This window comes from Roseibium sp. TrichSKD4 (assembly GCF_000148725.1).
Taxonomy (GTDB): domain Bacteria; phylum Pseudomonadota; class Alphaproteobacteria; order Rhizobiales; family Stappiaceae; genus Roseibium.
Genome location: NZ_GL476319.1, coordinates 263,411 through 309,119 on the forward strand (window position 1 = coordinate 263,411; position 45,709 = coordinate 309,119).

The 45,709-nt window shown below is 52.8% G+C and carries 51 protein-coding genes; 21 read left to right on the top strand and 30 right to left on the bottom strand.

The genetic code is table 11. From position 1 onward, the window contains the following. Both TRICHSKD4_RS17520 and TRICHSKD4_RS32385 read left to right on the top strand, forming a co-directional pair. Positions 1-403: IS1380 family transposase (locus TRICHSKD4_RS17520; protein WP_040617079.1), on the top strand; the 403-nt coding region annotated here is incomplete at its 5' end. Continuing rightward, a complete protein-coding gene (locus TRICHSKD4_RS32385; RefSeq protein WP_009468225.1) occupies positions 400-705 on the top strand; it encodes a hypothetical protein in 306 nt (101 codons plus the stop codon). The genes TRICHSKD4_RS17520 and TRICHSKD4_RS32385, both read left to right, overlap by 4 nt. Positions 706-769: 64 nt before the next feature. Here the strand turns inward: TRICHSKD4_RS32385 and TRICHSKD4_RS17525 are convergent, their stop codons facing one another. From TRICHSKD4_RS17525 to TRICHSKD4_RS17555, 6 genes are all read right to left on the bottom strand, one after another. Then, positions 770-3,436, bottom strand: coding sequence for an EAL domain-containing protein (locus tag TRICHSKD4_RS17525; RefSeq protein WP_009468226.1), 2,667 nt, complete (start codon positions 3,434-3,436; stop codon positions 770-772). A 48-nt stretch (positions 3,437-3,484) separates the two neighbouring features. Beyond that, positions 3,485-4,645 carry a FecR domain-containing protein gene (locus TRICHSKD4_RS17535; protein WP_139052192.1) on the bottom strand — a complete coding sequence of 387 codons (1,161 nt, stop codon included), beginning with the start codon at positions 4,643-4,645 and terminating at the stop codon, positions 3,485-3,487. 147 nt (positions 4,646-4,792) lie between these two features. Beyond that, on the bottom strand, positions 4,793-5,647 hold the full coding sequence (locus TRICHSKD4_RS17540; RefSeq protein WP_139052193.1) for a FecR domain-containing protein: 855 nt from the start codon (positions 5,645-5,647) through the stop codon (positions 4,793-4,795). Positions 5,648-5,924: 277 nt separating this feature from the next. Then, positions 5,925-6,650, bottom strand: a complete 726-nt coding sequence (locus tag TRICHSKD4_RS17545; protein ID WP_040617184.1) for a glycerophosphodiester phosphodiesterase family protein — start codon at positions 6,648-6,650, stop codon at positions 5,925-5,927. Positions 6,651-6,841: 191 nt separating this feature from the next. After that, complete coding sequence (locus TRICHSKD4_RS17550; protein WP_168157045.1) at positions 6,842-7,513, bottom strand: phosphate/phosphite/phosphonate ABC transporter substrate-binding protein; 672 nt, start codon at positions 7,511-7,513, stop codon at positions 6,842-6,844. Then, positions 7,458-8,504, bottom strand: coding sequence for a fatty acid desaturase (locus TRICHSKD4_RS17555; RefSeq protein ID WP_009468231.1), 1,047 nt, complete (start codon positions 8,502-8,504; stop codon positions 7,458-7,460). The genes TRICHSKD4_RS17550 and TRICHSKD4_RS17555 overlap by 56 nt, the downstream gene beginning before the upstream one ends. A 144-nt stretch (positions 8,505-8,648) precedes the next feature. On the opposite strand from TRICHSKD4_RS17555, the gene TRICHSKD4_RS17560 reads away from it, so the two are divergent. The 5 genes from TRICHSKD4_RS17560 to TRICHSKD4_RS17580 all read left to right on the top strand — a co-directional run bounded on the left by TRICHSKD4_RS17560 (position 8,649) and on the right by TRICHSKD4_RS17580 (position 12,842). Continuing rightward, complete coding sequence (locus TRICHSKD4_RS17560) at positions 8,649-9,446, top strand: helix-turn-helix domain-containing protein (protein ID WP_009468232.1); 798 nt, start codon at positions 8,649-8,651, stop codon at positions 9,444-9,446. Between the two features lie 169 nt (positions 9,447-9,615). After that, positions 9,616-10,200 carry a YceI family protein gene (locus TRICHSKD4_RS17565; RefSeq protein ID WP_040617080.1) on the top strand — a complete coding sequence of 195 codons (585 nt, stop codon included), beginning with the start codon at positions 9,616-9,618 and terminating at the stop codon, positions 10,198-10,200. 72 nt (positions 10,201-10,272) lie between these two features. Continuing rightward, positions 10,273-10,857, top strand: coding sequence for a cytochrome b (locus TRICHSKD4_RS17570; RefSeq protein WP_009468234.1), 585 nt, complete (start codon positions 10,273-10,275; stop codon positions 10,855-10,857). Positions 10,858-10,874: 17 nt separating this feature from the next. After that, complete coding sequence (locus TRICHSKD4_RS17575; RefSeq protein ID WP_009468235.1) at positions 10,875-11,450, top strand: YceI family protein; 576 nt, start codon at positions 10,875-10,877, stop codon at positions 11,448-11,450. 153 nt (positions 11,451-11,603) lie between these two features. Continuing rightward, positions 11,604-12,842, top strand: coding sequence for a vWA domain-containing protein (locus TRICHSKD4_RS17580; RefSeq protein WP_009465834.1), 1,239 nt, complete (start codon positions 11,604-11,606; stop codon positions 12,840-12,842). Positions 12,843-13,015: 173 nt separating this feature from the next. On the opposite strand, the gene TRICHSKD4_RS32390 is transcribed toward TRICHSKD4_RS17580, so the two are convergent. Continuing rightward, on the bottom strand, positions 13,016-13,186 hold the full coding sequence (locus tag TRICHSKD4_RS32390; RefSeq protein ID WP_083782738.1) for an EAL domain-containing protein: 171 nt from the start codon (positions 13,184-13,186) through the stop codon (positions 13,016-13,018). A 115-nt stretch (positions 13,187-13,301) separates the two neighbouring features. On the opposite strand from TRICHSKD4_RS32390, the gene TRICHSKD4_RS17585 reads away from it, so the two are divergent. After that, positions 13,302-14,651, top strand: a complete 1,350-nt coding sequence (locus TRICHSKD4_RS17585; RefSeq protein WP_009465529.1) for an IS5 family transposase — start codon at positions 13,302-13,304, stop codon at positions 14,649-14,651. Positions 14,652-14,658: 7 nt separating this feature from the next. Here the strand turns inward: TRICHSKD4_RS17585 and TRICHSKD4_RS17590 are convergent, their stop codons facing one another. Genes TRICHSKD4_RS17590 through TRICHSKD4_RS17600 form a run of 3 tightly spaced genes read right to left on the bottom strand, consistent with a single transcriptional unit; the run spans position 14,659 to position 16,377 of the window. After that, positions 14,659-14,967: an EAL domain-containing protein gene (locus tag TRICHSKD4_RS17590; RefSeq protein ID WP_083782828.1), complete on the bottom strand. Its 309-nt coding sequence runs from the start codon at positions 14,965-14,967 to the stop codon at positions 14,659-14,661. Continuing rightward, positions 14,868-15,809 (bottom strand): GGDEF domain-containing protein, encoded by a 942-nt coding sequence (locus TRICHSKD4_RS17595; RefSeq protein ID WP_009468237.1) that lies wholly within the window; start codon positions 15,807-15,809, stop codon positions 14,868-14,870. The genes TRICHSKD4_RS17590 and TRICHSKD4_RS17595 overlap by 100 nt, the downstream gene beginning before the upstream one ends. A gap of 22 nt (positions 15,810-15,831) precedes the next feature. After that, on the bottom strand, positions 15,832-16,377 hold the full coding sequence (locus TRICHSKD4_RS17600; protein WP_009468238.1) for a heme NO-binding domain-containing protein: 546 nt from the start codon (positions 16,375-16,377) through the stop codon (positions 15,832-15,834). Between the two features lie 297 nt (positions 16,378-16,674). On the opposite strand from TRICHSKD4_RS17600, the gene TRICHSKD4_RS17605 reads away from it, so the two are divergent. After that, a complete protein-coding gene (locus tag TRICHSKD4_RS17605; RefSeq protein ID WP_040617081.1) occupies positions 16,675-18,312 on the top strand; it encodes a fumarate hydratase in 1,638 nt (545 codons plus the stop codon). Positions 18,313-18,479: 167 nt separating this feature from the next. On the opposite strand, the gene TRICHSKD4_RS17610 is transcribed toward TRICHSKD4_RS17605, so the two are convergent. Together TRICHSKD4_RS17610 and TRICHSKD4_RS17615 are read right to left on the bottom strand one after the other, a co-directional pair. Next, positions 18,480-18,713: a hexameric tyrosine-coordinated heme protein gene (locus TRICHSKD4_RS17610; protein ID WP_040617082.1), complete on the bottom strand. Its 234-nt coding sequence runs from the start codon at positions 18,711-18,713 to the stop codon at positions 18,480-18,482. Positions 18,714-18,768: 55 nt separating this feature from the next. After that, complete coding sequence (locus TRICHSKD4_RS17615; RefSeq protein WP_208993122.1) at positions 18,769-19,470, bottom strand: hypothetical protein; 702 nt, start codon at positions 19,468-19,470, stop codon at positions 18,769-18,771. Positions 19,471-19,649: 179 nt separating this feature from the next. Between TRICHSKD4_RS17615 and TRICHSKD4_RS17620 the strand changes: the two genes are divergently transcribed. Together TRICHSKD4_RS17620 and TRICHSKD4_RS17625 are read left to right on the top strand one after the other, a co-directional pair. After that, entirely contained in the window at positions 19,650-20,165 is a 516-nt protein-coding gene (locus TRICHSKD4_RS17620) for a MarR family winged helix-turn-helix transcriptional regulator (protein WP_208993123.1), read from the top strand. 118 nt (positions 20,166-20,283) lie between these two features. Further along, entirely contained in the window at positions 20,284-20,526 is a 243-nt protein-coding gene (locus TRICHSKD4_RS17625; protein WP_009468243.1) for a hypothetical protein, read from the top strand. A gap of 356 nt (positions 20,527-20,882) precedes the next feature. Here TRICHSKD4_RS17625 and TRICHSKD4_RS17630 read toward each other — a convergent pair whose 3' ends face one another. Beyond that, positions 20,883-22,361 carry a multicopper oxidase domain-containing protein gene (locus TRICHSKD4_RS17630; RefSeq protein WP_009468245.1) on the bottom strand — a complete coding sequence of 493 codons (1,479 nt, stop codon included), beginning with the start codon at positions 22,359-22,361 and terminating at the stop codon, positions 20,883-20,885. Positions 22,362-22,421: 60 nt separating this feature from the next. Here TRICHSKD4_RS17630 and TRICHSKD4_RS17635 point away from each other — a divergent pair, with 60 nt between their 5' ends. Then, positions 22,422-22,874 (top strand): winged helix DNA-binding protein, encoded by a 453-nt coding sequence (locus TRICHSKD4_RS17635; protein ID WP_009468246.1) that lies wholly within the window; start codon positions 22,422-22,424, stop codon positions 22,872-22,874. Positions 22,875-22,879: 5 nt separating this feature from the next. Here the strand turns inward: TRICHSKD4_RS17635 and TRICHSKD4_RS17640 are convergent, their stop codons facing one another. Then, entirely contained in the window at positions 22,880-23,470 is a 591-nt protein-coding gene (locus TRICHSKD4_RS17640) for a LysE family translocator (protein WP_009468247.1), read from the bottom strand. Positions 23,471-23,694: 224 nt separating this feature from the next. Between TRICHSKD4_RS17640 and TRICHSKD4_RS17645 the strand changes: the two genes are divergently transcribed. Further along, the gene (locus TRICHSKD4_RS17645; protein ID WP_009468248.1) at positions 23,695-24,096 is read left to right on the top strand and encodes a PilZ domain-containing protein; all 402 of its coding nucleotides are present in this window, start codon (positions 23,695-23,697) and stop codon (positions 24,094-24,096) included. A gap of 102 nt (positions 24,097-24,198) precedes the next feature. Then, entirely contained in the window at positions 24,199-25,041 is an 843-nt protein-coding gene (locus TRICHSKD4_RS17650) for a DUF1989 domain-containing protein (RefSeq protein ID WP_009468249.1), read from the top strand. Positions 25,042-25,141: 100 nt separating this feature from the next. On the opposite strand, the gene TRICHSKD4_RS30870 is transcribed toward TRICHSKD4_RS17650, so the two are convergent. Then, on the bottom strand, positions 25,142-27,073 hold the full coding sequence (locus TRICHSKD4_RS30870; RefSeq protein WP_009468250.1) for a hypothetical protein: 1,932 nt from the start codon (positions 27,071-27,073) through the stop codon (positions 25,142-25,144). Positions 27,074-27,367: 294 nt separating this feature from the next. Here TRICHSKD4_RS30870 and TRICHSKD4_RS17660 point away from each other — a divergent pair, with 294 nt between their 5' ends. The 3 genes from TRICHSKD4_RS17660 (at position 27,368) to TRICHSKD4_RS17670 (ending at position 29,368) form a co-directional block, all read left to right on the top strand. After that, on the top strand, positions 27,368-27,970 hold the full coding sequence (locus TRICHSKD4_RS17660) for a L,D-transpeptidase (RefSeq protein WP_040617083.1): 603 nt from the start codon (positions 27,368-27,370) through the stop codon (positions 27,968-27,970). 129 nt (positions 27,971-28,099) lie between these two features. Then, positions 28,100-28,534, top strand: a complete 435-nt coding sequence (locus TRICHSKD4_RS17665; RefSeq protein WP_009468253.1) for a hypothetical protein — start codon at positions 28,100-28,102, stop codon at positions 28,532-28,534. A gap of 207 nt (positions 28,535-28,741) precedes the next feature. After that, on the top strand, positions 28,742-29,368 hold the full coding sequence (locus tag TRICHSKD4_RS17670) for a LysE family translocator (RefSeq protein WP_009468254.1): 627 nt from the start codon (positions 28,742-28,744) through the stop codon (positions 29,366-29,368). Positions 29,369-29,376: 8 nt separating this feature from the next. Here the strand turns inward: TRICHSKD4_RS17670 and TRICHSKD4_RS17675 are convergent, their stop codons facing one another. Together TRICHSKD4_RS17675 and TRICHSKD4_RS17680 are read right to left on the bottom strand one after the other, a co-directional pair. Continuing rightward, entirely contained in the window at positions 29,377-29,742 is a 366-nt protein-coding gene (locus TRICHSKD4_RS17675) for a gamma-butyrobetaine hydroxylase-like domain-containing protein (protein WP_009468255.1), read from the bottom strand. Positions 29,743-29,823: 81 nt separating this feature from the next. Continuing rightward, complete coding sequence (locus TRICHSKD4_RS17680) at positions 29,824-31,263, bottom strand: deoxyribodipyrimidine photo-lyase (protein ID WP_040617192.1); 1,440 nt, start codon at positions 31,261-31,263, stop codon at positions 29,824-29,826. Between the two features lie 162 nt (positions 31,264-31,425). Between TRICHSKD4_RS17680 and moaA the strand changes: the two genes are divergently transcribed. From moaA to TRICHSKD4_RS17695, 3 genes are all read left to right on the top strand, one after another. Then, positions 31,426-32,460, top strand: coding sequence for a GTP 3',8-cyclase MoaA (gene moaA / locus TRICHSKD4_RS17685; RefSeq protein ID WP_040617193.1), 1,035 nt, complete (start codon positions 31,426-31,428; stop codon positions 32,458-32,460). A gap of 4 nt (positions 32,461-32,464) precedes the next feature. Then, positions 32,465-32,794, top strand: coding sequence for a hypothetical protein (locus TRICHSKD4_RS17690; protein WP_009468259.1), 330 nt, complete (start codon positions 32,465-32,467; stop codon positions 32,792-32,794). Positions 32,795-32,909: 115 nt separating this feature from the next. Then, a complete protein-coding gene (locus TRICHSKD4_RS17695) occupies positions 32,910-33,494 on the top strand; it encodes a hypothetical protein (RefSeq protein WP_009468260.1) in 585 nt (194 codons plus the stop codon). A 35-nt stretch (positions 33,495-33,529) separates the two neighbouring features. Here the strand turns inward: TRICHSKD4_RS17695 and TRICHSKD4_RS17700 are convergent, their stop codons facing one another. Further along, positions 33,530-34,237 carry a DUF3306 domain-containing protein gene (locus tag TRICHSKD4_RS17700; RefSeq protein ID WP_009468261.1) on the bottom strand — a complete coding sequence of 236 codons (708 nt, stop codon included), beginning with the start codon at positions 34,235-34,237 and terminating at the stop codon, positions 33,530-33,532. Then, positions 34,234-34,770 (bottom strand): DUF3305 domain-containing protein, encoded by a 537-nt coding sequence (locus tag TRICHSKD4_RS17705; RefSeq protein WP_009468262.1) that lies wholly within the window; start codon positions 34,768-34,770, stop codon positions 34,234-34,236. The genes TRICHSKD4_RS17700 and TRICHSKD4_RS17705 overlap by 4 nt, the downstream gene beginning before the upstream one ends. A 182-nt stretch (positions 34,771-34,952) precedes the next feature. Here TRICHSKD4_RS17705 and TRICHSKD4_RS17710 point away from each other — a divergent pair, with 182 nt between their 5' ends. Beyond that, positions 34,953-37,001, top strand: a complete 2,049-nt coding sequence (locus TRICHSKD4_RS17710) for a 4Fe-4S dicluster domain-containing protein (RefSeq protein ID WP_009468263.1) — start codon at positions 34,953-34,955, stop codon at positions 36,999-37,001. Positions 37,002-37,026: 25 nt separating this feature from the next. On the opposite strand, the gene TRICHSKD4_RS17715 is transcribed toward TRICHSKD4_RS17710, so the two are convergent. The 11 genes from TRICHSKD4_RS17715 to fdh3B form a co-directional block, all read right to left on the bottom strand. Further along, the gene (locus TRICHSKD4_RS17715; protein ID WP_009468264.1) at positions 37,027-38,262 is read right to left on the bottom strand and encodes a multidrug effflux MFS transporter; all 1,236 of its coding nucleotides are present in this window, start codon (positions 38,260-38,262) and stop codon (positions 37,027-37,029) included. Positions 38,263-38,346: 84 nt separating this feature from the next. Next, positions 38,347-39,249, bottom strand: coding sequence for a DMT family transporter (locus TRICHSKD4_RS17720; RefSeq protein ID WP_009468265.1), 903 nt, complete (start codon positions 39,247-39,249; stop codon positions 38,347-38,349). Positions 39,250-39,290: 41 nt separating this feature from the next. Then, the gene (locus tag TRICHSKD4_RS17725; RefSeq protein WP_009468266.1) at positions 39,291-40,304 is read right to left on the bottom strand and encodes a DUF6352 family protein; all 1,014 of its coding nucleotides are present in this window, start codon (positions 40,302-40,304) and stop codon (positions 39,291-39,293) included. Then, positions 40,301-40,798 carry a DUF6505 family protein gene (locus tag TRICHSKD4_RS17730; protein ID WP_009468267.1) on the bottom strand — a complete coding sequence of 166 codons (498 nt, stop codon included), beginning with the start codon at positions 40,796-40,798 and terminating at the stop codon, positions 40,301-40,303. Before TRICHSKD4_RS17730 ends, TRICHSKD4_RS17725 begins: the two co-directional genes overlap by 4 nt. Next, complete coding sequence (locus TRICHSKD4_RS17735) at positions 40,798-41,592, bottom strand: biotin/lipoate--protein ligase family protein (RefSeq protein WP_009468268.1); 795 nt, start codon at positions 41,590-41,592, stop codon at positions 40,798-40,800. Before TRICHSKD4_RS17735 ends, TRICHSKD4_RS17730 begins: the two co-directional genes overlap by 1 nt. A 14-nt stretch (positions 41,593-41,606) precedes the next feature. Further along, positions 41,607-41,798 carry a DUF6494 family protein gene (locus TRICHSKD4_RS30070; protein ID WP_009468269.1) on the bottom strand — a complete coding sequence of 64 codons (192 nt, stop codon included), beginning with the start codon at positions 41,796-41,798 and terminating at the stop codon, positions 41,607-41,609. A gap of 168 nt (positions 41,799-41,966) precedes the next feature. Next, on the bottom strand, positions 41,967-42,101 hold the full coding sequence (locus tag TRICHSKD4_RS32040) for a hypothetical protein (protein WP_009468270.1): 135 nt from the start codon (positions 42,099-42,101) through the stop codon (positions 41,967-41,969). Beyond that, positions 42,098-43,471, bottom strand: a complete 1,374-nt coding sequence (locus TRICHSKD4_RS17740) for a c-type cytochrome (RefSeq protein WP_009468271.1) — start codon at positions 43,469-43,471, stop codon at positions 42,098-42,100. Before TRICHSKD4_RS17740 ends, TRICHSKD4_RS32040 begins: the two co-directional genes overlap by 4 nt. 55 nt (positions 43,472-43,526) lie before the next feature. Then, positions 43,527-44,684 carry a formate dehydrogenase subunit gamma gene (locus TRICHSKD4_RS17745; protein WP_009468272.1) on the bottom strand — a complete coding sequence of 386 codons (1,158 nt, stop codon included), beginning with the start codon at positions 44,682-44,684 and terminating at the stop codon, positions 43,527-43,529. Between the two features lie 94 nt (positions 44,685-44,778). Beyond that, on the bottom strand, positions 44,779-44,976 hold the full coding sequence (locus tag TRICHSKD4_RS17750) for a hypothetical protein (protein WP_009468273.1): 198 nt from the start codon (positions 44,974-44,976) through the stop codon (positions 44,779-44,781). A gap of 226 nt (positions 44,977-45,202) precedes the next feature. Beyond that, positions 45,203-45,709 (bottom strand): formate dehydrogenase FDH3 subunit beta (gene fdh3B, locus TRICHSKD4_RS30875; RefSeq protein WP_040617084.1); only part of this gene is annotated, 507 nt, incomplete at its 5' end.

The window sequence follows — 45,709 nt, forward strand, 5'->3', positions numbered from 1 at the left end:
TCGCGTGGGTTTTGTCGTCACCAACTTGCCGATGGAGCCGGAATGGATCATCCGCTTCTACAATCAGCGCGGCACAGCCGAACAGCACATCAAAGAAGGCAAGAACGCCATCACTTGGACCCGCCTGTCCTGCAAGCGGTTCTGTGACAATGAGGTCCGGCTTCAGCTTCACGCATTGGCGTATAACCTTGGTGTCTTCCTGCAAGGGCTAGACCTCCCGGAAGAGGTCGCCGACTGGTCGCTGACAAGTATCCAGAGCCGCCTCATCAAAATCGGGGCAAAGGTCGTACGCCATGCGCGCAAAATCACGTTCCAACTGGCAGAGGTGGCTGTATCAGGCTACGTCTTCGGACGAATCCTCGCCGCAATCCGCGCCCTCAAGCCCCCGCCGAGGCCTGCATGACGCTCCAAACAACGAAACCAACACAAATGCGGCTCCACAGCTGTGTCTTGTCGCAGCCCAAACGGGATAAAGTCCACGAAAAGCTCAAAAACCGCGCTTACGTAACCGTCAAAATCGATAATCGCCCCGACAACGCTGCCGTCAGAGTTGCAAACGTCCGTGAAAACGGTCAACCTCGTCGCAACACACAGTTACTTGGGAAATATCCGATTAGATTAAGCCCAGTTAGGGTGCAATCTGTGTTTTCACCAAATATAATACGCAATTTTATCGAGTATCATTTATTGAAGTTGGGCGCTTGAGTGTAGAGCCTTTTCTGTCATGAGGTTTACATTTGCGACTTTGCTGCACCGTTTGTCGTTGAGTTTAATTGTGTTTCGTGATGACGGTGAGTGCGGGTTTTAGAGGCTTAACCAATGCGTAATGGGATTTGGAGGTCGCCATATCGTCAACGAAAGCCCGATCGATCTTGATCCATGAGAATGGGAACCAGGCCAGCTGCGACAGACCGGAATAGCCGGTCCCGAAGTCGTCCAGCGCGAATTGACAGCCAAGGTCACGGATCGCGTCAATCCGCATTTGCAGCTCGTCGGTCTGACCGACAAACATGGATTCAGTAATCTCCAGTTTCATTCTCTCGGACGGGAAGCCGGTCTGGTCAAGGCAGTTTTTCACCACGTCCGCAAAACTCTGCTGCAAGAATTGTTGCGGCGATACATTGACTGATAGAAGAATATCACCGCCCAGTTTCACTAGGTCGGACGCAGCCCGGTTCATGACCCACTCGCCAATCTCCAGGATCATTCCGCTTTCCTCGGCGATCGGAATAAACTCCGCCGGCGATATCGGGCCGAGTGTCTGGTGGTTCCATCGGATCAGTGCCTCAACACCAAGCAAACCCTTGTCGGCGAACCCGACTTGAGGCTGATAGAATACGCTCAGCTCGTCCCGCTCCAAGGCGTTGGTCAGTTCAACTTCCAGCGCGCGGCGACGAACAAGCCCCTCCTCCATATGCGGCTCGAACTGGATAGTCGATGCCCGCATATCCAACTTCGCGCGCGAAAGAGCGTTGCCAGCCTTTCGAATGAGCTGACCTGAAGATGTATCAGTTTCCGCCTTTTTGCTGCTGACATATCCCATACTAATCGAAACTGGAACACGGTTTCCGTTCGACGAAAAGTCTTCAGAAATGCCCGCATGCAAGCGTTCGGCCCACCCTTCCGAACAACCGGTTTCAGGGGTGAGCGGAACAAACACGGCATAAGAATTGTCGTGAAGAACGCCCAGATAAGCGTCATCCCCGATGCAATTTTGAAGGTCTTCACCGACTGAGCGCAACAGATCATCGGAATAGGCCATGCCCAATGAGGCCTTTACACTGTCTATTTCGTCCACCGCAATACAATAGACACAGAATACTTCATCTGGGTCAGCGGTCTGAAGACGGACGTCACACTCCATCTCGAAAGCATTTCGGTTCAACAAACCGGTCAAAGGGTCATGACGAGCCAGATATGCAAGTCGTTTTTGCGCCTCTCTTTCAAAGGTCACATCCCGGCATGTCACTGACGCAAGACGGGTGTGGCCCTCCTCACCAATTTCCGAACGCTGCGCAGTCTGTTGCGTCGTTGTCGTCACCACATATTCAACGTGGCGGCGGTCACCACCTTCAATTTCAAGTTCAATGTTCTTTTTGGAAGCTGAATAAGTTTCCTTTGCCCCATCGAACGCTGATTTCACGTCTTCAATGACAGCATCCGGCAGAACATTTTGGGCCGATTGTCCGGCCTCAAATTCACGCTGAAAGACGGCATCTGCCTTGTGGCTGGCCATGCGCAGTGTCAGGTCTCGGTCGATAACGATAATGGCATCAAAGCTGTCGTCAAAAACCTGCTTGAGCATTTGCTCTGTGTTTTCTGCCCGCCGCTGCGAAACCAGAGCAAGAATCTTGTGAAAGCCAATTTGGCGAAACAGCACATAAAGCGCTGTCATACCGAACAAAAAATGGGTAGCGCTTGTATCTGGAATAATAGGACGGACTTGCTGAACGCCATAAGCTGCAACCTCGATAGCAGCTGCAAAAACAACAAGGGCCAGAACACGAACCTGCCAATTGATCATTACCAGCAAAACAAGCGGCAAAAGTAAGAAAATGGCCAAACCAAAAATTGTCCAACGGCCCGTTGTCTCCAACGCCCTACCCTGAATAATGGACTCAGCGCCCAGAGCTTGAATCACGCCCCCTGGGAGCAGGCCGTAAACGGGGACTGAGAAGATATCCCGCAGCTCCTGAGCTGTCGCGCAGACAATAACCACTTTGTCTTGAAAAACATGAGACGGCGCTGTTCCATTCAATACATCAACAAAGGAGACCCGCTCAAACTTCAGCGGATCAATGCTGTAGTCGATCCAGAACGAACCCTCGGTCTTGGTCGGGACACCTGACATCAGGGCAGAAAGCGACGGCTCTACACCTTGACCCACTTGGTCGCCATAACGCGCATGCCAGATCTGACCATCAGTTGAAATCGGAACACTTACTACGCCGGGCCACGAATGCTCCAAAAACAGGTCAATTGGTCGATTAACGTGGCTTCCGCCCTCTTCAGTAGTTCCAAAGTTGGACTGCTGCCGAAAAGTTGCCAGAGTCACCGCTCCCTCGGCCCGCGCAAGGGCTTCCGCAAATTTGGCATCTTCTTCAGGTGTTGATTGAGCGCTGAAATCAACGTCGAAATAAACTTCTGCGGCCCCCTGCTCGATGACTTTGTCGACAAGCTCCCCATGAAGGCCGCGAGGCCACGGCCAGACGCCAACGCCGGAGAGGCTGTTGGCGTCAATTTCGACAATAACAATCTCACCAGAAGGTGCGTTGCTTTCGACGGAAAACCGGCCTTCGACCAAAAACCGCAGGATCGGATCTAAGCCACCAGCATACCCAAACAAAACGACAGTCAGCACCACAATGGCGAAGGCCGATTGCGTCTTCAGCCCGCGCCAATGCGTCTTCCATGTGGATTTTTGTTCAAAGGTCATCCGGTTTCCCAAAAACGAAGAGCACGCTCCTAAGCCTTAGGGCCTGGGTTACTTCTTGCCATTCCCTTTACCGTTGCCATTTCCACCGCCGTTGCCGTTGCCACCGCCGTTGCCGCCGCTATTGCCGTTGCCGCCGCTATTGCCGTTGCCACCGCCATTGCCACCGCCGTTGCCGTTGCCGCCGCCATTGCCGTTGCCACCGCCGTTGCCACCGCCGGTGCCGTTGCCATTGCCGCCGCTATTGCCGTTGCCACCGCCGTTGCCATTGCCGCCGCTATTGCCGTTGCCACCGCCGTTGCCACGGCCATTTCCACCAGCGTTGGAGTTCCCAACGCCGTTTCCATTGCCGCGGCCATTACCAGCTGATTGGGAGTTGCCTCGGCTTTTCCCATTGTTCGCAAACGAATTTCCGCGACCATTTTTCCCGTTGGCGGCCCGTTGACCACCACCGAAAATTGCGCCCAAACCCCCACCACGATTGGCGCGCTCAACCTGCCGCGACTTACCTGGAATCGCCTTTGGAACATTCTTGACAGCAGGTGTCTCGAACACTGGCGCCTTTTTCTGTCCTCGGACAACTTGCGGCTTGGTCCGACCGCCAACCTGCAGGCCAACCGAACGTGTTGGGTTCGTTGAAGCGCTCTGGCCTGCGCCAACATTTGCACGGTCACCAGACGCGAAATCGTCAACTTGAACCAACCCGCGCTCGACTTCGACCCGCGCAGAAGCGCCGTCTACAACGACATCGAATTTTGTCCCTTTGACAACCGCTGCCATGTAGGGAGTTTCTACAGTGAAATGTGGCCGGGCACGCTTTTGAACATCAACCTGCAAGCGACCTGCTGTTTGAAGAAGCGTGGTCTTTCCACCAGTGCTGCGATACTTGGACAGGGCGAACTTGGTGTTCGGCCCAACAAAAATCGTTTCAGCACCACGCGCAATCAAGGCACGTGCTCGGCCCTTGGTCGCCACTGTGTAACCCGGCTCCAGAGGCATTCCCGTTTTTGCACGGAAAGCTTTCACTCCAGGTGCAACCAGATACACTTTGCCAGTTGCTTTTTTCACCACCCAGCCGCTGGCTTCCGCAATTGAGCAAGATAGCGCAAGCACAACAACACAAAGTGTCAATAATTTCGCGAGCATTGACCACGGATAGCTATCCAACACTCGGCCCGGTGCCTTTAAACCAGAAACTGAAACCTGACGCATGACAACACCCAACGCAATACTAAGTTCTTCTGATGCCTCTACATGGCATTCTCAAAGCTTACTTTACGTCATTTGTTTTAATAATGATTGAAGTCGGGCTTCCTCAAACTACCAACATTGCAAAAACTGCCGATAGTAATTGACGTATCAGTCATCATCATCGTCATCATCGTCATCACCGCCGCCGGAGCCACCGCTGCCGCCAGAACCACCGCTGCCGCCAGAGCCACCCGTGTCGCCCGATCCGCTGGTTCCACCGGTAGAATTGCCTCCACTTGAAGAAACAGACGCAGAAGACGATCGATTGTCTCGTTCCGAACCTGAATTCCTGCTGCTGCTGCTATCCCCACCATTACCGCGCTCATAGCTGTTTCGCGAGGATGCCAACGACCCGCCTAGCGTAGCTTGAGGGTTTTGAGGAACACTGGCTTGTGGGATGATTGGGATTTGAGGGGTTTGGAAGGCTGGCGCTTTGGGTTTGCCGGGAACAACAGTCGGTTTGGTTCTGCCACCAACTTGCAATCCAACAGATTGGCTGGGGCGACTGGCAGCACTTTGCCCTGCACCAACATTTGCTCGATCACCTGACGAAAAGTCGTTGACACTCACAAGGCCGCGCTCAACCTGAACCGTTGTTGATTGACGATCGACCCGAATGTCAAACTTTGTGCCTTTTACGATCGCGGCCAAAAAGGGTGTCTCGACAGTGAAATGTGGGCGCGCACGCTTTTGAACATCGACCTGCAATTGCCCCTCGGTTTGAAGCAGGGTCGTTTTTCTGGCTGTGCTGCGATATTTTGAAATGGCGAATTTTGTGTTCTGACCCACAAAAATCGTCTCGGCTCCTCGTGCGATCAAGGCTCTAGAACGCCCTTTGGTCGCAACAGTATAGCCGGGCTGAAGCGGCATACCGGATTTAGCCCTGAAGGCTTTGACCCCAGGCGCCACCAGATAAACCGTCCCCGTTGCCTTTTTGACCACCCAGCCATTCGCCAGAGCCATGGACGGCGCAAACGTAAAAAGCGCAACCGCGAGCACAAGCTTGACGAGAAATTAGAGCAACGGAGCTTCAAAGGCAGCGCGCAACAAGGTCATCGTTTTTCCTAAAAAACCTCAAATTTTGAACTACGCTGGTCAGCGCAACCCAATAACTGACGCTACGTTAGAAAATTTAACAATGCTTGAAACAACCCTCGCGGAAAACCAGTACAAACCACGAACCCAAAGATGAAACATGCAGAACTTTCTTGCCATTCATCGGTAAATTTAAAACTCTAGCCTATTTGGCAGCTGCCAGTTTTCGTCGCCCTTCTACCGCTCGAAAACGAGCTACATGGTCAATGTTGAACTGCTCAATGCCACATTCAAGTGCACTCTCAAATACACTCTGGTCTTCACCGTCATAGAACATCTGCGTAATCAGCCCAGCTTCCTTGGCCTCTCGCACACGATCAAAAGTGAGGTCTTCAGGATGAAATTCGAGGATGTGCGCGCCGCTGGCGACAGCCCGCGCAACATTGCCGACATAAGAATAAAGCACCATTCGGCGCAGATCCGATGCCTTTGCGCGTGTTTCTGCCTGAATGTCGGGGTCGAAGGAGAAAGTCCAAGCTGTTTCCAGAAGACCACGTGCCGCCAGCATATCCCGCACCCGAGCAGGATCAGCATCCTTGATCTCCGCGTAAGTCTCTATCCGGCCGGCACAGCTGTCCAGAAAGATTTCAAGGCGTGGAATGCGTTCGCCGGCGTAGGCTTGATCAAACCAGCTACCTGCGTCCAACCGGTCAATGTCCGTTGAGAGCGCATCTACAAAACGTCCCTTACCATTGGACGTTCGCTCCAATGTGTCATCATGGAAGACATAAAGCACACCGTCCCTACTCTGGCGAATATCGAACTCAATCACGTCTGCGCCCACTGCAATTGCGCCTTCCAGAGCGGCCAATGTGTTTTCCGGTGCGGTGAGGCATGCGCCCCGATGGCAAATAATACGTGCCCGATCCACGAGACATTCCTTTGACAAAACAAACAGCAAAACATGATCGACAGAATCGATCTAACACCAAAATGCATCGGTTATCTGCTTGAAAGCCGCATGACAGGAAGCTAGGACCGCGAATTATATGGCTGTTTCCAACAGTTTTGCGAAGAATGGCAGCATATGAGAATAAAGAAGGGTGTTGAGGATGACTGCTGTTAAGGCAGAAAAGCTGCAGAGGAATAGTCTTCCGGCTGCATTCGCACAAAACCAACAATCCCGAGGTCCTGTTTAAACTCAGCGTCCAGTTGCGCAAGGCCATTCTCAAAGGCTTCCGCAATGATTGAAGCCTCAAACCTCCTCGCACAAATCAGCGGCAGGCCTGGAACAGGCCATGTCCTTGCAACGACGCGAAGTGTGGGCGCAAACTCTTCAAAGCGGACAAGATTGCGCCATGTCACAGCATCCAGAGCTGCAGTCTGGGCCCGGCCTTCATAGACCGCAAGTGCAGACGCCCGGTGTGCGCCTGTCTCCACATTGAACAGTAACTCTATGCCTTGCTCTTCGGCAAAGGCATGCGGACCGTGAAACCCGGATTGGCTATGCGTGTCGTTATAGGCCATCCGAGCACCTGCAAGGTCTCGAATGTCTTTCACCTGACTGTCCGCGCGAACAATGAAAACGCTATGATAATAGCCAGCCGGACACCCTTCGAGACCATAATCTGGAGTCCCGACAAGGTTCACTTTCTCCCGCAAAACAGAACGGTAGGGATACCCGCAGGTTTGGCTTAGAACCACATCAGGGTTTTGCCAAAACTCATATCCAACACCATCACTCGTCAGCGAATTTGGGGCGTCGATCCCGTTCTGCCGCAAGCTGTCCCGCACGAGGCTCCACAACGCCGCGTGTGCGGTGTTGAGCTCGGGCCGAGCGTACATGGGCAGGCTGGCGAGTGTGGGCATTTTTGCCTCCATAGTGTTTTAGTCCCTCCTCTGCCGTCCAAAGCGGGTGCGCGACTGGGTCTTTGGCATTGAAGAAATACTGCATGAAAATCTGCCAGTAAGACGCGTAGAGATAACCGCCATTTCTGCGCAAAAAGTCCTCTCGCCTCTCGGAGAACAATTTGGGCAGTTTGTGCCACACAACCCTCGGATAGGCGTGGTGAACCGCATGATAGTTGTTGTTCAAGAAGAGGAAAGCCAACAGCCCTCTGTCTTCAATAATTACAGACCGGGCCGCCGCGCGTTGCTCCGCCCTATGCTCCAGAAACGTCCGGATTTTCAAAAGAGACATGCCAAGATAGGCGGACAGGACATAAGCCCAGAGCGGCATATCCGTCACGAGTGCCACCCACAAAAGAATCGGCACTACGCCTAGAAAATGCAATACATAAGAGACTTGGATACGCCGGTTGCCATTGAGCATCTGCGCAATATCATCACGGTAAAATGCAGCCATTGCGACCACTGGACCGATCAGCATGCGGCCCAAAAGCGTGTTGTTGAACTTCGCCACAGCCCTGCGCCAGCTTGGCAACTTCGCCCACTTGTCTGGATCGAGAAAATTGCTTTCCGGGTCCTCATAAGGGTCCGTCAGCTTGGGATCATAGTGGTGAGCAAGGTGTGTGTCTTTGAACCGCAAATACGGGATCAATAAGCCAAGAGCCGGAAACACCGTTGCATCACTTGCCCATGTTTGTGTGAACGGATGGCCATGCACCACCTCGTGTTGCAGGGAAGAGTGCAAGGCGACAACCAAAGCCAACCCGCAAATCACAAACACCAGCGGAAGTGTTCCCGCTGCCAGCGTCAAACTAAAAAATGCAGCATAACAGCCAGCCAGAAGCGCAAGTGTCGGCCCCTCTTCCCTCAAACTCATATCAACTCTTTCGAAAATCAGCGATGATGTTGAAAGGGTAGGGTTCGACCAAGAAAACGGACAATTAGGTATCTTTTGTGCAAACTATGTTTTTTTGTTACTATCTAATAATAATTATGTAAGTTTACTACAGATGATGTAAAAATGGATCGCCGTGATCTCGCCAACGCCTTCCGAGGCCGGTTTCGCCAACTCCTCGATGAATTTCAGGATGACTTGCCAGGCTTCCTGAAGCGCGCCGGACTGGATCGATCGGCCCTCAGCCAACTCAGAGACCCTGAGCATGACCGCCTTCCCCGGGCAGAAACACTGAGGCGAATTGCCGAAGCGACCGGCGCATCGGTCGATTGGCTTCTGGCATTGGAAAATGCTCGCGAAGGTCGTCAGAAAATGACGGAAAGCAGCGAACTTTTAACCGCGACAGATGAGGAAGGGATTGCTCCGCTTGAGCTTTGGCGATCAGAAGCCAAGGGACATAAGCTGCGATATGTTCCAGCTGTCCTGCCAGATATGTTGAGCCTTGCCAATCAGACGGGCGGCGCAAAGGGCGAGGAAAAAATCTTGACCGGGTTTGACATTGACGAAATGGACCTGGAAATCGCCATGCCAATCCAGACGCTCGAAACAATGGCCTCACGAACCGGCATCTGGCACGGCAAAAATGCCGAAGACATTCAAAAGCAAATCACGCACATCGCTGAACTGTGTGACGCACATTACCCGGTTCTACGCCTGCACCTTTTTGACGCGCGGGTGAATTTTTCAGCGCCCTTCACGGTTTTTGGCCGAATTCGAGCATCGGTTTATGTTGGCCAAGCCTATATTTCAGTGACGCGACCAGAGGAGGTCAAATTCTTCACCAAGAAATTTGACGGACTGGTCCGCGCTGCCGTCGTCACGCCAGATGCAGTGCCCGAATATATCGACAGGCTGCTCTCATGATGCCATAGAACTCTGTTTTAATTAAGACTTCCATATTGGCACCTCTCCCTGTCCATTGTTCAACCACAATGGACAGTCAGTCAAATTGTCACAGGCCGAGAAATCCCTACATAGGGTGCACGGCGTTCAATCAGAAAGCCGACTCAATTCTTCCGAGAGGACAAAACAGATGACCCGTTTGGCTACTTCCGCATTGGCACTTGCTCTTCTGACCGGCTCTGCAATCGCACAACCTGTTGCCTATTCCTTCGACAAATCTCACTCCAATCTGTCGTTTACCTACAACCACCTCGGTTTTTCCACCACAGATGGCCGCTTTGGTGACTGGGATGGTACGCTGGCGATTGATGAGAGCACTCCGGCCAATTCATCTATTGAATTCACAGTGCAAATTGACAGCCTGGATACGTTCTGGGGTGAACGGGACGCCCACCTGAAAAGCGCTGACTTCTTTGGTGCCGCAAAATACCCTACCGCGACTTTCAAAAGCACAGAAGTCAACAAAGTTGGCGAGAAACAACTGGAAGTGACCGGTGACCTGACAATCAAAGATGTCACCAAGCCGGTGACACTCACCGTTGATGTCTTTGGCCAAGGCGAACACCCGATGGCGAAAAAGCCGGCCTTTGGCTTCAAGGTATCAACTGTCATCAAGCGGTCCGACTTCGGCATGGACGCCTACGTGCCATATGTCGGCGATGACATTGCCATCACCTTCCACTCGGAAACGTTGAAGGCTGACGCCAGCAACTAAGCCCCTATACCCTCATCATAGCACCTCGGCTCCTAAAGCGGAGCCGAGGCCACAAATCAGTGAGGACAGAAGATGATCCGCAACACCTCTACCGGCTATGGACTGATCGCCATAGCGTTTCACTGGAGCATGGCTGTTCTCATGATTGGCATGCTGGCATTGGGCATTTATATGCATGACCTGCCGCCCACAGACCCTGCAACCTATGAGCTATACCAACTGCACAAATCGTTCGGTTTTGTCATTTTGGCGCTGGTGGTGCTCCGACTGGTCTGGCGCGGGCTTAACCCGTCGCCGAAACTTCCAGACAACATGAAACTTTGGGAGAAAGCGGCGGCGCATCTTGGGCACACAGGTCTTTATGCCGTCATGTTCGCCTTACCCTTGAGCGGCTGGATGATGGTGTCAGCCTCCCCTTGGGGAATCCCGACAGTCGTCTTTAATCTGCTGAACATCCCTCACCTGCCGGTACCAGCCTTTTTGGGCTCCAAGCAGGAAGTAGAAGCTGTATTTCAGATGATCCATGAATACATGGCCTTTTTCACAATGGCCTTAGTTCTGGCGCATGTTGCTGCCGCTTTGAAGCACCACTTTATTACCCGCGACACCACCTTGCGCCGCATGATCTCGACTGCACCCGCCAAAGCAGACAGCTAATTCGTCAGGAGAAACTCATGACATTCAACCGCAAAATCCGTGCCCGACTTGGCCTCACCCTCTTGGCCACAACGCTTAGCGTGCTTCCGCTTGCCAGTGCTCATGCCACGACATGGACAGTCGATCACGACAAAAGCGTTCTCGGTTTTGAGTTCAATCAGGCAGGAACACCTGTAAAGGGCACGTTCAACGATTGGTCAGCCGAAATCGTGTTCGACCCTGAAGACCTTTCCGCAGCGACCATCAGGGCAGACATCCAGACAGGCTCTGCATTGACTGGCAATGGACAGTTTGATGGCCTGATCCCAACCGCACAATGGTTTGATACAGACCAGTTTCCAATCGCCACGTTTCAGTCAGATACGGTTCAGTTGATCGAAGGCAACATCTACGAGGCAGCAGGAACCTTGAACCTGCGCGGCAGCACCCAGCCGACCACCCTACGTTTTTCTCTGGACATTCAAGACACCACAGCCAAGGCAACCGGCACAGCCGAGATCAACCGAACCGCTCATAAGGTTGGAGACGGTGTAGCGCCTAATAGTGTCGGCATTGATGTCACCGTCACCCTTGATCTAACGGCGAGCAAGTAAGTTCGCCATGGAAAAGCGTTAAGTAAATCAACAACACAACTAAAAAGAAAAATCAAAATAGCCAAACACAACCAAATAATGTATACGTTATTCATATATAATATATAAACTTACTATGCGTAAGTTTTACTCCAAAGCGGAGAACTTACGCAAATGTATACAGGGATAAAAAATCGCATTCAGGCACTAAAGGGCAATATTAAGGGTAGCATTGCTATCCCCTTTGCACTTCTAGCCACACTGATCCTTGCGGCCATCTCCGTTGGGATTGACATGTCATTTGCGTATAACAAGCGCGACCAGAGCCAACTTGTGGCTGATGAAGTCTCGCTCTTCGCAGTTACTACATTTCGGAAATATGTTGCTGATGGAATGTCAAAAAATCAGGCGAGAAAACGCGCCGAAACCGACGCACGCAAATTTCTGACCGCGCGAACCAAGTCCCTTGATGGAACGACAGAAAAATTCAGTATCAAAATAAACATTGTCGACCGGGAAGCAAAAGTCGTAAAAGCCAATGTAAACATTAGCGGCAAACACGAATCCTACATGACCCATGCCATGGGCTTCGACAACATAGATTATACTGCAGATTCAGAATCGACAATTTCCTTCGGTCAGGGCAAATACGAGTTTATCTTTTTGGTTGATGTCTCACCGTCAATGGGAATTGGTGCAAGTAATCGTGATCGTCAAATCATGCAACGAGCCATTGGTTGCCAATTCGCTTGCCATGAACCTTGGTACAGCAGTGTAAGCCGCGCAAAAAGCGCAGGAGCCCGTCTCAGGATTGACGTTGTCAAAGACGCTCTAAAGTCCCTCGTGACTCAACTAGAAGAAGCCACTGAAGTCGACTTGAGAACCGGTCTTTACAGCTTTTCAAATTATCTGCACATTCAAACAGGCCTGAACAAAGGCATCTCAAAATTCAAACGTGAGGCCAACAAAATCGCCATCCACCGGGAGTACCTCCGTGGCGGCGGGACAAACTTCCATGGGGTTTTCAGTGATTTCAATGGGGTGTTGCGCTCATTAAAGCCAAAAGCAGATGTTAAGCAGCACATCATTATAATCTCGGACGGTGTGAACCATCTAAACTTGAGAAGTGGTACGAATCGGCACCTTTGGAACCAGACACCTAATTGGCGCCCCTACAACTACAGCTTTAACCCGAGATGGTGTGATGAGTTCAAAAAGGGAGAGGTTAGAACAGTGCACACAATGTTGGTTGAACCAGACAGAGCCCATTATGTTAGGGCTTCGACCTCTTCAATGAGAGCTTGTGCAACAAGCGCAGACTTTTTCTACAGTGCGAACTCAGCCGCAGAAATCGACAAAGCCTTCAAAGACCTGTTTGAAGCCCTATTAAAGTCTGTGTATGTATCAAGCTGAATTCAACAATTACAGATCCAACAAAAATGGCGGCTTCCATGCCGCCATTATTTTGCCTGTCATCCAAGCAGAACACTTATTAAAACTCGACTTCAAAATGTTTGACAACGCTCCCTTTGCTAGCCTCCTACAGTCGTCATTCAGTCCATTCGAGTACCGAGGAAGAAGGTATTTTATTTGCCTGAAATCACCTTGAACTTACCCGGTTCGCTGTTGATTTCGATAGCAGGTTTCGGACGTCCTACGAAGTATCCTTGCTGGTAATCGCACCCAAGATGACTCGCAATTCGATGTTGCGCGGCTGTTTCAATCCCTTCCGCGACAACTGCAAGATCCAGATTAATGAGTTCGCGCTGAAAAACCCCTTAACTGATTGAAGAGTATGGATACCCATTGGGTTTTGGATGTGTGAATATGCCGGTTAGTTGATCCGAAGCACGCATTTTCTGGCATATTCTCATGAGACCTTCAAAACGCAACAAACGGTGTGGCGATCTGTTCAAGGAACGCCTGGCCGCAATCATCGATATGAACCATTCGTTGGTGCGGCTGTCTGGTCTGATGCCTTGGGATGAATTTGATGCGGAGTTCGGCAGGCATTATCGCCCCTTGGGACGACCGGCCAAACCAACGCGTCTGATGGCCGGGCTGCACTTTCTCAAGCACATGTACGATCTTTCCGATGAAGAGACGGTTGAGCGTTGGGTTGAAAACCCCTACTGGCAGTCTTTCTGCGGTTTTGAGTTTTTCCAGCACCAATTCCCCATTGATCCCTCAACCATGACCCGCTGGCGCAAACGGATTGGTCCTGAGGGAATGGAAAAGCTTCTTTCTGCTACGGTAGGTGTTGCGATTGAGAGCGGGACGATCAAGAAGAGCAGCCTTGAGCGGGTCTTGGTTGATACGACCGTTCAACCCAAAGCCATTGCCCATCCCACCGATAGCCGTCTTTATCACAAGGCCTTGCAGCTTCTGGTGCGCCAGGCCAAGAGGGCCGGCATCATCTTGCGTCGCAGCCATACCAGAGTTGCCAAAAAGGCGGCCTTGATGGCGGGCCGTTATGCCCATGCCAAACAGTTCAAGCGGATGCGCCGGGAACTCAAAAAGCTGAAGACCTATCTGGGCCGGGTCTATCGCGACATCTCCCGCAAGATCGCAGGCAACGAAGGTCTTGAGCACCGGTTCTCCCGTCTGCTGGGACTGGTGGAGCGGCTTCTGGCCCAGACCCCCAAGGACAAAAACAAGATTTATTCCATGCATGCGCCGGAAGTGGCCTGTATTGCCAAGGGCAAGGCGCGAACACCTTACGAGTTCGGGGCCAAGGTTGGCATTGCCACGACCAATCGGGAAGGATTGGTTCTTGCGGCGAGGGCTTTTGAGGGCAATCCCTATGATGGGCACACCTTGAATGACACCATCAGTCAGGCTGAGAAAGTCTGCGGCACCAAAGCTGAGCGTGTCTATGTGGACCGTGGCTATCGGGGGCATGATTATGAGGGCGACGCCAAGGTCATGATCTCCGGCCAGAAGCGCGGGCTGACGGCACAGATGAAGCGTGAGCTGAAACGACGATCAGCGATCGAGGCCACCATCGGCCACATGAAAACAGATGGACGACTTGACCGGAACTTCCTCAATGGCAAAAATGGCGATGCCATCAACGCCCTGCTGGCCGCAGCCGGTCATAACCTGCGTCTGATCCTCAATGCACTGATCATTTTGCTGCTCTGGATCACAAACCCCATCCCCAAACCGGTCAAATCGAATATTTGCGTATTGCTTCGGCCACGCGCAACATCAATGGCTTAGACGTTGTTCAGGGCGGACCAATAACAGCATGCTCGGTGACCTCAAACCGGACCTGCTCCGGCTCGATCCCAACTTCAATAATAGTATCCAGCACAAAATCCGGCAGATTTTCATCAACGATATCACGCTCAGCCAAATTGATTGATACCCAGCCGATTTGCCCGCGCCGCAAAGGTCTGGCGACCGCTCTTAATGAGTTGGCTATGATCTGGCGGGTCAATTCCCCCAAGAACCCGTGTTCTTCAGCTGCAACCAACGTATCAAGAGGAGAAACCGGTCCAAAGCCAGCGTGTTCCCACGCAATAACGCTTCGCACCCTGGCGGTTCCTTCTGATCTGAGCTCAAGATTGGCTGGAAATGCATATTGATTTCGCCCAGCGCAAGATCTCGTTTCAAAGCATGGCCAATTGCAGTTCTCAAACGATAAGCGCGAGCCAACTGTGGCTCGAAAGGGGAGTAGCGACCCCGGCCCTCATCCTTGGCTTTGTAAAGTGCCAAATCAGCATAGATTTGAAGTTCGTCAACGGCCTTCGCATCAGATGGGAAATTCGCCCCACCCATGGAAACTCCGCAGTTGAGCTGATGAGCACCAACAAGAAAGGGTTTTTCCATCTTTAGCTGCAGTTCATTGCAAATGCCGGTAGCCTCGGCAGCAGACCCTACGTTGGATAAAATGAGCGCAAATTCATCCCCGCCCAGCCGTGCGGCCCAATCACCATCACGCAAACATCCTCTTACGCGATCAGCAAAGGTTTTCAGGGTCTCATCGCCAGCCACATGCCCATAGGTGTCGTTGAGTTTCTTGAAACCATCGAGATCACAAAAAACCAGAGTAAACCCCGGCCCTTCAATCCGCCCCGGAGCCGCAAGGTCTTCGAGAATACGGGTGAAGCTTAATCGGTTCGGCAGGCCGGTGAGGTAATCATTTTCCGCAAGGTGCAAGGCCTTACGACGTTCAACCTCCAACGCTTCCGTGCGATCGCGTATTCGTACTTCGAGCGTTTCATTCAGGCGGCTTAGATTGCGATTGACCTCAAACAGTTCACGGCTTTTGGCTTCCAGCAAGCTCTCAGCTTCAAGGCGCGCACGCTTCTCCGGGCTTACCCTTCTTTCCAGGCGAGCAACTCTTTTTTCCAGGTCATTTTCGGTCTCATCCATGGATGATTAACCGCCCTTTGCCTTAAGTCTGTCTCTGCACTTTTATGTCAGCAAAGGTTCCGAACTCATCCTTGGCATGGTCCATCAGCACTTCAACATGATCATCAAAATGATTGGCCGCAGACTGAATGAGACCGGACGCCAGCTGCGCCAAACAACGTTTGCTTCGATAACGAAGAACAGCTTCGTTTTTACCACGCGACACCATCTTCAGGCTTGGGAGCTCGGCGTTGGCATAAAGTTTGCGCACTTCAACGTGGATATGGTTTTCAACACTGTCCAGAAAATCGAAAAGACTGGCCTGTTGATCGAAAAAATCGCGGAATCGATCCCTGAAGCTCCCGCCCAGATATACGCCAAATCCGTGGATTAGGTCGTCGACTGATACGCCTGTTTGTTTGGAAAGCGCTGTGACCAAGGTTACCATTTCTTGAAAGTCGTAGGTTCCTACAGCCGTGTAGGCTCCCCCACTCGGCAAATCACACTCATCAATCAGATCTTCAATCTCATCCTCACCAAAAGCTGAAGATGCATGTTCAATAAATTCAGTGAATACGATACCCTTCATAGTTCACCTCCAAGCAACCTCACTTGCAGTGCTGCAGACTATTCTTAAGCTTTCATCCCATAGACATTAAAAATTGTTATGATTTCAATTAATTACGTATTTTTACAATTATATAATATATATTCAATTTGATAATGAGCGCTCACCGCTACGTCACTTCATACTTGAACTAATTGTATAGACGCCAAGGCTGTACACTCTTTTCAGAATTCCTATAAAAGACGACATCAATAAGCACCGGAACAATCGAGAGAAAAACCGGCGCGCCAATTGCCAGTCGACACAAGGGCTTTCCAGATGACCACTCCCGTGACGCCGCCCGCCTATGAGCACAGCGCCCTCTTCCCGCAAGGCGAAGACACCACGCCTTATCGCAAGCTCACATCGGATCATGTCAAAACAGCCGAGTTTAACGGCGAAGAAGTCCTTATGGTCGAGCCAGAAGGCCTGCGCCTGCTGGCTGAAGAAGCCTTCAAGGACATCAACCACTTTCTCCGTCCCGGCCATCTGGAGCAGCTGCAGAAGATCCTCAACGATCCGGAAGCAACGGAGAACGACAAGTTCGTTGCCTTTGACCTTCTGAAAAACGCCAACATCGCCGCTCACGGCGTGTTGCCGATGTGTCAGGACACGGGCACAGCCATCATCATGGGCAAGAAAGGCCGCCGCGTCTGGACAGATGGTTCAGATGATGCGGCTCTCGGCGAAGGTGCCCGCGACGCTTATTTCAAGAAAAACCTGCGTTACTCTCAGCTCGCGCCGATCTCCATGTTCGAGGAAAAGAACACCAAGAACAACATGCCGGCGCAGATCGAGCTTTATGCAGAAGGTGAAGACGCCTACAAGTTTTTGTTCATGGCCAAAGGTGGTGGGTCTGCGAACAAGACCTTCCTGTTTCAGGGCACGCCGTCGCTGCTCACACATGACCGGATGATCGAGTTTCTGAAGGAGAAAATCCTGACCCTCGGCACCGCCGCCTGCCCGCCCTATCACCTTGCCATCGTCATCGGCGGCACATCTGCAGAATCCAATCTCAAGACTGCAAAACTGGCCTCTGCCCGGTATCTCGACAACCTTCCAACCGAAGGCTCAGAAGCTGGAAACGCCTTCCGTGACCTAGACATGGAAGAAGAAATCCACAAACTGACACAGGCAACCGGCGTCGGCGCCCAGTTTGGCGGCAAGTATTTCTGTCACGATGTACGGGTCATCCGCCTGCCGCGCCACGGCGCCTCCCTGCCTATCGGTTTGGCAGTTTCCTGTTCGGCAGACCGTCAGGCCGTCGGCAAGATCACCAAGGACGGTATTTTCCTCGAGCAGCTTGAAATACATCCGGAAAAATATCTGCCAGAAGTGACTGATGAAGACCTGTCCGACAATGTGGTCAAAGTGGACCTCACCAAACCGATGTCAGAAATTCTGGGCGAACTGACGAAGCACCCGATCAAGACCCGCCTGTCCCTGACCGGCCCGCTGATCGTGGCGCGGGATCTCGCTCACTCCAAACTGCGCGACCGGCTGGAAAGCGGCGAGCCCCTGCCCGACTATTTCAAGAACCATCCGATCTACTACGCCGGACCGGCTAAGACCCCGGAAGGCATGCCCTCCGGCTCCTTCGGCCCCACAACGGCAGGACGCATGGATGCTTATGTCGATCAGTTCCAGGCCGCTGGCGGTTCCATGGTCATGCTCGCCAAAGGCAACCGCTCAGCCCAGGTCCGTCGCGCCTGCCAGGCTCATGGCGGCTTCTATCTCGGCTCCATCGGCGGCCCGGCCGCCCGCCTCGCCCAGGACTGCATCAAGAAGGTGGAAGTGGTCGAGTTTGAAGAACTCGGCATGGAAGCCATCTGGAAGATCGAAGTCGAAGACTTCCCGGCCTTTATCGTCGTAGACGACAAGGGCAACGACTTCTTCAAGGAGCTGAATTTGGACTAACCCTCGTTCCGGCACCCCGCCGTCCCGGCCTACGAGCCGGGACCTTCTTCAGCCGGTTCAACCGCCGCAAGTCAAATCCGCGATGCCTTAAGGGTCATCCTACGATCCTGATGGCATGTGAAGCTTTCTCGTCACAGCAAACCAGTGTCTTTCAGCAATTGGCTGGATCAATCTGTTCGCCAGTAATTGTTGGCGGCAGCAACTGTCGCAAAATTCGTTGCGACGACCGAAGAAACGGATATCAGGAAGTCCGCTTCGCTTTCATATTCGGCCCTTAGTTTTTGACGGACACCGTCGTCGGGCTGCGTAAGTTTTACCGCCATGCGGGATAGCTTGATTGCCAATTCATACCCCTCCTGAGGCGAAGTAGTTATCATAGTGGGTAACCAAATCTCGCTCATTTCCCTCTCCCTCTTAGCTTTGCGGGGGATAGTTCCCCCGCAAAAGCGCTGACAATTATTGAATTTTTCCAGGCAAAGACAAATCTCCGGATGCGACATCAAAAACATCCGTTACACAAAACAAAGGTGCATGGATATTGGCATTCACGCGAAGCGCTGCGGTCACACCGTCATAGTTTATACCAGAGACATTGACACTCTGATCAAACGCCACATTCACGCTAACCTCAGGTCCATCAAACAAAGGTGTAAAGCCGGGGCTATCCAGTAGAATTGGCAAGCCAGGCCATGTGGCAGGCAGATTAGGCGCTGCATCTTCAGGAATATCTTTAACGGTCAGGGCACCAGGTCCGCAAGCTTCATCGGGAGCCAGGACAACCCAATGACTGTGCCATGTGTTTCCATCATTACCGACGTTTCCATCTCCATTCTCATCAAACAACGGCGTGTCATCGAAATCCGGATGTGTTGCTGCGGCCATGGCGAGAATACCAGCACCTTCGTCGAATCCCACACTTGAAGGGTCAAGGGTGGTTGGCCAGACATAGGCGTAGGCTGGTGCGCCAGCCAATTCACCTACTTGTGTGGGTTTTTCAGCGCCCGCGATACCGTTGGTCGTCATATGAAAAGTCACTACGTTGCCGTTGCGATGCGCGTGAGCAGCTAAAATATCAAAAGCAGCCGTTTTTGCTGCATCGCGTTCTGATTGAACAGCTCCGTCCTGATGAACCGCGTGAGAGTGCGAGCCGTCAGCCAATACAGGTGCCGTTCCAAGCGTAGCCAAGACAGCAAGTATGGAAATTGTTGAGCGCATTTGTTTTCTCCATGTTAACTCTGCGTCAGCACTTATAGTAGCGAGTCACTATTATTGCAAATATAATTTCGACTCGCTATATTTAAAATATGAGCTCAGAACGAAATTCCCGGATCCGAGAGTTGTTGGACAGGCTACTGAGGCTGCACGCGTCTGAAGACTGGTCGGAACCTCTCAATCCAGCACAGAGCAGCGCACTGAATTACCTTGTTCGGGCAAATCGGTTTTCCCGCTCACCTTCAAATGTTGCAGACTATTTGTGCACGACACGAGGAACAGCATCCCAGACGTTGAAGGCTCTGGAAAAAAAGGGCTTTATCGAAAAGGCAAGTGCGGCGGGCGACAAGCGATCACTCAGCTATAACGTCACAAAGATGGGCCTTTTGTTTGTTCAAAAAACAAGCACCTTGGATGACTCACTGAACCAGATTGATGACGCTACAAAAAGCAGTCTGGAAACCGGTCTCACCGATCTCATCCGACATCAGCTAACGGCCAGAAACTTCAAGTCATTTGGCATCTGCAATACATGCAAACACCACCGTGTGGACGCAGGCCAACGAACCTGCCAATTGCTTCAAGTTCCGCTCAAGAGCGACGAAGGCAATCAACTTTGCCATGAACATTCCGCCCGCTAATTTTAGAAGAAGCCGTAGGTTTGAAGAGTTTGGAGCTACTCAGACATTCGACTTCTTCAAGATCTGACCTAGTTACAGGGTTCGATATGACAGAGACGGAAGACAGGGCCTTTGTGACATGCTGGAAGAAAAACAGGCCGATCTGGACCGGGAAAAGCAGCGCAAGCTGCTGGAGCGCCTTGTGGCGGAATTGAGCCGAGATCATTTTGATCTCTACTATCAATCAACCAGCGAGATCGCATTTCTGCTGGAGAGTTATATTCAAGGCAACGCCAAACTCACTCAAGATGAGCGTGCTCTTCTCGCCCCGCTCACCAGACGCGATATCGAGATCAAGTTGAGCTTGCATTCGGGCATGTAAGGCAAGTTCAACCGAAGCGTATTCAAGGCTGTAAATTTCCCCCGTCATTCCAGACAAGCTGAAAGCATGTGAAGCGCTGATCTGGAATCCAGATATCAGTCACGCGCAGCGTTGCAAAAGTCATAGAAATTGCACTCGCTTACACTCATGCTGACACGCTGGATTCCGGATCTTCCTTCAGCTTCGCTGCACTCGTCCGGGATGACGAATGGAGTATTTCCGCAGTCTTCCAACACACGAGAAAACTGCCATCCCGGTCCATGAGCCGGGATCTTAAACGGCCTTGCAAAGGTCCCGGCTCAAGGCCGGGACGGCCTGTTTGTCACATCGAAAAAGCGGAATGCTGGTTGGTAAGATCAGGCGACCGTAAATTGCCCCATCATGCCGCAGTCTTCGTGCTCCAGAATGTGGCAGTGGTACATGTAAGGGGCGTGTTCCGGCGCATCATAATCAAACTTGACCAGCACCTCTGACCAACCATTTTCAACATGAACCATATCCTTCCAGCCTTGCGCATAAGCTGGCGGTTCCGCGCCATGTTCAGAAAGGATGCGGAAGGAACAGCCGTGAATATGGAACGGGTGCAGCATGTCATCGACAGAGATTCGCCAGATCTCCGTATCGCCTTTTTGAACTCTCTCGTCGATGCGGTCCATTTTCATCGGCTGGCCGTTGATCGCCATACCACCGCTTCCGCACACATTGCCCCAGTTGGCAGCAAGAGCGGCTAATTCTTCGCCATTGCCCATGTTCAACGTAAAGGAACGCGTCTTTTTCGCCGCCGACGGATCAGGTGCGGAGAGATTGGCCAACGTTTTTGGCACGGCACCATCAAAGCCCTTGTCGGCTGTCCGTGTCAGCGTCAGCGCAGTGAGTTCCTGAACACTTTCGCCAAAGAATTCAGTCACAAAGGCAAAGAAGCCCTCCGCCTCCACTTCAAATCCGACCACAAGACTGTTCGTTTCCACCGCCTTCATATCGACGAGGATTTCGTAACGCTCACCGGGTGACATCAAGAGGCTCTCGGTCTCGACCGGAGCTTTCAAAAACCCGCCGTCAGAGGCGATGACGGTGATGGGCCCTGACGCCATCGACAAACGAAGGAAACGGGCATTACAAGCATTCAGAAGGCGCAAACGAACCAGCCCCGTGGGAACGGATTGTCCAACAGGAGCGATGGCTCCATTAACGACCAACGTGTCCCCCACGAAACCTTCTTCGAAAACCTCTCCAGTGAGGAAATAGTCCATTTCACCGGAAGGTTTGAACATCTTGTCCTGCAGGACCAGCGTGAAATCATCAACGCCATAGGTCTTTGGCAGATCGGCAGAAAGGCTCGCGTCATCTTCAATCAACAGGACACCGGCAAGGCCTTTGTAGGTTTGCTCGGCTGTCTTGCCATGCATATGGGAATGGAACCAGTTCATCGACGCATGCTGAACAATTGGGACATCCGGCGACCATGTGGACCCAGGTTCGATTTCCTGATGCGGCCCGCCATCTACATCGCCCGGAATATGCAACCCATGCCAATGAAGGGTCGTAGTATCCCCGATCCCGTTCTTGACATCAAAGGGAAGCGTTTGGCCCTGTTTCGCACGCAGGAGCGGCCCGAGGTAATTGTTGTTAATACCCAAGGTCGCACTTTTTGTGCCATTGCCAAAGTCATGAAGCCCCGGTCTCATGTCCAACATGATCCGACCATCAATCCCGCTCATCAGATCCGTCATCGGTAACACCGGAAGAGGCCGAAGCCCGGCTTGCGCCCAGCTGACACCGGTTCCTGCCAACACTGCGCTTGCACATGTAGCTTTTAAAAAGGTACGCCGATCCATTGCCCTCTCCAGAATTTATCAACTAGAGTTGACAAATGATAACGATACGGCACTTTGTCAATGACGATTGAAAAAAAAGACGACACTTTTCTGGCGACCAACATCAAGGGCATGATGATGACCCTGCTCGCCCACTGGAACAACGAGATGGATGCGGCCCGTTCTGGAACCGAGTTCGCCGATATTCGTCCAGCAGATATGCGTGTTTTCGGACAGCTTCGCGGACGTACAGTCAAACTGTCAGAAATTCACCGGGAGATGAGTTTCTCCAGGCAGGCCGCTCAGCAAGCAGTCGAGCGATTGGCCAAACAGGGCATGATCCAGATTGACCTTGCCCCTGGAAGCAAGCGCGACAAGATCATCTCAATTACAGAAAAAGGCCAAAAGTGGCGTTCAATCGCGGCCAGCCAGATCCGAAAAATCGAGCAGGATTGCGCTCATGTGATTGGGGACAGTGGCAGAGAAACACTCAGAGCATTATTGATTGAGCTTATCAAAGACAGCAAGAATTAACACCCTCACTTCGGCGCCAAAAGCGCCAAGGCCACAACAATTAGCATGGAAAGCGCCATGGCAATGTTAACGCGGCGTTGGATGTGGGGGGCGAGGTTCATCTTGTGCAAAGTCATGCCGAGATAGAGCCATGCGAAGTGGATCGGCAGCCAAATGGCATTCATGATCGCAAATTTCAGCGCTGTCTCAATCACAAGACTATCCGGCCAGAAGGCAAAGCCGGTCAAAAGCGTCGTGTTAACCGCATAGGCCTTGGGATTGACGATCTGCAGGAAAATACCGGAGCGAATGCCCGGCGCGCTATCTGCCGCCTTGAAGGCGATCTTCGATCCGGCAAAGGCAATTCTTGATGCCAGATAGACCAGATAGCCGACAGACAACACAAGCAGGATCAGGCGCAAGTTTTCATTTGCCAACAGGATAGTCGCCAGCCCTGACACCACGGCAAGAGCCACAAGATTTGTACCGATGAAGAGACCGCCGATATAGCGAGTTCCCGCCTGAAACCCGAAAGCAGAGCCCACACCAGCGACGGACAGCACACCTGGCCCTGGAGTGATGATCAAAAAGAAAACCGCCAATGCAAATGTGATCATGAGTGGCCATGTTCAGTGGTTGTCGATCGATTTCCAGAGCCTGACCATACTGCAACCCCACGACCTATAGTGGTTTATTTCACGCAACGTAGAATTAGCAACAGGAAACGGGAAGTTTTAGCAAGTCAAATACAACCCTTTTATTTATTGAGTTTAAGGGTTTGAAAGGAGTTATGTGTAACCTTGGGTCAGGTGAGTCTACCCTGTTATGAGTTGGATGGCACGTGTCTGATCCCAAAGCACACCCAGAGCAGTTTGCTGAAGAGTTCGCTCCGCGCGAACGGCGCCTTGTCGTTCAGCGCGAGGGCAAGGTTCTTCTTCAAGGTGGTAAGCTGCAAATTCCGGTTCATGTTCGTAACGTCTCGACCGAAGGAGCCAAGCTGGAGTTTGAGAACTTCCAGCTCCTACCACTCCAGTTTGAGCTGTTGATCGACGACGATGCCCTGCCCGTTATGTGCGAAAAACGCTGGGAAGACGGCAAAACTTGCGGGGTCGCATTTATCGACAAAAAAGCAGAGATCATTCCGGAAACCAAGCGGGATGCCCACGTCCCTGCCGCGGACAAACCAGCGACCAAACCTGTTCTGGGACAAATATTTGCGCCTGTTGACTGGTTCCACGACTAAGATCAGCCCCCCTTAGATCAGTCTCACTTTTCCAGATTTGACACTGCACTTGCAGCAACCGACCTATCACCCTATGCAGGAAAGACTGCATCAGGAGGAACCATGTCTGCACCACAAGATGCCGCAATGCGGCGGGCTGTCAAACCGGTCATCTGCTATCCGCCCGAGACACTCACTCTACCTCACTTGGCGCTATACAAAGATGCTCGCAGGGCCGCCGACAAGATTGACGAAGTCATTGTTCCTGCCCGTGAAGCTTCCAGCATAGAAGTTCCCAAGGGGCATTTTCTGAAAATCACCAGCATTGAAGGTCCGCAGGTCGGTGACCTGAACCTGTTCAATCTCAACAATCTGGAGGAACGCTTCTTTTCGGGAAAAACCCGAGCACTTCACGGAACCCATGTAACAACGGGAGATCGGCTCTGGTCCAACTTTCCGTATTTGCGACCGATAGCGACAGTCAGCCACGACACACTGGACTGGTATGGCATGGATGAGTTCGGCGGTTCCGTTCATGACGTCATCGGCACACGCTGTGATCCCTACACAGGCAACGTCTTGAGTGGCACTCAATACCATCACTGCTGCCATTCAAATCTGACCCGCGCGCTAGCGGATGCACGCAACCTTCCACTTCACGAAGCGGAGCGTCTTGTTCATGATGTTTTGAACGTGTTCATGTGCACCGGTTTCACAAGAGATACCGGGCAATACTTCATGAAGGCCAGCCCCGTTCGGCCCGGTGACTGTCTGGAGCTGTTCGCTGAAATCGACATTCTCGCCGTTATGAGCGCATGCCCGGGTGGCGACTGCGGAAGCGAGCACTCCAGCGATACGGCAAAGTGCTTTCCCATGCTGATGGAAGTCTGGAAACCGAAAGAGGGATCGCTTGAAGGCTGGGCCTCTCCGCCCGTCAACGCCTATGACCGTTCTCACGGTCGGTGATTGGGTCAGCGCAAACAAAACCGACTTCATAAACGACAAAACCCCGGCAAAATGCCGGGGTTTTGCGTGAGCGGCAGGCATTTAGCCAGCCTCGATCATTTTAGCCGTTCTGCAGCGCAGAGCGATCGCGATCATACCCCTGGAACAGCGCACCATTTTGGCCCTGGTATCCAGCGCTCAGGTAGTGACCATCGAAGGAGTCACGGTTTGCACCAGAAATCATGACGCCGTTTTCATCGATCACCAGGTCAACTTCTTCAACACCAAATTGGGTCCAGAAGAGGTGCTGTCCGTTGGCGCTTTGCCCCATGTAGGCAACGTTCCAGCCTTGCTCGGCAGTGGTGACATCACCGGCCTTGTCGAAGTAGTAGACGTTACCAACTTCAAGCTTGTCAGTGTTCGGATCGAACGGAGCACGGTCACCTGCAACAGATGTTCCGCCGCCCACTGTCACTGAACCCGGCTCGGCAAATTCAAAGTCAGTCGCCTTCATGCCAGCGCCGTGCCACCCGCTGATGGTGAGGCCACCAACAGACTGATACATGGCGTCAAAATCATCTGCACCCAGAACATCAAGGCGTGCCTTGACGGCGACTGCAACAACGGCAGATGCACATTCCATGGAGTAGTGCTGCGGGTTGTTCCAGAGATCCTGGATCGCATCACTTGCACGAACACCGTCTTTTACGACCATGACGCCGTTCTTGTTCTCCCAGAACTGGCTTTCAGGAGCTGCTTTGGAAAGCCCGCCTTCACCTCGGAACGCCCAAGCACCGTTCTGGAAGGCCATTGCGTTGTCCACCATGGCAGCCTGAAGAAGGTCGTCATACTTTTCTGCCAGGTTGCCAGGATTTGGGCCTGGGTTAGGTCCAGGGCCAGGATTTGGGCCGGGGCCAGGGTTCGGACCAGGACCTGGGTTAGGTCCACCGCCACCATTGGCGTTACCGACAACAGAGACAGAACTGTAGTTTCCAAAGCCACCGTTATGAACAAGGCCCAGCGGCGTATCATCAGCCGGGATGTTGCCATTGGTGTAAACCGGAACACCTTTGAGGCGTTGTGTCAGTTTCTGAGAAAGAGCTGGCTTGCCCCAGATCATGACACTTTGGATTTTGCCATCCTGAACGAAAATGCGGCTACCACCCTCACGGGTATCAACACCATTAGCGTCCACCAGCTTGATATTGCCGCCCGTTGCATTGTTGATGATGTTGGAGAGCTTTGTAAGCGATGCATTGGTGAGCTGATGACCACCACCTACATTGCCGCCGCCGTTCGGGCCACCAACGTTTGTACCACCACCATTGTTGCCGCCGACTTGCACCAGCTCCCAAACGCCGTTGTTGTTCACAAGGGTCCAGCCGCCGTTATTGCCATTTGCCGGGATGGTGTTCGCACCATTCATGGTGTTGACAAATGTGCTCGGCCCTTTTCCGTGGTTCGTGCCGCAAGTCTGGACAAAAGCGCTAACACCGCCATTGGCTTGATTTGCACCATTGCCACCGTTCAGCATGGCCTGAACGAATGCTGTCGCAGGGTTTGCATTCTGCGCACCGCCAGCGCCGGTGTTACCACCGTTGCCCATCGCTTGAACAAATGCGCTTGCCGGTCCGGCTGGCGCCTGATTTGCACCACCATTCATGGTGTTGAAAAATGCACTCGCTCCACCGGCTGTCCGGTTCGCCGCAGCAAATTCAGTCATTTGCGCTGTGCTCTGACCCGCACTGACCATACCACCAGTGTTCATTGCCGTCACAAAATTGCTCGGACCATTGGACCGATTGTTCATTGCCGCTACAAGCGCACTTTGACGACCGGCGTCAGCCGCACCTTGAAAGCCACCAAACGTCACAGGTTGATAGGCGTAATTGCCACCACCACCAAAATTGAACTGGTTGCCGCCATTGTTGTTGCCGCCCCAACCAGTATTGTGATTGTTGCCTTTGGCGTTGTTCAGCACGTTTGAAAAAGCGTTACCGTTATTGTTGCCGCCACCATTTGGTTTTGGTTGGGGTTTCACTGGGCAAATCATTTTTATCTCTCCGAGCTATTCGGCTTCCATCTCAGTGGAATCTCTGAACTTGCCCCAAAGGTACTCTTCGCCCGGATTTTCGACAATTTGGAGTGATTGCGGAGAGATCTACGTAGTACCGATGAGCCTTACGGATCTGAAGACCCTCACCCAAGTGTGAATTTGAACAGCGGAAAAACTGGCCAACGCCTTAATGTTCTTCTAGGCAATGCGCCTTACTCTGAGGTAGTAAATACTCGTACCAATGAACTGTGGTGGTAACAGTTATCCGGAAAATACATTTTGGGGGATGCAATGAAGTTGATTTATGCCGTTTTGGCAGCGGCACTTTTCACACTCTGGAGCCAAGCGGCATTCGCACAGGCCGGTGGTCGTTTTTTTGACCCCAACACCCGCCAGTGGATCACTTATGGCCCAACGCACGGAAACCCAAGCGGCAAATCTCCAATTCGCCGCAAAATGGTGAAATACAGCACCAAATATCCGGTGGGCACCATTGTGATCGATACGTCCGAGCGCCGTCTTTATCACGTGCGCCCGAATGGCAAAGCCATGAAGTACGGCGTTGGCGTCGGCAAAACCGGCTTCCAATGGGCCGGCACGCACCGCATCACCCGTAAAGCCGAATGGCCGGGCTGGACACCTCCGCCGCAAATGCGAGCTCGCGAGCGCAAAAAGGGGCGTATTCTTCCGGCCCATATGCCGGGCGGACCGAACAATCCGCTAGGTGCCCGTGCCCTCTATATTGGTTCCACCCTCTATCGAATTCATGGCACCAATCAACCTTGGACCATCGGGGGAGCCGTTTCCTCCGGCTGCATACGTCTTGCTAATGATGACGTGACACATCTCTACAAGCACGTAAAGGTTGGCGCAAAGGTCATCGTCAAACGCTGAGCGCGCACCAAGGTTTCGAATCAAGAGGGTCGGCCAGCTGCCGGCCCTTTTTCGTTTCTCTACCTGCTTGCCCCCCTCGCCGTCTTGCGTGCATGATTATAAAATGGGTTCGAGTGGTGGAGAAGTAAGATGGGCAAATTGCACAAACTTACAGGAAGCAAACAGGTATTCCTGATGGTTGCTTTTCTTGCCGTTCTGATAGGGGCAAGCAGTTTCCCTTCCGCTCATGCGCAGGATATCCCCCTCCTGGCCCAACAAGGGCTAAACCTTTCGCAAACGCATTGTGGACGCTGTCATATCGTTGCCAAGGATAGGTTCGCCGGTATCGCCTCTACGCCGTCCTTCAAAATCATGATTCAGGCGCTGGACGACTGGGAAGACCGATTTGACACCTTTATGGCCAGAAACCCCCACCCGGCCCATATGCGTCTGGAAGGAGCAGATGAGCGCCCCGAAGACCTTCCAAGCACCATCAAGGAAGTCATCCTGACTTTGGACGAAATCGAAGTAATTCTGGCCTATGTGGATTACATGGCGGAGGAATTGGGTCGCACAAACCCTTGAATCAAATCATAAACGCTGAAACATAAGCTCGTGAATTTAAAACACATATATCAAATAGACTCAAAACTGAGTGTCTTAGTTAACTCATAGGAATCACCTCGTTACGCGCGTTTGCGAATGTGTCAGGTTAAAGATAGAACCAATAGCAAATGTATTCGTAGGTGCCCTAGAATTTTGGCAAGTCCATGTATTTGAAAGATCTGTTAGATGAATTTTGAAAGCCTTATCCTGCTTTTTGGGGCAGCATTTGTGGTTTCCCTGATCCCGGGCCCAAGCACACTGATAGCTTTCGCACATGGTGCCCGATTTGGATGGGGCCGCAGCCTTTATACTGCACTGGGAAACTCCAGCGCATCGGCTGTTCAGGCCATAGCAGCAACCGCCGGACTGGGGCTTGTTATTACAACATCAGCAACACTGTTCCTGATCATTAAATATGTGGGGGCCGCATATTTGATTTGGATGGGAATTCAGATGTGGCGCAGTGCCGCTGAACTAGTCGAAACCACAGGGATGAACGGTGTTTCGGAGGTTTCAAACAGGAACCTTTTTTCCTCCGGCTTCACCATTGCAGCAAGCAATCCTAAAGCCATCGCTTTTTTCACGGCCTTGTTCCCTCAATTTCTGACAGCCGGAAACGATGGATTCTTGCAGCTTGCGATGATGGTGTGCGTGATTGCACTGGTCGCGTTCTCTGTCGCAGTGCTCTACGGTTTGGCGGGAGCGTGGTTGCGCAGTCTGGAACTGTCAAAGAAAATAATGAAGCGCATTTATCGCGCAACTGGTGGACTTTTTGTGGTGAGTGGAATTGGACTCGCAACTGCTCGGAGCTGAGTTTTAGCTCAATCGCGAGACAAGCCCTTTTCCTCAAGCTCGGCCAGATAGCCGCCCCAGTGCTTGTCCTTGTCCCGTGCAAGGTCAAGGAAATAGGTCCAAGTGAAAATACCGGTGTTGTGCATGTCATCAAAATGGATGCGAACAGCGTAGTTGCCGACCGGCTCCATTTTCATGATGCCAACATTGCGCTTGTTTGGAACAGTTTTCTTCTGTGAAGGACTGTGCCCCTGCACTTCTGCAGACGGCGAACAGACACGCAGATATTCTGCTGAAAAGTCATGCTCTTCACCATTGTCGAAGGCGATGTGAAGCGTTTTTTTGTCTTCCCGCAATCGCAGTTCGGTCGGCCAGACTTTTGCAGTGTCAGTCATGTGATCAATTCCATCACGTCAGCAGAATCAATGGGGAGTGGACGATAGCCCCACCCTTTCAAAACCGAAAACATGGATGGATCAAGCGGCGTTTTCTGCATTCTCGGCTTTGACGGCCTCATAACCGTCCAGCGCCTTTTTGCGCGCCGTCTGGTGATCGACCATCGGCAAAGGGTAAGTTTCCCCCAAACGGACCCCCGCTGCACGTAAGTCCATTGGCGAGGCATCTTGTGGGGCAAAAAGCTGCGGAGCGCGCAAGTCTTTCAGCTCCGGCACCCATTTTCTAATGTAGGCACCATCTGGATCAAACTTTTGGGCCTGCGTATACGGATTAAAAATGCGGAAATACGGTGCTGCGTCGGCTCCAGTGCCCGAAACCCACTGCCAACTGGCAGAATTATTGGCAACATCAGCGTCCAGCAGCGTATCTCGGAACCAATTCTCTCCATGCTGCCACGAAATTCGCAGGTGCTTGACGAGAAAACTTGCCACAATCATGCGCACACGATTGTGCATGTAGCCGGTCTGCCAAAGTTCACGCATACCGGCATCAACGATTGGATAGCCAGTCTGGCCCCGCTGCCAGGCGCGCAGGTCTTCCGCATTTTCTCTCCACGGATAAGCGTCGAACCCGACTTTCCAGTTCTTTTCCGGCAAATCCGGAAAATGAAAGAGCAAGTGATAGGAAAACTCGCGCCAAACAATCTCACTTAAGAATTTGTCGGCATCTGTTGCGTGCTCAGGATGAACGTCGGCATGCATTTGGGTTGTCGCCCAAATTTGGGTTGGTGAGATTTCACCGAACCGCAGATGCGGTGACAAGCGTGACACGTTTGGAAGATCAGGCCGGTTGCGCAACTCGCCATAACCATTCAGGCCTTGATCAAGGAAAACACACAGTCTCTCGCGTGCTCCCTGTTCGCCGGGTGTCCAAACGTTCTCCCACCCTTCCGCCCAGTTTGGATCCCTCGGCAGAAGATCGAGCGCCTCAATTCCAAGCGAAACCCAACCAACAGCCAGCTCGATTTTGTCAGGCACGGGCAACGGCGCGGCTACTCCGCGTGCCTTAACGGCTCGCCAATAGTGTGAATAGACCTTGTAAGAGCTCCCGGAGCCGGTTTTGATGTCCCATGGTTCATGGAGAACATTTCCCTTGAAGCTCTTAACCATGAGCCCGCTTTCACGCAGCTCAGTTTTGATTTTCTTGTCTCGCTCAATCCCGTATTCGTCATAGGCCCGGTTCCAACGGACAGCTTCGGCCTTGGTTTCCAGAGCCAGTTCCTGCAGCACGGTTGCAGGGTCACCGCGAAGCACGACGAGATCACCAAGCTGTTCTCTAAGAGCTGTCAGGCTGTGGTGAAGCCACCACTTTCCGGCGGCCCCGATCGCTTGTGAGTTCGTTAGTGGAGCCGCATCGTCCCAAATGAAAACCGGAATGACCGGCCCTTCCTGAGCTGCGTGATAAAGCGCGGCATTGTCCGCAACGCGGAGGTCCTGGCGAAACCAGACGATGGAGGTCATGAACGCAACCCTGTTTGACACATGTACTTTCCCTACGAAGCGAAATCACAACCAGATCACCTCATTCCAAAGAGCACCTTTTCCCCTATTGCCATGGCGCATAAAACCATTACCTTCAATCAGATTGCGACATTTCCGGATAGCCGGACGAGGGAGAGAGACATGACCGCAAACGGCTCACATGACAGCGCGATTCCATCGCCCGCCATGATTGATCCATTTGGTCGGGCTGTGACCTATCTGAGAATTTCGGTGACGGACCGCTGCGACTTCCGCTGTGTCTATTGCATGGCCGAAGACATGACTTTTCTCCCGAAACGCGAAGTCTTGTCGCTGGAAGAACTGGACCGCCTTTGTACGGCCTTTATTGAAAAAGGCGTTCGCAAGCTTCGGCTGACCGGTGGTGAGCCGCTCGTTCGCAAAAACATCATGAGCCTCATCCGAAGCTTGGGTCGTCACATCGACTCTGGCGCTTTGGAAGAATTGACGGTCACGACAAACGGTTCTCAGCTGACCAAACTATCCCAGGAGCTGTATGACAGCGGTGTTCGCCGGATCAACGTCTCGCTTGATACGCTTGACCCCGACCGCTTCAAGGCGATCACCCGGTGGGGCGACCTTGGCAAGGTTCTTGATGGCATGAAAGCAGCCCGCGACGCCGGGTTGCAGCTGAAGGTGAATATGGTGGCGCTCAAAGGCGTCAATGAACATGAGGTCATTCCGATGATGGAATGGGCCCATGACCAAGGCTACGATCTGACCCTGATTGAAACCATGCCGCTTGGCGAAATTGATGGTGATCGCACCGACCAATACCTGCCGCTTTCACTCGTGCGGGGTCGGCTGGCAGAGAAGTTCACACTGGAAGACATTCCTTACAAGACAGGCGGTCCGGCCCGATATGTTGAAGTTAAGGAAACCGGGGGGCGCATGGGCTTTATTACACCCATGACCCATAACTTCTGCGAAAGCTGTAATCGTGTTCGTGTCACCTGCACCGGACAACTTTATATGTGCCTCGGTCAAGATGACATGGCAGATCTCCGCGCCCCGCTTCGCGCGTCAGAAGGAAATGAACTGCTTCACAACGCCATTGACGAAGCTATTGGCCGCAAGCCAAAGGGTCATGACTTCGTGATTGACCGCCGCACGAAGCAACCAGCTGTCTCCCGCCACATGAGTGTAACTGGCGGCTAAACTGATGACGGATAACGCAACAAGCATTGCAAAACAAAGTGACCTCAAAGGTCGGCTTGTTGCGCTGGCAATAGCAATTGCCGCGTTGGCGCTGATGATCTGGATCGGGCGCAATGATGTTTCAAGCATTCAATATGCGTTGAGCCTTGTTGGCGGACAACAAACGTCCGAGCAAACCGGCTCCGGCAACCCGGCGCTCGATGCCTGCCTCGCCCAACGTGTTGGCGATGTTGAAAAAATGAAGGCAGACGGGGTTATCAACGCCTCTCAGTTTGAAAGCTTCAAGAGCCGGGCAATAACCCTGTGTGAAGCTCAGAACCCGGTCGGAAACTAACCAAAAGAAATATCGGTCCATTCTGTAAAATTACATTTATTTAACTGGCAACCATCCCTATAACTCCCTACGTCATTTCACGCATAAATTGCGATTTAAAAAGGGAATTCAACTGATGATTTTACGCAGAACTGTTCATGCACTCGCAGCTTCAAGCTTGATCCTGCTTTCCTCCGTCAGCCTCTCAACAGCCTCTGACAAGACAGAGATCAAGGATTATTTTGCTGCTGCCGACCTGTCCCAATTCAAGGCTCAGGTAGTTACCACCAATCCATCCCGCGACGAGGTCATCGTCAAGGCACCCAATCAGAATGAATTTGCCATTCCCGTTACTGATGGCTTCGATTTGGACGGCGTTCACAAAAACCAATTCCTGACCGTAAGCTATTTGGCGGGTGCGGTTGTCGATATTCGCGAGAGCAAAAAGGACAAACCAGGCATTGACGCGGTTGGCTTTGTCGCGGCCGCAGATCCCGAAGACCTTCCAGCCGGACTTTCGGCCCGGAAACTTACAGTGACCGCAAAAATTCTGGGTGTCGACACCAAGAATGGCTCCGTTCGATTTGTCGGACCAGCAGGCACAGAACGCACCTATAAAGTGTCGAACCTTGAACTTCTGAAAGATCTTGATGTGAAAAAGGGTGATCTGTTCGATGTCACCCTGTTTGACGCAGTTGGTCTGGAAATCACCAACCGATAGGCGATGCAAAGGATTGGGCGGTCTGCTAGCCGCCCTTATTCTTCATCGAAACGCACAGCCATTCGGCGTCTGATGGGCACTTTCCGCGCCATTTCCATCTCCTCGTCTCCTCCAAGGTCTGATGTGGTTGCGACACGAACAGGTGTTTCAAAGACTGGCTCTGGCTCATGCCGCCTTTCATCAGACCCCGGTTCTTCAGAAATCGTTGCGTGTTGGTCAACGCTCTCCGACAATTCGTTTTCTTCGCCATCACTTGCGGCGCTGGCCTCACCAGCCCCATCCCCATTTTCCAATTGGGCAGCCAATCGTTCTGCTTCGGCAGCCATCTCCTCGGCCTTCGCCTTGTAGCCCTTGCCAACTTCCCAAGCCGATTGAAATTGGGTCAATACCTTGTCGATGACATTGTAATTGAGATCGTAGTCATTAAGGCCATCCAGAGTGGAAAACGCTGGATTGACGGTCCAGAGTTTGCGCAAGGCAGCTGTTTTCAGCGCCTTTGGCACGCCTTTTTTCATGAAAACGGTAAAATCCGAGTCTGAGGTCAAACTGTCCAAATCAATTGCTTCGGCAGCTTCCCGGTTGGCCATTATCTCAGGGTCTTCCTGCGAAGGGTCACCAATTTCATCCGCTTCTTCAACACCCTGCGGCTCTTCAACAGCCTCAAGGTCTCCCTCGCGCACCGCTTGCTTACGGCGTGACCAGCGGCTCAAGAACCCTTCTTCTTGATCTGAGGTCCCGGTCATTCGCCCTCGCCCGGCACCATGCGTCCACCCTCTTGAAAGATCGGCACTTTGCCAAATTGTTGTTCTTCCGTTTTCGCAGATTTCCGGCGGCGCTTTTTAAACGCTTCAGGCTCGGGCATTTTTTTCAAAAAGGCCACCGTCCATTGCAGAATATCGGCTGGCATCGGCACACGCTCAATCAAGCCGTCTCCGGCATCCTGCATCCCTTGCGCCTCATAAGGGTCAGCGGTGACGCCGCGCACTTTATAGGGCACTGGATCGGTATCCGCATCATCCAGCATCAACCAAAGGGACGGCGTGCCGGTTTCCATGTTTGCGTCATAGGCTTCCCCTAGTTTTCGGTGAAGAGTGATAGAAACTGGCCCAAACAGAAACTGAGTGGAAGCTTCGTCCTCACGTACGACCTGCCAATCGCATAGGGTCTCCGCCGCTTCTACAACACCGATTCCCTTCCAGGAAAACTCGGCCCAGGGGTGAGAACTCTTGCGACGCTCAATAACGACGGCAACATCTGTACTGATTTGCGCTTCCAAACGGCTCTCCCTGATACTTTCCCTATAAGTTTAGTGTCTTCTGCAGGCGGTGGCAAAGGTGTGAAAAGACAACAGGTTTCATGATCCCGATCAAGGCAAATGCAACCGGTTACACTTGTAATCATACCCTCGTGAGTTAGAACTAGAATAATTATAAAACAATCAAGTCGCCGGAGCCGCAAATGACCGAAACGCAGGGCCGTGTTCTTTTGTGCAATTGCTTCAAGTCCATGCAACTGGACAAGGCAGCTGCAGAGCTTTCGTCTGATCTTGCAGCACCTCTTTGCACCGAATTGTGCCGAGGCGAACTGGAGCGTTTTGAAAAAGCCGTTCAGGAACCGGGCGATCTTTTAGTCGCCTGCACGCAGGAGGCTCCCCTTTTTGAGGAAGTCGCGGAAGAGCTGGAGGGCCCAGCCACGTTGAAATTCGTCAACATTCGCGAAACGGCTGGATGGACAAATTCCAAAAGCGACCCAAGCGCAAAGGTTTTGGCTCTGCTTGCTGATGCGCAGTCCGCATCAAACATCACACCGGCTCCAATCCGCGAGATTGAATCGGATGGCATGTGCCTTGTCTACGGAGCCGGGCAAGCGGCGCTCGATGCTGCAATGGCGCTGGAAGACACCCTGTCAGTCACACTTGTGCTGTCTTCCTGGGATGATGTTTTGCTGCCACCGGTCCTGCCCTTTCCGGTCTACCGCGGCTCCCTGCGCACTTTAACCGGCTCTTTCGGCAAGTTTGAAGTCATGCTCGACGGTTATGCGGCGATGATCCCAGCATCTCGCCAATCCCCTGAGTTCCATATGCCGCGTGATGGCGCAAAAGCAGGCTGTTCCATTGTTGTCGATCTCAGCGGCAACACCTCGGCCATCACGGCGCCAGACAAACGCTCTGGCTATTTTCGTGCCGCACCAAATGACCCGACAAGTATCGCCAATCTGATCCGCGAAGCGTCCGAGATGATCGGTACTTTCGAAAAGCCGATCTACGTTTCGTACAATCCGGACATCTGTGCCCACAGCCACGCTGGCAAAGCCGGCTGTTCCAACTGCCTTGATGCCTGTCCCGCCGGAGCACTGACATCAGAGGCGGGAAAGATAGCCGTCGACCACGGTATTTGCGGTGGTTGCGGCAGCTGTTCGGCAAACTGCCCGACAGGCGCCATTTCTTACCAATACCCGTCACGTCCAGACCTGCTGGTGCCTATTCAGTCTCTCATAGGAGCTTACAAAGAAGCTGGCGGTCACAAACCGATTTTGCTCTGCCACGAAGCTGAACACGGTGGAACCATTATCAACGCGCTGGCCCGTTATGGGGATGGCTTACCAACGAACGTTCTACCGCTCTCTCTCCATGCGGTGACAACGCTGGGCCACGAGGCCATGCTGACGGCCTTCTTGTCCGGAGCTGAGCGGGTTCTCTGCCTGATCGACCCAAAAAAGCACGATGAAACCGCACCACTCTCCAACGAAATCGGGCTAGCAAACGACCTTCTTGCTGCCTTGGGGCATGATCCAATTGGTCGGCTGGATATCGTTCTCTCCAGTGATCCGGATGCATTAGCGGAAGCTCTGAGCACAAATTCGAAAGATTTGGCTCTGAAAAACCCGACCCGCATTGGGCCGGTGGGCGGTAAACGTGACATTGCGCGCATGGCCATCAGCGCCCTGCACCGCGCATCACCCGATGCGCCATCTGTTCTCCCTTTGAACGACTATGCACCTTATGGCCGGATCGAAATCCGGAGCGAAGGCTGCACCCTTTGCCTGTCCTGCGTTTCCGCCTGTCCGGTCGGCGCGCTGGCAGATAACCCGGACCAGCCACAAGTCAGCTTTACGGAAGCTGCTTGCGTTCAGTGCGGCCTTTGCCAAACCACCTGCCCGGAAAGCGTTATCACGTTAGTTCCGCAGTTCAACACGAGCGAAACCGCCTTGCGCGCTGCCGTGTTGCATGAGGAAGAGCCTGCCACCTGCACATCCTGCGGCAAACCTTTTGGTGCACAATCAACCATCGATCGGATCAAGGAACGCCTCGCCGGCAAACATCACATGTTCCAATCGGCAAATCAGATCAATCTGATCGAAATGTGCGACGACTGCCGCATTCAAGCCCAGTGGGACGCAGATCCCGGCTTTGGGGCGTCAGCACCGCGCCCACGACCCAGAACGACAGAAGATTACATGGAAGCGGAAAAGTCTGGCCTGACAGTCGATGATTTCCTGAAAAACTAGAGCACATCCACCCAAGCGCCGCACCTTAGCGGCGCTCTGTTTTTTCAAGAACGAAGATTGCCACGACACCTGCAAGGGTCAGCGCAACAGCGCCGGTCATCATCGCAGCCAAGGGCCAAACCGTTGCAGGCCACATGCTTTCAGACAAAGCCCAGGCAACGCCGGCACTGGCAAACGCCCCCATGCCGATTTGCATACTGGCCGTCAAACCTGAGGCCGCACCTGCCATGTCAGGACGCACACTGACAGACCCTGCAATAATGCTCGGCAAGCAAATGCCATTACCAAGGCCGACGAGGAACATCGGCGCAAAGAAGCGGATCGGCGTCACTTCACCGCTCAGCAAAACGGCGATCATCGCAAGGACCGCAACCACCGGAAACAGCGATCCAAACACAATCATTGGCATCAAGCCAAAGCGTTCGGAAAACCGACCGGAAATGAAGTTGCCGATCAAATAACCTCCGGCGATGATCATGAAGTAGATGCCCATTTCACTGGGGCTGATTTTCAAGACATCAGCTGCCACAAATGGCGCTCCGCCGAGATAGGAGAAATAAACCGTGGCCGTGAACATCGCCGTGAGCCCGTAGGCCCAAAACAACCGTTCCCGCAAAAGAACACCATAGTTCTTGAAAAACGAAAACGACGCCTCCCCATCTCCCCGGTTTTTGTTGGTTTCATAAAGACCCAGATAAGACGCGATCAATACGATCACACCCAGAACGAGCAGCAGAACAAAACTTCCGCTCCAGCCAAAGCTCTCGTCGAGCAGTCCGCCTATGGCAGGCCCTACCATCGGACCGGCCGTCATACCCATGGTCACGTAGCCAATCATACTGGCCGCCTGATCGCGCCCATAGAGGTCACGGACAATAGCTCGGGCCAAGATCAAGCCCGCAGAGCCACCGATTGCCTGAATAATTCGTCCGCCAATCAAGGTTTCTATGGATCCGGCCAAAAGACATATGACCGTTCCAACTACAAAGCTCGCCATACCACCAAGTACGATGGGACGACGACCGTATCTGTCTGACAAGGGACCGAGGAAAAGCTGAGCAACCGCAACCGCAACAAAATACAGAGACATCGTCATCTGCACTTGTCCGGCGGTGGCATCAAAAGCCTGTTTCATACCCGCCAGAGACGGCAGGTAAATATTCATGGCAACGGGACTAACCGTTGAAATTGCAATCAAAATCACAATCGACGGCTTTCCAGTCAGTACCGGTTTCGGGACTTCATAAACTTCGGGCTTCATGCAAACCTTGTAAAATATATCAATATATTAGCCTGACTATCATAACGTGTAACATTCAATCAAACACCAAAATATCGCACCTGATCATTTCTCAACGCCAGACCTAAATTGGCCTGCCACTCCGGCAAGCAGCTTTCTCTCCCGCAAGAATGTGTAGACGCCTGTCAAAACGACTACACCGGTGCCTAGTAACGTCATAAGATCAGGCACTTCATCCCAAAAGAGGTAGCCGAGCAAAATCGCCCACAAAACAATTGAATATCTAAACGGGGCAACGACAACGATCTCACCCGTCCGCATCGCAGCAATAATAAATATGTACCCAATTATAATGAAAACCGACGCAACAAACAAATATGCTAGCTGCTTGAGGCTCATCGGCTCCCAGCCCTGAACCAGAACCATCGCTCCACCCAAAAGCGAAACTCCAATCATGGTCAACAGCGCAACGCCCAGTGTCGGCGTTTCTTTTGGCAACTGCCTTGTCGCCAAGTCCCTGACAGCCATGAAGAAAACACCACCCAGCGCAACAAAAGACCAAGCGCTGAATCCACTCAATCCAGGTCGCACAATCAAGAGCACGCCCAAAAATCCGACGAGAATCGCAGTCCAGCGACGCCACCCCACCGGATCACGAAAGAACATGGCAGCTGCAGCCGTCACGACCAGAGGCAAGGCCTGCAAAATGGCCGTTGCGTTGGCGATGGGCAGTTGAAACAAGGCGGGAAGATAAAGAACAGTGGCGGACATCTCTCCAAACATGCGACAGCCAACGGCCTTGTGTTTCAGAACAGGCAAATTCTTGAAGACGCCGGTGACGTAACAAAGACAGGTGAGCAGAACAACGCTGATCCCCCCACGCACCATCATGATTTGCCCCAATGGCAAGCTTTCGGACACCAGTTTGACCATGGCGTCGTTAAAGATGAAGCCAGCCATCGCAACCAGCATCGCAGCAATGCCGCGGCTGTTATCAGAAACCTGCATACTGACTCCACGGCCTCAAGGCTCTGAAGAAGAGAGTTGATTCAACTCTTTGACGCGAGAGGTAGGTTCACCAGAAGATTCTGCGGTTTGACCCGCAGCTTGCCGTCCTTGGACATGGCAACTGCCAGCCAGACCGGTTTGCCGCGCAGGTCAGCTTGAACATTCGAGCGATTCTCGAAATCAAGCCGGAACAAGGAGAGCAACCTCAAATTGTCCGCTTCACTTAACTCCTCGCCCGAATAAAGGCTGTTGAGAATGGTTGTCGCTTCCGCATCCAGCCCAACATGCCACGACCAATGCTCATCGCGGATTTTCTGAACCGGCTGAACACGGACATCTGTATTGAAAAAATGGCGGACCCAGGCTTCGACCACACGGGCAAACGCGTCCGGCCCTGGCTGCGTAAACCGGAAATCAAGTGCCGTATCAAACCTGTCGCTACGGTCCCAATAAATTGCAGCGTTTTCTTCCGTCAAAACATCCAGCGCCACTTCCCGCATGGGCGTACCGCTTTCCATAAGGAGTGCGCCTAAACCACCCAGGCCGCCGGTTTCCGACAACATACTGACAATTTCAGAATCGGCGATCATCACCGTTCCGTTTTCCACCGTGACAACCTGCTCCCGGAAGAACAGTTCCGCTGCCCGAAGGCGAACCGGATCATGAACCTTTCGCAAGATGTTGCGAAGGATCAGGTGCACCAACTGGTCCAAAAAAACCGGAGGAACGGCGACTGAGCCTTCCTGAAAAATCGCCGCATACGCAGCCTCGACCGTGCCGTGTTTTTTGAGATGATCCCGAAACCCCAGAACCACACGGTAGTTGTCCGCCGTATCGCTGTCGGCAATCCTCTTCAGATCAGCCTCATCAATCTCTGTGAACGGGTCCTCCATGAGTTTTTCAAAAAGCTCATGCTCAACCGCGCAGGATTCCTCCACTGGATGGATTTCCGGTCGCGTGAAATACGCCCGCAGCAAATCCGGAGTGACGCGAAGCCAGCCGTTCTTTGTCGGTTCAACCAAGTGATACCCGGCGGACTTCCAAAACTCTCTCATTCCTGATCCTCCACCACATCCCAAACAAGGGCATGCGGTTTGTCACCCGGCGGGTTGACGATGTGAAACTGTTCGCGAATGGCACCCTCAGCATCGACCTCACGTTTCACCGCGAGCAGCGTGTTCAATGGAGTATCGTCAGCCAAGGCGCGCGCATATCCAATCTCATCACGCGCAAGACCCTCGGCCGCATCCCGGCTTGGGGCACCAAAATGTTCAACGAGAAACCGTGTCAGGTTGAGTACACAGGTCTCAATGTCCTGCTCACTCGCTTCTCCCACGCTGACCAAGGTCGAAAACCCAAATGATGGCAGGCCAAAAAATCCGCTGACAAACGCTTGTCGTTCCTTTTTGGCCAAGGAGCCAGCATCAAATCCGGGGCGCGGCATATAAAGAAACCCGCCCGGAATTGCCGATTCATCAGGCTCTGCAGCCCGTGGAAAGACATGCGTGTCCGATACATCAAAGCGAATTGCGCGCAGAAAACGAGCCATCAGCTTTCCTGACTGGCAGGTTCTGGCTCATACTCTGTAACGCTATGGACAATGCTTTCCATGTGGTCCGTCACGGCGAATACCTGCGTTCCTGTATCGGTTCGCATCAGCAAGTTGCCGATTTCGTCAAGCCCCAGAAACTGACCCTCAGTGATCACCTGCTCGTCTTCAGTTCCAAACGACAAGGTAATTGTCTTACCCCGCCCCTCGCAGCGGAACAGCCACGCGTCATGAACGGGCTTGAAGCCTTCGCCATCCCAACGGTTGATCCAGGTGAGGAAGTGGCGGGACAGGGCAGCAATCACATCCGCGCCCTCAAGATCGGCAGCTCCTTCGTCCCACAAACTGGTTTGGTCCGGAGTCTCGCCCGGCTCCAGTGCCGACTTCGGCTTCAAGGCCAAATCAAGCCCGGCGATCAACCACATAGGCGCGCCGTCGTCATCCAGCTCACTGCTCACCTTGATGTGAGCCGAGCCAACTCCGGCACGATTGGCGAGAACCGGTTCGGCATTGCCAGGTAAAGCCAGTTCTGGGGACAAGCGTGCAATCGCATCCCCTGCCGCGACCATAAGCGCAAACAGCATTTCCTGTGCGCGCTCTGGCGAGACTTCAGGTTCCAGAACAAAGGCGACGGACACACTGTCAGTGGCACATGACCAGAAGAGATCACCTGCCCCAACGCTGTCCTCGGCAAGGGCCGCCTCTGCCGCCGCCATGGGCATCATCGGAGGCACGACCGGATGGCTTGTCAGGATAGGTGGAAGATCAAGCGTCAGATCAACAGCATGAGCCATGGGACTCGCCTCAATCAATCGAGGTCAATCTTGCCGTCAACAACGTGCGTAAAGTCCGTTCCGTCAATCGTGATCGTTGCCTTGACGTTCAAGGACCCGGTCGTGCCGCCGCTTGCACGCACATGCTCTTCAAGAGCCTCTTGCGAGGTGACGCCAACCTGCTTGAGGAACTTGCGCATGGACATGTTGAAGGTGTCATTGGACACGGTAGATACTCCCACTTATTCCGGCTGTGTTGGCTGCCAACAGTTTCGCTGCACCAACCGGTTGCCGGGTTCATATTATTGTTTTTCAAGGTTTAAGCGCTCACGCGCTGGACCTCAAGCATTGTCTCTGGCGGCGGAGCGAGACCATGACTTAAGCGATCAGATTTTTCAGTCCAGACGCACAGAATTGTTCGAACTCTGGTTGACTGCCGCGGCCGAATAATCGAGCTGCTGTGTGAGCACGAACCACGCACCGAAGCTGATCAACACACATGCGGCAACACCGCCCACAAATGCCTTCATTGGCTTTGGTCTCCACTTTCTTGACTGTTTGGCTGGTCTGCGGACGGATCTGTCGCCCGTTTCAAAAAGGCGACAAGGGCATCCCTGTCTTCCACCGACTTCAGCCGTTGGATTGGCATCTTGGACCCTGGCGTTACAATGTCCGGCCCGTGATCGAAAAGATCGGATATAGTTTTTTCATCCCAAAAAAAGTCGGCCTTTATCAAGGCCTCTGAATAGGGATACCCTTCCAGCCCGCCTGCCCGACGCCCAAAAACACCGAAAAGCGTTGGACCAGCGCGATTTCCACCATCCGGTGTCAACGTGTGGCAAACAGAGCATTTACGGGCAAACTGGCGTTCACCCGGATCAGATGTTTCGGCAACCTGAAACCGGCGTGGAAAGTCGATATCAAGCGCTTCAAACGGCTTTCGCGGCGAGACATCCCAAAGGTGAATTTCGTCATCCAGCCCGGTATAAAAGAGCCGGTTGCCATCGGCATTGAAACTCAGCCCCCAAACCAGGCCATAGGGGTTTTCAAACTCTTCCAGCAGCTCGAAGGTTTTGGCATCAAAAACCCGAATGAGGCCATCTCCACCGCCACTGGCCGCGCGTTTTCCGTCAAGCGACACAGCCAGTGAAAGAACCGGACGGGTATGCGGCGGCAAGACCTTGATCTCTTCCCCGGTCCAAATGTCCAGAACGCCGGTCTTGCCATCGGTCACACCAAAGAACAGTGACGTCCCGTCTGGCAGGACTTTTAGAACATTGACACCCCACCCGAGATTGACGATCTCACGCAAAAACGCGCCCGTTTCAACATCAAACTGTCGGATGCCACCGTCATAAGAGGCGGTAAAAAGCTGCGTCCCGTCTTTGGAAAACGCCACGGAGTTGACGTTGCCACGGTGCTGATCCAGCACATGCAAAAGTTTGGAAGGAGATGCCTCCAGATCGTAGATACGGGCCTGATTTTCCCAAGAGGCAACGGCAGCAAAGCGGCCATTTGCCGATACATCGACGCTGAGAACTTTTTCGCCAAACCCATCAAAGCGGTGCAGAAGCTCAGCGGTTGTCAAATCCCAAAGGATCAGATCGCTGTCATCACCAACCGTAACCGCTCTGTTTCCCGGCAGAAACCGCCCATCATTGACCGCTGCCTCATGACCGATAAGCCGAAGCGGCTCTGCTGAAGCCTCCCCTGCTTCATCTTCAGACCAAACAAGCACCGAATAGTCGAAAGAGGTGCTGAGCAATCTCTTGCCAGACGGGTCAAGGGTCACCGACTTGACCGGGCCACCATGGCCTTCCAATCGATCTGGCCACTCGGCAAGCGCCGGTACAAAGGGGCTGGTCAAGCAAGTGAGGATGGCCGCTGTTTTAACGGCCAAACGCACTCCTGCCCTGTGTCGTCCCTTCCTCTGAACCACGCGCCCGCCCTAACCTTTATTCTGCAGGTTGTGCAGCAGGTTTTCCCTGATCGCGTTCATGGACGTCATCCATGTGCTCGTCCACCCAGATCGAGTGGTGTTCTTTGGCCCAGTTCAAATCAACTTCACCAGTGCCCATGGCATCAAAAGCGCCTTCCATGCCAACCGAACCGATGTAGATATGCGCAAGGATCACACACACCATGAAAACAGCCATGATGGAGTGCCAAAGGGTTGCAAGTTGCTGTTCCTGAATGACACTCAAGGTGGTTGGCAGGTTCGTGGCGAAGATGAGATTGATCTTGTCGAACGTGTCAGCAAAGAACGTGGTGGTGAACGGGAACAGAAGCTGCCAACCAGATAGGGACAGCGACACACCGCCGAGGATCGTCAGCCAGAAGATCACCTTCTGCCCGGCATTGAATTTCTTGGCCGGCGGATGAAGTTTGGAAGAGAAAATGCCTCCCCCCTGAAGCACCCATTTGATGTCAGTGCGGTCCGGCAGATTGTGCTTCACCCACATCACGAAGATCATCAACAGGCCAAGCATGAAGGCAAAGCCGAGATAGTTATGCAGATACTTACCCATCTGCGTGATGAAGGAGAAAGCCTCTGCGCCCAACAACGGAAGGATCACATAGCGACCGAAAAGAACGTTGAGACCTGTCAAGGCCAGCACAACGAAAGAAACCGCCAACAGCCAGTGACCAAACCGCTCAATTGCCTTGAAACGTGTAATCGTCTGACCGGAGCGACCATGGGCAATCTTGATGCGACCACGAATGGCATAAAAAATACCAAGCAGAACAATCATGCCAAGCATGGCCCAACTGGCATAAAGCGACATGGGGCCATTCCGGAAAGACCGCCAAGCTTCACCCTCGGACTGGACCAAAGTTCCGGCTTTTTGGTCTGGAATAGATACCGTTCCCTGAACACCGCCGCGCACGGCCCGCCAGTATTCTGCATCAGAATTTGTGCCGAGCACGTCGCCCGGGACAGCGCCACCTGTCGGAGAGTTTTGGCTAATGGCAGGATCCGCAACACCTTGTTGTGCAATCGCTGAGTCGCTTAGACCACCGACACAAAGGGTCAAAACGAACGCAACCAGCGCAACCGCTGCATAGTCCTTGATCCGGACACTCCAGTTTGTTGTTTCCCCAAGCCCTGGCATGGCACCCTCTCCTCATTCGTCCCAGACACCTTCTTCACGTATTTTTGGCGTCTAACGGCCATTTGGTTTTCGCCGAAGCGATGAATTTCAAATCTCAGAAGCTCTGTTTGTTTCCGCGCGCACGCAGAGCCCGTTTTTGCTCATCATCCAGCTCGGTATCCTGTGGGCCAGCGTAGCTGCCCTTCTCAAGCTTGATGGGCCGGTTCTCCTCAGCTTCCCGGCAGGCTGAAAGACCTGCAAGCAGCGCAACTATGCCGAAAATCTTCAAGAATGTTGAAACGCGTGGTGTCATCGACGTGATCCCAATGGTCTTGGTTCTTTTTTATGTCACGATCAGAAAAAGTCACGAGAGCTGCTCACACTTAGGGATTAGCGTGACGCATTCACTCCATGAACACAACCTCCGATTTACAACCGTAGCCAATCAGGCATCTGCCCGCCCTGTCCCGGTCGCTTCAGAAGCGAACGGAGGCAGCCATAGCCGCCTCCGCCTTAAATTCAAGTTCGGACAAGCCTCGTTAAAGAGTGCCGGCCTTTTGGTCGTAAGCTGTGCCCCAGCCCCACGCGCCGGAGCCGAAACCACGAGCAACAACGCGCTCGCGGTAGATGGCTGAAACGACGTCACCGTCGCCGGCCAGAAGCGCCTTTGTGGAACACATTTCTGCACAGAGCGGCAGCTTGCCTTCTGCCAGACGGTTACGTCCGTATTTCTGGAACTCGACCGAGGAATTGTCATCCTCCGGACCACCTGCACAGAAAGTACATTTGTCCATCTTGCCGCGGGAACCGAAGTTGCCGACCTGCGGATACTGCGGCGCGCCAAACGGACACGCATAGAAACAGTAACCGCAACCAATGCACAGGTCCTTGGAGTGCAACACGACGCCCTCTTCAGACTCGTAGAAGCAATCCACCGGACAAACGGCCATACAAGGCGCGTCCGAGCAGTGCATGCAAGCGACCGAAATCGACCGCTCACCCGGCTTGCCATCATTGATCGTCACGACGCGGCGGCGGTTGATGCC

What these genes read in the sequence shown, in the direction of transcription:
- TRICHSKD4_RS17585 (WP_009465529.1), top strand. Translation starts at nt 13,302, where the DNA reads ATGAGACCTTCAAAACGCAACAAACGGTGTGGCGATCTGTTCAAGGAA.
- TRICHSKD4_RS17625 (WP_009468243.1), top strand. Translation starts at nt 20,284, where the DNA reads ATGCTGGAAGAAAAACAGGCCGATCTGGACCGGGAAAAGCAGCGCAAG.
- TRICHSKD4_RS17540 (WP_139052193.1), bottom strand. Translation starts at nt 5,647, where the DNA reads ATGGCTCTGGCGAATGGCTGGGTGGTCAAAAAGGCAACGGGGACGGTT.
- TRICHSKD4_RS17535 (WP_139052192.1), bottom strand. Translation starts at nt 4,645, where the DNA reads ATGCGTCAGGTTTCAGTTTCTGGTTTAAAGGCACCGGGCCGAGTGTTG.
- TRICHSKD4_RS17630 (WP_009468245.1), bottom strand. Translation starts at nt 22,361, where the DNA reads ATGGATCGGCGTACCTTTTTAAAAGCTACATGTGCAAGCGCAGTGTTG.
- TRICHSKD4_RS32040 (WP_009468270.1), bottom strand. Translation starts at nt 42,101, where the DNA reads ATGAAGGCATTTGTGGGCGGTGTTGCCGCATGTGTGTTGATCAGCTTC.
- TRICHSKD4_RS17720 (WP_009468265.1), bottom strand. Translation starts at nt 39,249, where the DNA reads ATGCAGGTTTCTGATAACAGCCGCGGCATTGCTGCGATGCTGGTTGCG.
- TRICHSKD4_RS17670 (WP_009468254.1), top strand. Translation starts at nt 28,742, where the DNA reads ATGAATTTTGAAAGCCTTATCCTGCTTTTTGGGGCAGCATTTGTGGTT.
- TRICHSKD4_RS30870 (WP_009468250.1), bottom strand. Translation starts at nt 27,073, where the DNA reads ATGATTTGCCCAGTGAAACCCCAACCAAAACCAAATGGTGGCGGCAAC.
- TRICHSKD4_RS17725 (WP_009468266.1), bottom strand. Translation starts at nt 40,304, where the DNA reads ATGAGAGAGTTTTGGAAGTCCGCCGGGTATCACTTGGTTGAACCGACA.
- TRICHSKD4_RS17695 (WP_009468260.1), top strand. Translation starts at nt 32,910, where the DNA reads ATGATTTTACGCAGAACTGTTCATGCACTCGCAGCTTCAAGCTTGATC.
- TRICHSKD4_RS17680 (WP_040617192.1), bottom strand. Translation starts at nt 31,263, where the DNA reads ATGACCTCCATCGTCTGGTTTCGCCAGGACCTCCGCGTTGCGGACAAT.
- TRICHSKD4_RS17715 (WP_009468264.1), bottom strand. Translation starts at nt 38,262, where the DNA reads ATGAAGCCCGAAGTTTATGAAGTCCCGAAACCGGTACTGACTGGAAAG.
- TRICHSKD4_RS17580 (WP_009465834.1), top strand. Translation starts at nt 11,604, where the DNA reads ATGTATACAGGGATAAAAAATCGCATTCAGGCACTAAAGGGCAATATT.
- TRICHSKD4_RS17650 (WP_009468249.1), top strand. Translation starts at nt 24,199, where the DNA reads ATGTCTGCACCACAAGATGCCGCAATGCGGCGGGCTGTCAAACCGGTC.
- TRICHSKD4_RS17525 (WP_009468226.1), bottom strand. Translation starts at nt 3,436, where the DNA reads ATGACCTTTGAACAAAAATCCACATGGAAGACGCATTGGCGCGGGCTG.
- TRICHSKD4_RS17660 (WP_040617083.1), top strand. Translation starts at nt 27,368, where the DNA reads ATGAAGTTGATTTATGCCGTTTTGGCAGCGGCACTTTTCACACTCTGG.
- TRICHSKD4_RS17555 (WP_009468231.1), bottom strand. Translation starts at nt 8,504, where the DNA reads ATGAGTTTGAGGGAAGAGGGGCCGACACTTGCGCTTCTGGCTGGCTGT.
- TRICHSKD4_RS17690 (WP_009468259.1), top strand. Translation starts at nt 32,465, where the DNA reads ATGACGGATAACGCAACAAGCATTGCAAAACAAAGTGACCTCAAAGGT.
- TRICHSKD4_RS17570 (WP_009468234.1), top strand. Translation starts at nt 10,273, where the DNA reads ATGATCCGCAACACCTCTACCGGCTATGGACTGATCGCCATAGCGTTT.
- TRICHSKD4_RS17595 (WP_009468237.1), bottom strand. Translation starts at nt 15,809, where the DNA reads ATGGATGAGACCGAAAATGACCTGGAAAAAAGAGTTGCTCGCCTGGAA.
- TRICHSKD4_RS17575 (WP_009468235.1), top strand. Translation starts at nt 10,875, where the DNA reads ATGACATTCAACCGCAAAATCCGTGCCCGACTTGGCCTCACCCTCTTG.
- TRICHSKD4_RS17610 (WP_040617082.1), bottom strand. Translation starts at nt 18,713, where the DNA reads ATGAGCGAGATTTGGTTACCCACTATGATAACTACTTCGCCTCAGGAG.
- TRICHSKD4_RS17745 (WP_009468272.1), bottom strand. Translation starts at nt 44,684, where the DNA reads ATGCCAGGGCTTGGGGAAACAACAAACTGGAGTGTCCGGATCAAGGAC.
- TRICHSKD4_RS17565 (WP_040617080.1), top strand. Translation starts at nt 9,616, where the DNA reads ATGACCCGTTTGGCTACTTCCGCATTGGCACTTGCTCTTCTGACCGGC.
- moaA (WP_040617193.1), top strand. Translation starts at nt 31,426, where the DNA reads ATGACCGCAAACGGCTCACATGACAGCGCGATTCCATCGCCCGCCATG.
- TRICHSKD4_RS17640 (WP_009468247.1), bottom strand. Translation starts at nt 23,470, where the DNA reads ATGATCACATTTGCATTGGCGGTTTTCTTTTTGATCATCACTCCAGGG.
- TRICHSKD4_RS17750 (WP_009468273.1), bottom strand. Translation starts at nt 44,976, where the DNA reads ATGACACCACGCGTTTCAACATTCTTGAAGATTTTCGGCATAGTTGCG.
- TRICHSKD4_RS17675 (WP_009468255.1), bottom strand. Translation starts at nt 29,742, where the DNA reads ATGACTGACACTGCAAAAGTCTGGCCGACCGAACTGCGATTGCGGGAA.
- TRICHSKD4_RS17710 (WP_009468263.1), top strand. Translation starts at nt 34,953, where the DNA reads ATGACCGAAACGCAGGGCCGTGTTCTTTTGTGCAATTGCTTCAAGTCC.
- TRICHSKD4_RS17635 (WP_009468246.1), top strand. Translation starts at nt 22,422, where the DNA reads ATGACGATTGAAAAAAAAGACGACACTTTTCTGGCGACCAACATCAAG.
- TRICHSKD4_RS17600 (WP_009468238.1), bottom strand. Translation starts at nt 16,377, where the DNA reads ATGAAGGGTATCGTATTCACTGAATTTATTGAACATGCATCTTCAGCT.
- TRICHSKD4_RS17560 (WP_009468232.1), top strand. Translation starts at nt 8,649, where the DNA reads ATGGATCGCCGTGATCTCGCCAACGCCTTCCGAGGCCGGTTTCGCCAA.
- TRICHSKD4_RS32385 (WP_009468225.1), top strand. Translation starts at nt 400, where the DNA reads ATGACGCTCCAAACAACGAAACCAACACAAATGCGGCTCCACAGCTGT.
- TRICHSKD4_RS17730 (WP_009468267.1), bottom strand. Translation starts at nt 40,798, where the DNA reads ATGGCTCGTTTTCTGCGCGCAATTCGCTTTGATGTATCGGACACGCAT.
- TRICHSKD4_RS17700 (WP_009468261.1), bottom strand. Translation starts at nt 34,237, where the DNA reads ATGACCGGGACCTCAGATCAAGAAGAAGGGTTCTTGAGCCGCTGGTCA.
- TRICHSKD4_RS17735 (WP_009468268.1), bottom strand. Translation starts at nt 41,592, where the DNA reads ATGGCTCATGCTGTTGATCTGACGCTTGATCTTCCACCTATCCTGACA.
- TRICHSKD4_RS17665 (WP_009468253.1), top strand. Translation starts at nt 28,100, where the DNA reads ATGGGCAAATTGCACAAACTTACAGGAAGCAAACAGGTATTCCTGATG.
- TRICHSKD4_RS17605 (WP_040617081.1), top strand. Translation starts at nt 16,675, where the DNA reads ATGACCACTCCCGTGACGCCGCCCGCCTATGAGCACAGCGCCCTCTTC.